Consider the following 49,310-nt stretch of genomic DNA (forward strand, 5'->3'; position numbering starts at 1 on the left):
GTCAGCCGCCCGGCCAGCGCCACGACCTTCTCCGCCACCGGCCGGCGGGCGGCGGCGTAGCCGTCGAGCTGGTCCTCGGGGCCGCCCGCCAGCACCTTGGCCAGCGCCTCGCCCAGCTTGACGGCGTCCTCGACGCCCAGGTTCATGCCCTGCCCGCCGGCGGGCGAGTGCACGTGCGCGGCGTCCCCGGCGAGCAGGACCCGCCCGTCCCGGTAGGTGTCGGCGATCCGGTGGTGAACGCGGAAGCGCGACCCCCACACCACCTCCTCGACCACGGCGGGCACGGCCTGCGGCCCGCGCGTGTCGAGCAGCCGCTGCACGAACGCCGCGTCGGGCTCGCGCGGGGCCTCGTCCACGGTGGCCACGATCCGGTACAGCCCGTCGGGCAGCGGTGCCACGACCACCAGGCCGTCGGGCGAGAAGTAGAGGATGACCTCGTCCTGCGGCACCCCGCCGCTCAGCCGGACGTCGGCCAGGGTGAACGACTCGGCGTACGTGCCGCCGCCGAAGCCGATCCCGGCCTGCTCGCGTACGACGCTGTGCAGCCCGTCGGCCCCCACCAGGTAGGAGGCCCGCAGCGTGCGCCCGTCCGCCAGGGTCGCGGTGACGCCGGAGGGGTCCTGCTCGACCGTGGTCACCAGCGCCGGCCGCAGCACCCGGACGCCCAGCTCCGTCAGCCGGCCCAGCAGGAACGCCTCGGTGTCCGCCTGGGAGACCATCAGCGTGTACGGGTAACGCGTCGGCAGCCCCTCGAAGGGCACCGGCACCAGCAGCCGGTCGCGGTCGCGGATCGTGAAGCGCGGCGTGTGCACCCCGCGCGCGGTCAGGGCGGGCGTGACCCCGTACGGCTCCAGCAGCTCCAGCGTGCGCGAGTGCACGACGGCGGCCCTGGAGGTGTTCGCGCCCTCGGCCTGCCCGTCCACGACGACGACGCCGTGGCCGAGCTGGGTCAGGACGATGGCGGTGGTCAGCCCCACGGGGCCGGCGCCGACGACGAGCACGTCAGTGCTGATCATGGTTCCTCCTTAGAAGCCCACGCTTGTAGGCCAACACCTGTTGACACTAGAGGGACCACCCTTGGATGTCAACGCTTGTTGGCCAACGGTCGCAGGCATGACCTCAGCACAAATGCAGGAAATTGTCCTATATCGCTACTTCCTGACCTTTATCCCGCTCACTGCCATGACCAGCGCACGAGCCATCGAGGCGATAGCCCACGCCGTTCACGGCTTTCTCCGCCTTGACAGGGCGAGAAAACAACTGTCACATCGTTCACAAAGGCCACATTGACCCTCTTTGCAGGCACATTCAGATCATGTTAGAAGGGAGGGAAGCAGAGAGGACCGGGCACAGTGACGGTGATTCTCGACGGCGTCTCCGTGCGACAGCGCGGAGAGATCTGGCTCGACGACATCCGCCTGGAATTATCTGATGGAATGACCACCCTCATCGGCCCGATGACGGCGGGAAAGACGACGTTGATGCGGGTCGTCGCCGGTTTGCTGACGCCCGACTCAGGCCGGGTGACGGTCAACGGAAAAGACGTCACCAGAATTTCGGTGCGAAAACGTTCGGTCGCCTTCGTCTATCAGCAATTCATCAATTACCCGTCGCTGACCGTCTACGAGAACATCGCCTCCCCGCTCCGCCTCGACCCGCGATTCCGCCGCGACGGCGTGGACCGCCGGGTGCGCGAGGTGGCCGAGCTCATGGGCATCGCCGAGCTCCTCGACCGCCGGCCCGCCGAGCTGTCGGGCGGGCAGCAGCAGCGCACCGCCATCGCCCGCGCCCTGGCCCGCCCCGTGGACGTGCTGCTGCTCGACGAGCCCCTGGCCAACCTGGACTTCAAGCTGCGCGAGCAGTTGCGGGCCGACCTGAAGAGCATGTTCGCCGGCTCCTCCGGCGTGGTGCTCTACTCCACCGCCGACCCCGGCGAGGCGCTGACGTTCGCGGCGCCCACCGTGGTCCTGGGCGAGGGCAAGGTCCAGCACGTCGGCGACGTCGCCGACATGTACGCGCACCCGCCGACGCTGGCCGTGGCCGCCACGCTCAGCGACCCGCCGCTCAACCTGCTGCCCGGCGTCGTCCGCGACGGCCGGATCGAGCTGCTCGGCACCTCCTTCCCCGCGCCCCGCGCGCACGCGTCCGGCCAGGACGTCCTGCTCGGCGTGCGGCCCCACCAGGTGTCGATCACCCCCGACGGCCCCGGCGCGCTGGAGCTGCCCGCCGAGATCAGGCTCGCCGAGGTCACCGGGAGCGCGACGTTCCTGCACCTCCTCCTCGAAGGCGGCCGCCACCTGGTCGCCCACCTGCCGGGCCCCCGGCTGTTCACCCCCGGCCAGCCCACGGTCGCGTACGTGAACCCCGCGCACGTCTTCGTCTTCGACCGCGCGGGCCACCTGCTCGCCACCAGCGCCGCGGAGGTGGACCTGCATGGCTGACATCCGGCTGGAGGGTGTGGGCCACAGCTACGACGGCGGCCGGACGTGGGCGGTCAAGCCGATGACGTGGACGTGGCGCGGCTCCAGGGCGTACGCGCTGCTCGGCCCCAGCGGCTGCGGCAAGACGACGCTGCTGAACATCATCTCCGGCCTGATCACACCCACGGTGGGCCGGATCTTCCTCGACGACCGCGACGTCACCGGCGTGCCCACCGCGGGCCGCAACATCGCGCAGGTCTTCCAGTTCCCGGTCCTGTACGAGGAGATGTCGGTCTACGACAACCTCGCCTTCCCCCTCAGGAACCGGAAGGTCCCGAAGCCGGAGATCGACCAGCGGGTCCGCCAGGTCTCGCAGCTCCTCGGTCTCGACCACGTCCTGAACCGCAGATCGCGCAGGCTCGACCCGGGCCGCCAGCAGATCGTCAGCCTGGGCCGCGGCCTCGTCCGCTCCCAGGTCGCCGCCGTCCTCCTCGACGAGCCGCTGACCGTGGTGGACCCCACGCTCAAGTGGACGCTGCGCAGCAAGCTCAAGGAGATCCACCGCGACACCGGCCACACCCTGATCTACGTCACCCACGACCAGACGGAGGCGCTGACGTTCGCCGACGAGGTGGTCGTGCTCAACGACGGTGAGATCGTGCAGGCCGGGCAGCCGGCGGAGCTGTTCCTGTCGCCGGCGCACGAGTTCGTCGGCCACTTCATCGGCTCCCCCGGCATGAACATGCTGCCCGCCGAGATCGTCGGGGACGTCGTGCGCATCGGGCAGGCGGACGTGGGGGCGGCCGTGGAGCCCCTGCCGCCGGGGCCGGTCCGGATCGGCGTGCGGCCCGAGTTCGTGCTGATCACCGGCGCGCTCACCTCGCCCGGGGTGCCGGCCCAGGTGGTCGGGGTCGACCGGATGGGCGCGTACGACCTGGTCCACACCGTGGTCGGCGAGCACCAGGTGATCGCCAAGACCGAGGCGGGCTCCGTCCACGAGCCCGGCGCGGTCGAGTTCCTGCACTTCCCCGCCGACCGCACGTTCCTGTTCCGGGACAAGGTCAGGTGCGGTTCCCTCGCACCCCTGAACGGAAGGGGGCCGGCGTGACCGACCAGGCCACTGTCGCGGGCAGCCAGGTGAGCGGCGAGGTCGTCACCGAGGCCACCGCCGAGGAGGAGCCGCGCGCCGCGCTGAAACGCAAGGACAACCGGGCCTGGTGGCTGGTCCTGCCGGTGGTCGTGTCGGTGGCGTTCACCGCGGTGATCCCGCTGATGACCGTGGTCAACTTCTCCGTGCAGGACGTCTTCAGCCCCAACGACCGGGTCTTCGTCGGCCTGGAGTGGTTCCGGTCGATCGCGCGGGACCCGGAGGTGCGCGCGGCGCTGGTGCGCACGCTGCTGTTCTCGGGGCAGGTGCTGCTGCTGGAGATCCCCCTGGGCGTGGCGCTGGCCGTGGTCATGCCGCGCCGGGGCGTGTGGGTGTCGGTCGCGCTGGTGCTGGTCGCGCTGCCGCTGCTCATCCCGTGGAACGTGGTGGGCACGATCTGGCAGATCTTCGCCCGCGGCGACATCGGGCTGGGCGGCTGGACGATCAACAACGTGCTGGGGATCAACTTCAACTACACGCTGGACTCGACGGACGCCTGGATCACGGTCCTGGTCATGGACGTGTGGCACTGGACGCCGCTGGTGGCGCTGCTGGCGTACGCGGGGCTGCGCTCGATCCCGGAGCCGTACTTCCAGGCCGCGCAGATCGACGGCGCCTCGGCGTGGGCCACGTTCCGGCACATCCAGCTGCCTCGGCTGCGCGGGGTGCTGACGATCGCGATCCTGCTCAGGTTCATGGACAGCTTCATGATCTACACCGAGCCGTTCGTGGTCACCGGCGGCGGGCCCGGCAACGCCACCTCGTTCCTCAGCATCCTGCTCTCCAAGATCGCGGTCGGCCAGTTCGACCTGGGCCCGGCGGGGGCGTTCTCGCTGCTCTACTTCCTGATCGTGCAGATCCTCTGCTACGTCTTCTTCACCGTGCTCACCAGGTCGGGGAGGTGAGGTGATGGGCGCAGAACGCGACAGGACCACCGGCCGGCGGCTCCCCTGGGCGCGCACGGTCTTCTGGCTCTACGTCGCCACGCTGATGTTGCCGCTGTTGTGGATGTTCGGCATGTCCATCCGCCCGAACGAGGACATCCTCGGCAGCTTCTCGCTCATCCCGCAGCGCGTGACGTTCGACAACTACGCCACCTTCTTCACCGACTCCGTCTGGTATTCGAGCTATCTCAACTCCATCGTCTACACCTCGCTGAACGCCGTGATGTCGCTGATCGTGGCGCTGCCGGCGGCGTACGCGTTCTCCCGCTTCCGGTTCGCCGGGGACAAGCATCTGTTCTTCTGGCTGCTGACCAACCGCATGGCGCCACCGGCGGTGTTCCTGCTGCCGTTCTTCCAGATCTACCAGAGCGTCGGCCTCTTCGACACGCACCTCGGCGTGGCCATCGCGCACATGCTCTTCAACGTCCCGCTGGCGGTCTGGATCCTCGAAGGATTCATGTCCGGGATTCCGCGGGAAATAGACGAGACCGCGGCGATAGACGGCTATTCGCTGCCGCGCTTCTTCATCAAGATATTCCTGCCGATGATCCGCTCCGCGATCGGCGTGACGGCGTTCTTCTGCTTCATGTTCAGCTGGGTCGAGCTGCTGATCGCCCGGACGATCACCTCGGTGGACGCCAAGCCGATAGCCGCGACGATGACGCGGACGGTGAGCGCGGCGGGCGTGGACTGGGGGCTGCTGGCGGCGGCCGGCGTCCTCACCATCGTTCCCGGCGCCATCGTCATCTGGTTCGTACGGAACTACATCGCCAAGGGCTTCGCCCTGGGAAGGGTCTAGCCGTGCTCGAATGGATGGTCTGGACCGCCCCCACGGCCCTGGTGTTCGCCGGACTGGCACTGCTGCTGGTCGTCATGACGGTCTGGGGCCGGATCTCCCCTCCTGTGGCCAGGCGGGGCTTCCTGCGCATCGAGACCGATCGGGGCGACCGGCTCTACATCGGCCTGGTCACCGCCGCCGTCGTGCTGGCCGGCTGGATCGCAATCACCGACCTGTCCATGTGGCTCGCGCTCGGCTGCGCGCTGCTCGTGGCGGTCGTGATCGGCATATGGGGCTAACAGAAGAGGAGCCAAGGATGAGGCATCGGGCAGGCAAGTCCGCGGCCGTAGGTCTGGCCGCGCTCGTCCTGATAGCGGCCGGCTGCACGCAGGGCGCGGAGCGACCCGCGAGCGACTTCAAGGAGGCCGACGGCAAGGCCGCGGCCCAGCGGTGGGTGTCACAGGAGTTCACGCCGAGCACCCTGAGCAAGGACCAGCAGATCGCGGAGATGGACTGGTTCATCAAGGCCGCGGCCCCGTACCGGGGCATGCAGATCAACGTGGTCTCCGAGACGATCACCACGCACGAGTACGAGTCTCAGCAGCTCGCCAAGGCGTTCACCGAGATCACCGGGATCAGGATCAAGCACGACCTGATCCAGGAGGGTGACGTCGTCGAGAAGCTCCAGACTCAGATCCAGGGCAACCAGAACATCTACGACGCCTACGTCAACGACTCCGACCTCATCGGCACCCACTCGCGCGGCGACTACGTGGTCCCGCTGTCGGACTACATGGCCGGAGAGGGCAAGAACGTCACCTCGCCCACGCTGGACCTGAACGACTTCATCGGCATCAGCTTCACCACCGGGCCGGACAAGAAGATCTACCAGCTCCCCGACCAGCAGTTCGCGAACCTCTACTGGTTCCGCTACGACTGGTTCACCGACCCGGAGATCAAGAAGCAGTTCAAGGACGCGTACGGCTACGACCTCGGCGTCCCGGTCAACTGGGCGGCCTACGAGGACATCGCCGAGTTCTTCACCAGCAAGGTCAACGGCAACGGCACCATCGACGGCAAGAAGGTCTACGGCCACATGGACTACGGCCGCAAGGACCCGTCGCTGGGCTGGCGCTTCACCGACGCCTGGCTGTCCATGGCCGGCAACGGCGACCCCGGCATCCCGAACGGCCTGCCGGTGGACGACTGGGGCATCCGGGTGGAGAACTGCCGCCCGGTCGGCTCGTCGGTCACCCGCGGCGGCGACACCAACGGCCCGGCCGCGGTCTACGCCCTGACCAAGTACGTGGACTGGCTGAAGAAGTACGCCCCCCGCGAGGCCGCGGGCATGAACTTCAGCGAGGCCGGCCCGGTGCCGGCGCAGGGCAACATCGCCCAGCAGATCTTCTGGTACACCTCGTTCACGGCCGACATGACCAAGGAGGGGTTGCCGGTCGTCAACAGCGACGGCACGCCGAAGTGGCGCATCGCGCCCAGCCCGCACGGCGCGTACTGGAAGGACGGCAACAAGCTGGGCTACCAGGACGCCGGCTCGTGGACGCTGCTGAAGAGCACCCCGCAGGACCGCCGGGCCGCGGCCTGGCTGTACGCGCAGTTCGTCACGTCGAAGACGGTGTCGCTGAAGAAGTCGATCGTCGGCCTGACGTTCATCCGCGAATCGGACATCAAGAGCCAGTACTTCGCCGACAACGCCAAGAAGTACGGCGGCCTCATCGAGTTCTACGGCTCACCGGCCCGCGTGCAGTGGACCCCGACCGGCACGAACGTGCCCGACTACCCCAAGCTGGCCCAGCTCTGGTGGCAGAACGTGGCCACCGCCGTGACCGGCGAGACCACGCCGCAGCAGTCGATGGACAACCTGGCCAAGCAGCAGGACGACATCCTGTCCCGGCTGGAGCGGCTCTCGCGCGAGCGGCAGGGGTACGGCGGCCAGTGCGCGCCGAAGCTGAACCAGGAGCGGCCCGCCCAGTACTGGTACGACCAGCCCGGCGCCCCCGCGCCGAAGCTGGCCGACGAGCGGGGCAAGCCGGAGACCCTCGACTACGACAAACTGATCGCCACCTGGAAGAAGGCCGACTGAGAGCGAAGCCCTACTCCTTGACGTGCGCGGCGAGCCAGTCGAAGGCCCGCTCCTGCATCGGCACGTCGAAGCTGTGCGGCACGTCGGCGAAGACGGCCTGGTAGGCGTCGGGTGCGTCGCGGTAGCGCTCGCTGATCCGGGCGTGGGCGCGGCGCATCCCCTCCTCGGGGAACAGCTCGTCGCGCATCGCGTACTGGACCATGAGCGGCGCCGGGGCGCGGGCGGCGACCAGGTCGGGCCAGTCGCCCAGCCGAGGCAGGCCCGGCGGCCACAACATCCAGGTGTGCTTCTCGACGTGCCCGCCGAGCATGTCCCGGTAGGACGAGACCATCGCGGCGACCACGACCGCGCGCATGTCCGGGTCGAACGCCCCGAGCAGCGCGGCCCGCAGCCCGCCGCCCGACAGCCCGACGCACCCGACCGGCCCGACGTCGGGCCGGGAGCGCAGGTAGGCCGCCGCCGCGAGGTCCTCCCCCGCCACGACGCCGGTGAACGAGGTGCCCAGCACCGCGCAGTGCTTGGCGACGACGTGCTCGTGCTGCCTGGCGGCGAGGTCGTAACGGTCGGCCTCGCTGAGGGGTCCGTCCTCGATGTCCAGGGGGAAGCGGCGGCTGCCCCACACGAACGCGTCGTGCGCCAGCACCGCGAACCCGCGCCGGGCCAGCTCGCCGGCGAACGCCCGGCCGCCGTAGATGTCGTCCCGCAGCCGCCGCACCTCGGGCGACGGCCCTTCGGGACCGTCGGCGATCTTCTCCTTGCCGGCCCACTTCATCCCGGCGTGGCAGTGCAGCGCCACCGCTCCGGGCAGCGGCCCGGCCGCGTCCCGGGGCCGCAGCAGGTACGCCCGCGTGCGCGGCCCGAACCCCACCGACCAGGACAGCTCCTCGCCGTACAGGTCGCCCGCGGTCCAGGTCCGCTCGACCCGGACGTCACCGGCCACGAGGTCGAGCACCCCGATGGCCTCGCGCGCCGCCGCGCGCAGCTCGGGCCCCGGAAGGACCGGGTACAGCCCGCGCTGCGCCGCGGCGATCCCGGCCAGCTCAGCGAACACGCGTGCCGTCGTCCGCCAGGTGCACGGGAGCCCCGGTACGGGCCGAGACGTTGGCCGCGTGGCCGGTCAGCACGCTGCGGATGCCGTCGCGGTAGCCGGCCTGCCGGGCCAGCGGGTCGCCGTCGGGGCCGCGGAAGACGTCGTTGAGCAGCAGGCGGTCGCCCCCGCCGTGCCCGCCGGCCCCTGTCTCGATGGGCACCTCCTCCGGCTCGCTCCAGTGCCGGCGCAGCATGAGCCGTTCCCAGGACCCGGTCGCGTGCTGCTTGGCGGCCGCGCTCGGGTCGATGGCGGCGTGCGGCGGCGTCCACTCCCGCTCCACCACGTCCAGCTCCAGCCGCCCGGCCGTGCCGTTGAAGGCCACCCGGTAGCCCTCCCAGGGCGCGTGGGCGTGCAGGGAGTAGGTCAGGACGGCGCGGTTGGCGTAGCGCACCATGACGGACATGTTGTCGTCGATGGTGATGCCCTCGCCGAAGACGTCCTGGTCGCGGATGTAGCCGTCCTCGTGCTCGGCGTCCAGGTAGAGGCGCTTGAGCCGGGGGTCGGCGGAGATGTCCAGGATGAACGGGTCCGTGCCCAGCCCGGGCGCGCCCTGCCCGCGCTCGGGGCGCTCCTCCAGGCCGCGCTTCCTGGCGTTCTCGGCGCCGTAGAAGCGCAGGTCGGTCTGAGCGAAGACGAGCTCCGGAGCCGACCCGAGCCACCAGTTGACCAGGTCGAAGTGGTGGGTGGACTTGTGCACCAGCAGCCCGCCGGAGTTGGCCCGGTCGCGGTGCCAGCGGCGGAAGTAGTCGGCGCCGTGGATGGTGTCGAGGGTCCACTCGAAGTGCACCGAGGTCACCTCGCCGATCGCGCCCTGCATGAGCAGGCGGCGCACGGCGGAGTTGCGCGGCGAGTACCGGTAGTTGAACGTCACGATCAGCTTGCCGGTGCTGCGCTCGGCCGCCGCGGCGATGGCCGCGCAGCCGTCCGCGTCGATCGTGAGCGGCTTCTCCACGATGACGTCCCGCCCAGCGTCGAGCGCCGCGCACACGTAGCGGGCGTGCGTGGCGTCGACGGTGGTGACGATGACCGCGTCGGCGAGCTCGAGCACCTTGTCGAACTCAGCGGGGGCGAAGCACGGCACTTCCTGACCGATCCGCTCGACGTAGTAGTCCATGCGGGTCCGGTTGGTGTCGCACAGGGCGACGATGGTGCCGGCGTCACGCCACTCCCCGAGCAGCGCGTCGACGTACATCTGCGCGCGGTGCCCGAGCCCGACGAACGCGTACTTCATGTCTCTCCTTTAGCCGGCGATGGAGGCGTTGGCCTCCGTGATGAACTTCTGTGCGGCGTCGTCAGGGGTCATGCGGCCGAACATGACCTCCTCCGAGTACCGCGTGAGGATGTCCTCCATGGCGCTGGCGCCCTTCGGCGGGGCGGCGGGCGGGTCGGTCAGCTCGCCCTTGGCCTCGTCGAGGAAGGCCAGCGTCTTCTTGTCCGCGTCGGGAAGCTTGTCCCGCACCGCGGCCAGCACCTTGGAGCTGGCCGGCAGGCCGCGGTCGCTGAGGATGATCTGACCCGCCTCGGGGTCGTTGATCATGTAGTCGATGAACTTGGCGGCCTCGGCGGCGTGCTCGGTCTTCGAGGAGGCGCTGTAGAACATGGCCGGCTGCAGGAACATGCCGCCGGTGGTGGCGCCCTTGATCTTCGGCATCCGCAGCAGGTCCAGCTCCTGGCCGGAGGCCTTGCTGGCGGCGCCGAGCTGGTTGCTCCACCACATGCCCATCGCACCGGTGTTGGTGCCCAGCAGCGACTGGTCGATGCTGGTGGCGCCGATCTCGGTGCTCTTGGCGGCGTCGGGGGCGCCCTTGCCCTTGATGAGGTTCTGCATGATCGCCCACCATTCCTTGATGGTCTCGGGCGACAGGCCGAGCTTGTTGCCGTTGTAGAACGGCTCACCCTTCTGCGTGGCGTAGATCTGCAGGTAGGCGGGGTTCCAGCTCAGCTGCGTGCCGGTGATCTTGCCGCCGCTGCCGGAGGTGACCTTGTTGGCCAGCTCGACGTACTCCTCCCACGTCCACTGCTTGTCGTCGGGCAGCTCCGCCTTCGCCTGCTCGACCAGCGCCTTGTTGACGATCAGGGAGAAGGCGTTGACACCGGTGGGGATGGCGAACTGCTTGCCCTCGATGGCGCCGGTGGCCAGCACCTTGCCGTCGATGTCGGCGGTGTTGACCTTGCTGGCCAGGTCGGCGAGGGTGCCGCGGTCGGCGTACTCGCGCAGGCCGCGGATCTCCAGGCTCATCACGTCCGGCGCGTCACTGCCCGCGACCTTCGTGGAGAGCGTCTCGTAGTAGCTGGCCCAGTCCGAGAACTCGCCCTCGACGTCGATGGTCGGGTTCTTCGCCTCGAACTTCTTGATCGCCTCTTCGGTCATCTTCTGCCGCGCGTCGCTGCCCCAATAGGAGAAGCGCAGCTTGATCTTGCCGTCGGCGGTCTCGCCGCCGCCGCCGCTGCCGCCGCCGCAGGCCGCGGTGACCGCCAGCACAGCGGTGGCGAGCAGTGCCGCCGACCACATCTTCTTGCCAGAGCTCACGGCTCTACCTCCTATGGGTGTTCTCTGTTGGGGGGTGGAGGAACTACTTCAGGCCCGTGGTGGCCACACCACGGATCAGGTACTTCTGACCTGCCAGGAAGAACCCGAAGATGGGGCCGAGCGCGATGATCGACATGGCGAACATCGGGCCCCACGACGAGTCGCTGCTGGCGTCCAGGAACGTGCGCAACGCTACCGGTACGGTGAAGTTGTCGGGATTGTTGAGATACAGGAGCTGGCTGAGGAAATCGTTCCAGGTCCAGATGAACGTGAAGATCGCGGTCGTGGCCAGTGCCGGCATGCACAGCGGCATGACGACCCTGATGAAGATCCGCCAGTAACCGGCGCCGTCGATCTCCGCCGCCTCGTCCAGCTCACGGGGCAGCGTGCGGATGAACTGCACCATGAGGAAGATGAAGAACGCGTCGGTGGCCAGGATCTTCGGCAGGACCAGCGGCCAGATCGTGTTGATCAGGTCGAGCTCGGAGAACATGATGTACTGCGGCACGATCGTCACGTGGTGCGGCAGCATGATCGTGCCCAGCATGAGCGCGAACCACAGCTTCTTCAGCGGGAAGTTCAGCCGGGCGAAGGCGTAGGCGGCCAGCGAGCACGCGACCAGGTTCGCCACCACCGACAGCCCGGTGATCACCGCGGAGTTCCACAGGTAGTAGCCGAAGGGATGCTTGAGCGCGGTCCAGCCCTCGGTGTAGTTCTCCAGCGTGACCTCGCTGGGCCACAGCCCCGGCTGCCGGAAGATGAGCTCCTCCGGCTTGAGCGAGCTGGAGATCATCCAGAGCAGCGGATAGAGCATGACCAGCCCGAAGCCGATCAGCAGGATGTGCTTGACCACCGGCCCGCCCTTGAGCGGGCGGAACAGGACCGGGATCGGCCTACTTGGTGTCGCCATAGAAGACCCAATACTTGGAAGCGAGGAAGTTCACCCCGGTCAGCCCGGCGATGATCAGCAGCAGGACCCAGGCCATCGCGGCCGCGTAGCCCATGTCGTAGTTCTTGAACCCCTGCAGATACAGGTAGAGCGTGTAGAAGAGGGTGGAGTCGGCGGGGCCGCCTTTCCCACCGCTCACGATGAACGCCTGCGTGAACGACTGGAACGACTTGATGAGCTCCAGCACGAGGTTGAAGAAGATGATCGGCGTCAGCAGCGGCAGCGTGATCGAGCGGAACTGCCGCAGCGGCCCGGCCCCGTCCACGGAGGCGGCCTCGTAGTAGCTGCTCGGGATCTGGCGGAGCCCGGCCAGGAAGATGATCATCGGGGCGCCGAACGTCCACACGTGCAGCAGGATCAGCGTCCCCAGCGCGGTGTCCGGGTCACCCACCCACCCGGGGCCCTGGATGCCGAAGACCGCCAGCACCGCGTTGACCAGGCCCTCGGCGCCGAAGACCTTGCGCCACAGGATCGCGATCGCGACGCTGCCGCCCAGCAGGGAGGGCAGGTAGAAGATCGAGCGGTAGATGGGCAGCCCGCGCAGCCCCCGGTCGAGCACCAGGGCCAGCGCGAGGGCGAAGGCCAGCTGCAGCGGGACCGAGACGATCACGTACACCGTGGTGACCTTCAGCGAGGCCAGGAACCTCGGGTCCTCGGTGAACATCTTCACGTAGTTGTCGAACCCGACCCACTTGGCCTCCTCCAGGAGGCTGTAGTCCGTGAAGGACAGGTAGAGGGAGGCGAAGATCGGGCCGATCGTGATGATGAGCAGGCCGGCGAACCAGGGAGCCAGGAACAGGTAGGCGGCACGTGCCTCGCGGCGGGACCGTTTCGTGGAGCGGTGACCACCACGTACGGGCTGCTTCGCCGCGTGGGGGGGTTTCACCGCCACCGAAACTTCAGTCATCACGGACCTTCCGGCGAGAAGTGAATGGATAGCGCTTTCCTATAGCTGGCGGGAAAGTTACGTCAACCCTTTGCAGGCGTTACATAGCCGTTACCGATATATCGCCACGACGTTTTCCCAGCTGACAAGCGTGACCGTCCGAGAAGTCAGATGAATTTCGTTCCGGTTTAGTACAACCGTTTGCAGCTGCCGGGCTATCGTGGAGCAGCGGTGGAGTCCCTGATCACCAGGCGGGTCTCCAGCGAGGTGGTGGCGGTGACCTCCTGGATGAGCAGGTCCACCGCGAGCCGCCCGGCGGCGGCCGTCGGCATGGCCACCGTGGTGAGCTTCGGGCGGCTCAGCCGGCCGGGCACGATGTCGTCTATCCCCACCACGCTGACGTCCTCGGGCACGCTCAGCCCGAGATCGCCGAGCCCCTCGATGAGCCCGATCGCCACCAGGTCGTTGTAGGCCAGCACGCCGGTCGCCCCCGAGTCCCGGACCCGGGCCGCCGCGGCGAACCCGCCCCGCTCGGTGGGCGCGTTGGGTCCGATGACGACGAGCTCGACGCCCGGCACCTGTTCGGCGGCCGTACGGATCTCCGCGCTCGTCCACGAGCCGGCCGGCCCCGAGACCAGCGCGACCCGCGCGTGCCCCAGCCCCGCCAGGTGCTCGACCGCCAGCCTGGCCCCGTGGCCGACGTCCATCAGCACGGTGGCCGCGCCGCGCAGCCGCCGGTTGATCACCACGAACGGCACCCGCTCGGCCAGCCGCTCCAGCGCCTTGTTGGAGGAGCGCGGGCTGCACAGCACCAGGCCGTCCACCTGCTTGGAGAACGCCTGCACCAGCTCCTCCTCGGCGGCCGGCTCCTCGTCGGTGTCGGCCACGAACAGGTGGTAGTCGCGCTGCCGGGCCGCCGAGTGCGCCGCCTTGATCAGCGGCGGGAAGAACGGGTTGGCGATGTCGGCCACGATCAGGCCGAGATTGTGGGTACGCCCGGTCGTGAGCGCCCTGGCCGCCCGGTTGGGCCGGTATCCCAGCTCCTCGGCCACGGTCAGCACCCTGGTGCGGGTGGCGGCGTTCACCATGTGCGGCGCGGAGAACGTCCGGGAGACCGTCGACACATGCACGCCGGACGCCCTGGCCACATCACGAATCGTCACTGTCACAGTCGCCCACCCTAACGCAACCGATTGCAGTACCCATGAGTACAATGAAAGCGCTTGCCACACGGCTGCGTCAGGACAGGGCCGAGAACTCCCAGCTAGACGGGCGGTGACGAAATCGCCTCTTGACGCCTCACCCTTCCTGACACAAAGGTTTAGTGCAACTGTTTGCAGTCTTGAAGGAGCCCCTCACGGTGAGCAGAGTCCTCGTCACCGGAAGCGCAGGACGCCTCGGCCGCAGCGTGGTCAGCACGCTCGCGGCGGCCGGGCACGAGGTCATAGGCGTGGACCGCGCCCCCGGGACACCGGAGGAGGCGGCTGTCGCGTTACCGGCCGACCTCACCGACACGGGCGAGGCGTTCGAGGTGATCGCCAGGTTCCGGCCGGAGTCGGTGATCCATCTGGCCGCGATCGCGACCCCGTTCAGCTTCCCCGAATCGGTGATTTTCAAGGTCAACACGCAGCTCGCGTTCAACGTGTGCGAGGCGTCGGTGGCCCTGGGCGTGGCGGGCGTGGTGGTGGCCAGCAGCCCCACCGTCATGGGGTACGGCGCGCCCGGCGGCTGGGCGCCCCATTACCTCCCGATCGACGAGGAGCACCCCGTACGCCCCTGGAACGCCTACAACCTGTCCAAGGTCGCGGCCGAGGAGACGATGAAGGCGTTCGCCCGGGCGGGCAGCACGAAGATGGCGGCGGTGCGGCCGTGCTTCGTGATCCCCCCGGAGGAGTGGGCGGGCGCGCCCACGCAGTCCGGCCACACGGTGCGCGAGCGGCTGGACCGGCCCGAGCTGGGCGGGGTGTCGCTGTTCAACTACATCGACTCCCGCGACGCCGCCGAGATGATCGCCGTGCTCGCCGAGGCGCTGCCCGAACTGCCCAACGGCGAGGTCTTCTTCGCCGGCGCGGCCGACGCGCTGGCCAGGAAGCCGCTGGCCGACCTGCTGCCCCAGGTCGTGCCCGGCACCGAGCCGTTCGCGGCCGGGCTCACCGGCACCACCCCCGCCTTCTCGACCGCCAAGGCAGAGCGCCTGCTCGGCTGGCAGCCCAAGCGCAGCTGGCGTACCGAACTCAAGGATGAATCCGAATGAATCTCAGCGGTGTGCTGTTCTTCCCCGTGACCCCCTTCGATGCCGACGGCACCCTTGCCGAGCAGGTGCTGGCCGAGCATGTGCGGCAGGGCATGGAGCACGGTCCGGGCGGCGTGTTCGTGGCGTGCGGCACCGGCGAGTTCTCGGCCCTGTCCGAGTCCGAGCACGCGCGGGCGGTGCGGGTGGCGGCCGAGGTCGTGGGCGGCCGGGTGCCGCTGTTCGCGGGCGCGGGCGGGCCGCTCGGCGCGGCGCTGAACCAGGCGCGGGCGGCGCGGGAGGCGGGCGCCGACGGGCTGCTGCTCATGCCGCCGTACCTGGCCCAGGGGCCCGGGCACGGCTTCGAGGCATACGTGCGGGCGGTGGCCGAGGTGCTGCCGGTGATCGTCTACCAGCGTGGCTCCGTGGTGCTGGAGCCGGAGGCGGTGGTCGCGCTGGCCGGCGTCCCGGGTGTGATCGGCCTGAAGGACGGCCTGGGCGACATCGACCGGATGCAGCGGACCGTGCTGGCCGTACGCGAGGTGTACCCGGACTTCCTGTTCTTCAACGGGCTGCCGACGGCCGAGCTGACCATGCCCGCCTACCGGGGCATCGGCGTGGAGCTGTACTCCAGCGCGGTGTTCGCGTTCGCGCCCGAGATCGCGCTGGCCTACCTCAACGGTGACGAGCGGTTGCTCACCGAATTCTACGCCCCCCTCGTACGCCTGCGCGGCAAGGTCCCCGGCTACCCGGTCGCCCTGGTCAAGGCCGGCGTACGGTTGCGCGGCCTGGACGTCGGCGCCGTCCGCCCGCCGCTGGTCGAGGTGACCGGCGAGCACCTGGAGGAGCTGGAGGCGCTGATCAAGACCGGTCTCGAACGGGCGGCGTCATGACGATCGCGGACCTGCGTACCGAGCTGCGCACCGCCCCGCTGCCGCGCCCCTGGGGCGCGGACGTGCCCGCCAACCACGTGATCGTCACCCACGTCACGCTGACGGACGGGCGCACCGGCACCGGGTTCTCGTGGACGCCGCAGATCGGCGCGCACGCCGTCAAGGCCCTGCTCGACCACGACCTGCGCGAGGCGCTGATCGGGCTGCCCGCGCACCCCGAGGTGGTGTGGGACCGGCTGTGGCGGCACCTGCGCGAGGCGGGCCCCGGCGGGGTCACCACGATCGCGCTGGCCGGCGTCGACCTGGCGCTGTGGGACCTGCGCTGCGGCGCCGACGGGCTGCCGGACGCGCTGGGCCGGCGGCGCGAGGAGGTGCCGGTCTACGGCAGCGGCGTCAACCTGCACTACCCGCTGGAGGAGCTGGTCGAGCAGGCCAGGCGCTGGGTGGCGGCCGGCTACCGGGGCGTCAAGATCAAGGTGGGCCGCCCGGACCTGGCCGAGGACGTGGCGCGGGTGGCCGCCGTCCGCGAGGTGATCGGGCCCGACCGGCTGCTGATGATCGACGCCAACCAGCGCTGGGACCTGCACCGGGCCCGGCGGGCGCTGGCCGCGCTGCGGGAGTTCGGCCTGCACTGGATCGAGGAGCCGCTGCCCGCCGACGACGTGGCCGCGCACGTGGAGCTGCGCCGCTCCGTCGACGTGCCGGTCGCCGTCGGCGAGAACGTCTACACGACCTACGGCTTCCGCGACCTGCTGGCCGCCGGGGCCTGCGACGTCGTCCAGCCGAACGTGGTGCGGGTCGGCGGCATCACGCCGTTCCTGCGGATCGTGGAGCTGGCCAGGACGTACGACGTGCCGGTCTACCCGCACCTGCTGAGCGAGGTGTCCGGGCAGCTCGCCCTGTCCCTGCCGCTGCCCGTCATGGTGGAGGACGTGGAGGACGCCTCGTTCGCCGCGCTGGGGTTGCTGGCGGAGCCGTACCCGGTGGAGATCTCGGGTGGCGTGCTGCTCGCGGGCGGGCACGCCGGCCTCGGGCTGCGGTGGTCGTGATGGCACCGGTGAAGGTCGTACTGGCCGGGGCCCAGGGCCACGGCCGCCACCATCTGGGCGTCCTGCGCCTGCTGGCCGATCGCGGCCTGGTCGAGCTGGCCGGCGTCTGCGACCTGCGGCCGGTGGAGGTGGACTTCGGGGCGCCGCTGCAGTCGCCGGACCTGGGCGATCTGATCGCGAAGACCGGAGCCGAGGTCACCGTCATCTGCACGCCGATCGACACGCACGCCGACCTCGCGATGACCGCGCTGCACGGCGGCTCGCACGTGCTGCTGGAGAAGCCGCCCGCGGCCAGCCCGGAGGCGCACCGCAGGATCGCCGCGGCGGTCGCGGAGACCGGCCTCGCCTGCCAGGTCGGCTTCCAGTCGCTCGGCTCGGCGGCCGTCCCGGCGCTGCGCGAGCTGATCGCGAGCGGCGCGCTCGGCCGGGTGCGCGGCATCGGCGGCGCGGGCGCCTGGGAGCGCCCCTCGGCCTACTTCACCCGCTCCCCCTGGTCGGGCCGGCGCCGGCTGAACGGGGTGGACGTGGTGGACGGCGCGCTGACGAACCCGTTCGCGCATGCCGTCGCGACCGCGCTCGCCCTGGTGGACAGCCCGATTGCGGAGATCGAGACCGAGCTCTACCACGCCCATCCGATCGAGTCGGACGACACGTCCTGCGTGCGCGTCCGCCTGGAGGACGGGCTCGTGATCACGATCGCGGTGACGTTGCTCGCGCCGGAGCGGCACGAGCCGTACCTGGTCGTGCACGGCGACCGGGGCCGGGCCACGCTGATCTACACCGAGGACCGGCTCAAGGTGGAGCTCGCCGACGGTTCGGTCACGACGACCGTGCACGACCGTACGGGGCTGCTGGAGAACCTCATCGACCACGTGCGCACGGGCGCGGAGCTGCTGGTGCCGCTGTCGCGCACGGAGACGTTCACGCAGGTGCTCGACGCGGTGCGGCTGGCTCCCGAGCCGCTGCCGATCCCCGAACGGCACCAGCTGGTACGGCGGGACGAGGCGGGCGAGGTCGTGGGCCGGATCCTGCCCGGCGTGGTCGAGCTGACCGATCGCAGCGCGGCCGAGCTGGCGCTCTACTCGGAGCTCGGCGCGCCGTGGACGGCGGTGGAGCTGCTGGTGTCGGGCCGGGCGGTGGCCGCCTACGACTGGCGTCCCGACCTGCCCGTCACCGACTCGCCCCGCCCCTACCTGCACCGGGTACGCACCCTCGGCGGCGTGGAGGTCACCCAGGTCCGCCCCGAGGACCACGTGCACCACCTGGGCGTGGGCGTGGCGATCTCCGACCTCGGCGGGGCGAACTTCTGGGGCGGCCGGACATACGTCAAGGACCAGGGGCCCACCTGGCTGGAGAACCACGGCACGCAGCGGCACCTGGCGTTCACCCGGCTGGACGACGGCGGCTTCGCCGAGCAGCTGGAGTGGACCGGTCCCGGCGGCCCGCTGGTCCGCGAGGAGCGGACGGTCACGGCCCGGCCGGTCGGGGACGCCTGGGCGCTGGACTTCGCGTTCACGCTCACCAACCTCACCGGCGCGCCGCTGGAGATCCACAGCTCGGCCACCAAGGGCCGGGCGGGCGCGGGGTACGGCGGCTTCTTCTGGCGCGCGCCCGGCACCTCCACCGCCCGGACCACGCTCCCGGGCGGCGAGCAGGTCGTGCACGGCAGCCGGGACCCGTGGGTGGCCATGTCCGGCACCACGCCGGAGGGCCGGGACTGGACGCTGGTCTTCGTCCAGGCGGACGGCGACCCGTGGTTCGTCCGGGTCGAGGAGTATCCGGGGGTGGGGCAGGCGCTGGCCTGGGACACGCCGCTGGTCCTCGACACCACTCTGACCAGGCGGGTCGTCACCGTCGTGGCGGATGGAAGACTGACCGAGGAGGAGGTTTCCGCTCTGGCGGCCGATATGAGACTCTGATGCGAATAAATCATAAAATATGAGGAGTTCGCGTTGATCGTTTACGGCGGTGACTGGAACCCGGAGCAGTGGCCGGAGGAGACGTGGGCCGAGGACGTCCGGCTGATGGGCCAGGCCGGCGTCAACCACGTCAGCCTGGGCATCTTCTCCTGGTCGATGCTGGAGCCGGTGGAGGGCCGCTACGAGTTCGGCCGGCTGGACCGGATCATGGACCTGCTGGCCGGCGGCGGGATCCGGGCCTACCTGTCCACGCCCACCGCCTCCCCGCCGCCGTGGTTCGGGCAGCGCTACCCCGAGGCGCTGCCCGTCGACGCCGACGGGCGCCGGCTGTGGCACGGCAGCCGGCAGGCGTTCTGCCCCAGCTCGCCCGCCTACCTCGACAAGGCCCTGGCCGTCGCCGAGCAGCTCGGCCGCCGCTACCGTGACCATCCGGCGCTGGCGATGTGGCACGTGCACAACGAGTACGGCTGCCACAACTCGCGCTGCTACTGCGACACCTCGGCGGCCGCCTTCCGCGCCTGGCTCGCCGAGCGCCACGGAAGCCTGGACGCGGTCAACGACGCCTGGGGCACCGCGTTCTGGTCGCAGCGGTACAGCGAGTGGGAGCAGATCCTGCCGCCCCGGATCACCCCCAGCTACACCAACCCCGGCCAGCAGCTCGACTTCCACCGGTTCAGCTCCGACGCGCTGCTGGCCCTCTACCGCGCCGAGCGCGACCTGCTGCGCTCGCTCTCCCCCGGCGTGCCGGCGACCACGAACTTCATGGCCGGCTACCACTGGGACATGGACTACTGGGCGTTCGCCGAGGAGGTGGACGTGGTCTCCACCGACCAGTACCTCTTCGGCGACGACCCGCACATCGACCTGGCCTTCGCCGCCGACCTCACGCGCTCGTTCAAGCGGGACCGGCCCTGGCTGCTGATGGAGCACTCCACCAGCGCCGTGAACTGGCAGGGCTACAACCGCGCCAAGGCGCCCGGCGAGATGCACCGCAACTCCGTGCAGCACCTGGCCAGGGGCGCGGACGCGATCATGTTCTTCCAGTGGCGCCAGTCGAAGGCGGGCGCCGAGAAGTGGCACTCGGCGATGTTGCCCCACGCCGGCACCGACACCAAGATCTGGCGCGAGGTCGTCGCGCTCGGCGACCTGCTGGGCGAGGCGGCCGACGTGGCGGGCAGCTCGGTCGAGGCCGACGTGGCGATCCTGCTCGACTGGTCCAGCATCTGGGCCCAGGACCACCCGGCCCAGCCCACCTCGGAGCTGAAGCCGGTCGAGGAGATCAAGCGCTGGCACGCCGCGCTGTGGCGGCTGGGCGTCACCTGCGACCTGGCCCATCCCGAAGGCGACCTGTCCCGCTATCGCCTGGTGCTCGTGCCCTCCCTCTACCTGGTGACCGACGCGGGGGCCGCGAACCTGGAGCGGTTCGTGGCGGGTGGCGGCGTGGCGCTGGTGGGGCCGTACAGCGGGATCGTGGACGAGCACGACAAGGTCCGGCTCGGGGGTTATCCGGGGGCCTGGCGGGAGCTGCTCGGGGTGACGGTGGAGGAGTTCTTCCCGCTCGCGGCCGGGGAGACGGTGACGCTGGCCGGCGGGGGCGCCGGTGCGGTGTGGAGCGAGGTCGCCCGGGCCACCACCGCCTCGGTCCTGGACACGTACGCCTCGGGCGGGCCCGCGTGGACCAGGAACGAGCACGGTCAGGGGGCCGCGCACTACCTGACCACGCTGTTCACCGGCCCGGAGCGGGTCCTGTCGGCGGTCTGCGCGGAGGCGGGCGTCCGGTTCGGGGGGACGCCCGGGGTCGAGCTCGTACGCCGCTCGCACCCGGACGGCCGCTCCTTCCTGTTCGCCGTCAACCACACGGGAACCGACGCGGTGGTGCCGGCCAAGGGCAGCACGCTGGACGGCGCGGAGGTCGACGGCGAGCTGGCGGTCCCGGCCGGCGCGGTCAGGATCGTCCGGGAGGCTCGCTGACGGGCGCGACCGAGGCCGCCTCGCCCACCGGCCCCGCCTCGCCGACCGGCTTCGCGGCGGCGACCGGCCCCGCCCCGCCGACCGGCCCCGGCTCACCAAACAGGCCTGTCTCGGCGGCCGGCCCCGTCTCGGGCAGAAGGCCGGTGGAGGCGGCGGCCTCGCCTGCCGCCTTCCCCGACGTCGACCTGAGCAGCCTCAGGGCGCCCCGCGACAGGGCGGTGAGGATGTCGGCGGCCTCCGCCAGGTCGGGGTAGCGCCCCTCCAGGTGGCCCATCGCGAGCGCGTTGGTGGCCGCGTTTATCCCCTCGGCGATCATCTCCAGCCGCCGCCGGTCACGCTCGTTGTCGGCGGTGTAGCCGAGGGCGGCCAGGTCGGCGGCGTGGTGCTCGCGGTAGGCCGCCGCCGTCTCCACCGCGAAGTCGCGCAGCGAGGACGACGGGTCGTGCCGGGCCCTGAGCTGGATGCGCAGCAGCTCGGGGTGCCGGCAGATCGCCTCCAGGGGGATGCGGAACGTCTCGCGGTGCCGTTCGAGATCGTCGGGAGCCTCGCGGGCCCTGCGGCGCGCCTCCCGCATCGATCCGCGCAACCGCGCGCCGCCCTCCTCCACGAGCACCCCGAGCAGCTCCTGCATGTCCTTGAAGTGCACGTAGAAGCTGGACTGGGCGATGCCGGCGGCCTTCGCGACCTTGACCGTGGTCAGCCCCGCCTCGCCCTCCTCGTCCAGGATCGCCAGGGCGGCGCGAACGAGCTTGCGCCTGGTCAGATCCTTGGCCTCGCTCCTGGTGAGCGGCGTGCCTGTCATCGATCCCCCTCCCCTCGTAACGATTGTCCCGCGGCACTTGTGCGTAATTTCACCGATAGTACTATCGGTGAAATTGCTCTCGGGGGATCTACCGGGAGGAGGCGTGGATGAAACGCTGGAGAACACCGGCCACGCTGCTGCTGGCCGCGTCGGTGCTGCTGGCGTGCAGCGGACAGCGGCCGGTCGCGGGGCCGCCGCAGTCGAGCGCGCCGGCGACGGGACCGACCCAGGGCGGACGGCTGGTCTACGGGCTCAGCGCGGACGCCAACGGGTTCAACCCCGTCACCGACCAGTTCGCGGCACAGAGCTACAGCATGGCGGGCTCGATCATCGAACCGCTGGTCAGCGTGGACGCCAACGGCGAGTGGAAGCCGTACCTGGCCGAGTCGCTGACCCCGAGCAAGAAGTACGACGAATGGACGATCAAGGTCAGGCCGGGCGTCTCGTTCTCCGACGGGATCGCCCTCACCGGTGACATCGTCAAGGCCAACCTCGAAGCGCAGAAGGCCTCACCGCTGAACGCGGCGGTGTTCGTGCCGGTCAAGTCGTTCGAGCTGGTGGACCCGATGACGGTCAAGGTGCAGCTCAACCAGCCCTGGGTGGCCTTCCCGTACTACCTGGCCGCGCAGATCGGCATGATCGTCCCGCCCGCGTCGCTCAACGACCCCAAGTCGGCCAGCCTCAAGCCGGTGGGCACCGGGCCGTTCGTCTTCAAGGAGTACGTCCCGGACAACCGCATGGTCGTCGCCCGGAACCCCAAGTACTGGCGGCAGGGCCTGCCGTACCTGGACGAGGTCGAGTTCAGGATCCTGCCCGACAGCCAGACCCGGGCCCAGACCCTCGAAGCGGGCGGCGTCGACGCCATCGGGACCTCGCGCGACGAGGACCTGACCAAGTTCGGCGCGCAGAAGGACACCTACACGGTGCACCGCGCGCAGGGCATGGCCGTGCCGGAGTACATGTTCCTGCTCAACACCGCGGTGGCCCCGCTCGACGACGTACGGGTCCGCAAGGCCCTCGCCTACGCCACGGACCGCAAGACCGTCATCTCGACCCTGCGCGGCGGGCTGACCAAGCCGGCCGACGGCCCGTGGTCGGAGGACTCCAAGTGGTACGCCCCCGGCGGCTACCCCGACTTCGACGCAGCCAAGGCCGCCGAGCTGGTCAAGGAGGTGGAGGCGGAGAAGGGCCCGATCCGCTTCGAGCTGATCTCCACCCCCGACCCGAACACCATGCAGGGCGTGGAGCTGGCCCAGGACATGTGGCGCAAGGCCGGCATCGACGTGTCGATCAAGCAGGCCGACCAGCCCGACCTGATCAACCGCGCCATCACCGGGAACTTCGCCGCCACCGTGTGGACGCAGTTCTCCTCCCCCGACCCCGACGGCGAGTACATCTGGATGCACCAGGGGTACGCCAAGCCCGTCGGCGCCATCTCGCTCAACATGACCCGGCTCAAGGACGACAAGCTGAGCGCCGCCCTGGACATCGGCCGGACGAACCCGGACGAGGCCGCGCGCAAGCAGGCCTACACCACCGTGCAGGAGCGGTTGCGCGATCTGGTCCCGTACGTGTTCATCGACCACCTCAACACCGGGGCGATCGTGGCCAGGACCAAGGTGCGCGGCATCGGTGAGCACGTGCTGCCCGACGGCGAGAAGGGGCTGCCGCTGACCGGCTCGCCCATCCCGTACCACCCCTTCGGCCAGCTCTGGGTCAGCGAACGGTGATCATCCTCCACCGGCTGGTCCGGCTCCTGGTGGTGCTGGTCGTGGTGACCTTCCTCTCCTTCGTCCTGCTCAACCTGCTGCCGGGCGATCCGCTCACGCAGATCCTGGGCCTGTCGGCGACCGAGGAGGCCCGCGCCCAGCTCCGCCAGGAGCTCGGGCTGGACCAACCGCTGATCGTGCGCTATCTCGACTGGCTCGGCGGGCTCGCCACCGGCGACTTCGGCGACTCCTACATCACCAGGATGCCGGTCGCCACCGAGCTGGCCGAGCGGCTGCCCGTCACCCTGGAGCTGCTGGTCGCCGCGCAGATCATCGCGCTGGGACTGGCGATCCCGGTGGGCGTGGCCGCCGCCCGCCGCGCCGGCCGCGCTCTGGACCAGGTGCTCACCGCGCTCAGCTTCGCGCTGCTGTCCACGCCCGTCTTCGTGCTGGGCGTGCTGCTTATCCTCGTCTTCGCGGTCACCTGGCAGGTGGTTCCGGCTACCGGCTGGACCCCCATCACCCTCGACCTGGGCTGGAACCTCACCTCCGTGATCCTGCCCGCGATCACGCTCGGCTGCGGGCAGCTGGCGGTCTACGCGCGACTGCTGCGTACCGACCTGATCGCCACCCTCCAGGAGGACTACATCACGCTGGCGCGCGCCCGCGGCCTGTCGCCGCGCCGCATCCTGTGGCGGCACGCGCTGCGCCCCTCCGCGATCACCCTGATCACCGCCATCGGCCTCAACCTGGGCGCGCTCATCGGCGGCACCGTGATCATCGAGACCCTCTTCGGCCTGCCCGGCGTCGGGCGGCTCATCGTCGACTCCATCTTTTCCCGCGACTACCTGACGGTTCAGGGAGGCGTCGTGCTGATCTCGGTCGGCTACGTGGTGGTCAACTTCGCGGTGGACCTGGTGTACGCCGCCGTCGACCCCAGGATCCGGCGTGCGTAGGCGGCTGGGGCTCGGGTTCTGGCTGGCGATCGGCTGGATCGGGCTGGTGCTGCTCGCCGCCCTCCTCGCCGACCTGCTGCCGTTCCCCCGCTACGACGAGACGCTCGCCGGGCCGCCCCAGTCGGGGCCCAGCGCCGCGCACCCGCTCGGCACCGACGGGCTCGGCCGCGACGTCCTCAGCAGGGTCGTGTACGGGGCCCGCGTCTCGCTCGGCGTGGGCCTCGGCGCCGTCCTGCTCGGCCTGGGCATCGGCGCGCCGCTCGGCGTCCTGGCCGGATACCGGCGGCGGGCCACGGACGCGATCATCATGGCGGTCAACGACGTGGCGCAGGCGTTCCCGGCGCTGGTGTTCGCGCTGGCCGTGGTGGCCTTCGCCGGGGCGAACCTGCGCAACGTGCTCATCGTCCTCGGCGTGCTCGGCGTGCCCTCCTGGGTCCGCCTGATCCGGGGCGCCACCCTGACCTTCGCCGAGCGCGAGTTCGTGCTGGCCGCCCGCGTGCTGGGCACCCGTGACCGGCGGATCCTGTGGCGGGAGATCGTGCCGAACGTGGCGGTGCCGGCAGCGTCGTACGCGTTCATCGGCATGGCCGTGGTCGTGGTCGCCGAGGGCAGCCTGGCCTTCCTGGGCCTGTCCGTGCAGGCACCCACCCCGACCTGGGGCGGGCTGATCAACGAGGGCCGTACCCTCATGGAGACCGCGCCGCACATGGTGCTGGCCCCCTCGATCGTCATGTTCCTGACCGTGCTGTCGTTCAACCTGGTGGGCGACCGGCTGCGGTCCATGACGGACGTGCGGGAGAGCGGCCTGGAGCCGGTACGCCAGGCCGCCGCCGCGCCTGCCCTGCCCACCGCGCCGCATCCGATCCGCGACACCCTGCTCCAGGTTGAGGACCTGCGCACGCACTTCGTCACACCGCGCGGGGTCGTCAAGGCCGTGGACGGGGTCTCCTTCACCCTCGAACGCGGCCGCACCCTCGCCATCGTCGGGGAGTCGGGATCGGGCAAGTCCATGCTCATCCGCTCCATCCTCGGCCTGCTGCCCGGCACCTCGGTCCGGGGCGGGAACGTGTACCTGTCCGGCGACGACCTGACCACCTACAGCCCCGTCGAGATGCGCTCGGTCCTCGGGCTCCGGCTCGGGACCGTGTTCCAGGACCCGATGACGGCCCTGAACCCGGTACGGACGATCGGGACCCAGGTGACCGAGCCGCTGCGGGTGCACCTCCGGATGAGCCGCAAGCAGGCCCGCGCGGAGGCGGTGCGGCTGCTCGCCTCGGTCGGCATCCCCGACCCCGTACGCATGTTGCGCCGCTACCCGCACCAGCTCTCCGGCGGGATGCGGCAGCGGGTGACGATCGCGATGGCGCTGTCGTGCCGTCCCGACGTGCTGTTCGCCGACGAGCCCACCACCGCGCTCGACGTGACCATCCAGGACCAGGTGCTGCGGCTGCTGCACCAGCAGCGCGAGGAGCGGGACATGGCCGTGGTGCTGGTCAGCCACGACCTGTCGGTGGTGGCGCGGTGGGCGGACGAGGTGATCGTGATGTACGCCGGGAAGGTGGTGGAGCGGGGGCCCGCGGACGAGGTGTTCGCGCGGGCGCGGATGCCGTACACGGAGGCCCTGCTGCAGGCGGCGCCCCGGCTGACGGACCCGGTGCACCACCGGCTGCGCGTCATCCCCGGCCGGCCGCCGGACCTGGTGGACCTGCCTGCCGGGTGCGCGTTCCGCGCGCGGTGCGCGTACGCGCAGGAGCGGTGCGAGCGGGAGGCGCCGCCGCTGTTCGAGGAGGCCCACCACCAGTACGCCTGCTGGTACCCCCGCGACACCGCCCCGGCCCGTCCCCTGGAACCCGCCCTGCTCCCCACCACCGCTTCGCCGAACTCCGACCACCCACCCACCCCGGACACCCACCCCTCGGACACCCACCCCTCGCACGCCCAGCCTTTGGACGCCCACCCCTCGGACACCCAGCCTTTGGACGCCCACCCCTCGGACACCCAGCCTTTGGACGCCCACCCCTCGGACGCCCAGCCTTTGGACGCCCGCCGACCATCCACCACCGAAGCCCATCGACCGTCGCCCCCCACGGGCACCGCCGACCCCCAGCACCCCCCGCTCCCGTCACCGAGCGAGGCGGCCACGAAGACGACCACCGCGGCCGAAGAGGCGGCAGGCGTGAAGGGAGCTGAGTTCGGTGGCCGGTAGCGGAAGTGCGCACCTCCGTCCCCGTGACGAGGTGCTGCTGCGGGTGGAGGATCTGGTCGTGGAGTTCCCAGCGGGCCGCGGCCGCACCGTGCGGGCGGTCTCCGGGGTGAGCTTCGACCTGGCGCGCGGCGAGACGCTCGGCATCGTCGGCGAGTCGGGCTGCGGCAAGTCCAGCGCCGCCCGAGCGCTGGTCCAGCTGCCCAAGCCCCGCTCGGGCTCCGTCCAGCTCGACGGCCTGGAGCTGACCGCGCTGCGCGGAGAGGCCCTGCGCAGGACCCGCCGGCGCCTCCAGATGATCTTCCAGGACCCCATCTCCTCCCTCAACCCCCGCCGCCGCGTCCGCGAGATCGTCGGCGAGGGCCCCCGCGTGTGGAACCTCCCCGGCGACCGGGTGGACGAGGTCCTGGAGGCGGTCGGGCTCGACCCGAAGACGGCGGCGGTGCGCCGGCCGCACGAGTTCTCGGGCGGGCAGTGCCAGCGGATCTCGATCGCCCGCGCTCTGATCCTCGACCCGGAGGTGGTGATCTGCGACGAGCCGGTCTCCGCCCTGGACGTCTCGGTGCAGGCCCAGATCCTCGGCCTGCTGGAGGATCTCAAGGCCCGCTACCGGCTCACGCTCGTCTTCATCGCCCACGACCTGGCCGTGGTGAAGAACGTCAGCGACCGGATCATGGTCATGTACCTGGGCAAGGTGTGCGAGCTGGCGCCGAGCGCGGACCTGATCAGCCGGCCGGCGCACCCGTACACGCGGGCTCTGATCGCCTCCATCCCCGGGGGCGGCCTGGACCTGCCGCCCGCGGACACGCTGATCAGCGGCGAGCCCCCGTCCCCCGTCAGCCCGCCCACCGGGTGCCGCTTCCGTACCCGCTGCCCGCGGGCGACGGCGACGTGCGCCGCGGAGGAACCCCAGATCAGGCAGATCGGCGAGGACCACTGGCTGGCCTGCCACAACCCCGATGATTCGCAACTTCACCGCAAGGAGTAACACCAGCATGGCCATCGATTTCACCCTCGCCCCGGAGCACGAGGAGATCCGCAAGCGGGTCCGCACCTTCATCCAGGGCACCGTCGTTCCGGCCATGGAGGACCTGAAGGAGGGCGACCGCGACGAGTACCTCCGGGCGATCTTCCAGCTCCGTTCCCTGGCCAAGGCGGAGGGCCTGTGGCTGCCGCACATGCCGAAGGAGTGGGGTGGCATGGGCTTGGGTCACGTGGAGCTGGCCATGGTGCAGTCGGAGGCGGCCAAGACCCGCATCGGCCCGTGGGTGCTCAACTGCCAGGCTCCCGACGAGGGCAACATGCACACCCTGCTGCACTGGGCGAGCGACGAGCAGAAGGAGAGGTACCTTCGCCCGCTGCTCGACGGGGTGCAGATGTCCTGCTTCGCCATGACCGAGCCGGAGGTGGCCGGGTCCGACCCCACGCTGATCCGTACCGAGGCGGTCCAGGACGGCGACGAGTGGGTGATCAACGGCCACAAGTGGTTCATCTCCAACGCCCGGCGGGCCAACTTCGCCATCCTCATCGCCAGGACGGAGCAGGACGTACCGGAGGGGTCGCGCGGCGCCAACACGGCCTTCCTCGTGGACCTTCCCAACCCGGGCTGGAACGACGTACGCGAGGTGGAGACCATGCACGGCTCCACCGGCCACAGCGAGATCGTCATCAAGGACCTGCGCCTGCCCGACAGCGCCATCCTCGGCGGGCGGGGCAACGGCCACCGCCTGGGCCAGTACCGTCTGGGCCCGGCCCGCCTCGCCCACTGCATGCGCTGGATCTCACAGGCGGAAACGGCGCTGGACATGATGGTCGACCGCGCACTCAAGCGCTACAGCCACGGCTCCCTGCTGGCGGAGAAGCAGGGCATCCAGTGGATGATCGCCGACTCGGCCATGGAGCTCTACCAGTGCAAGCTGATGGTCCTGCACGCCGCCTCCAAGATCGACAAGGGCGATGACTTCCGTACGGAGGTGTCGATGGCCAAGCACTTCGTGGCCAACAGCCTCAACCGGATCATCGACCGCGCGATCCAGGTGCACGGGGCCCTGGGCTACTCGACGGACACGCCGCTGGCGAACATGTTCCAGCACGCCCGCTGGGCCCGCTTCGCCGACGGCGCCGACGAGATCCACCAGATGCGCATCGCGGAGCGCACGATCGCCGCCTACCAGGCCACCGGCTCCACCAGCACCGCCACCGGCGACCTCCCCCTGTAACCCCAGACCCCCGCCCCTCCGGCAACGGAACCGCTCACATCCCCCCACTCACCTGCATGGCGCCCGGCCTTCACCGAGAAGCCCGGGCGCCGCGCACGAGGCACACCATGGGCGCGCTCCACATCCGCCTGAATTGGCCCCCGCCCCGCCCCCGCCCCGCCCCCGCCCCACCCCCGGTCCGGCCCCACCTCGGCCCCACCTCGGCCCCACGTCGGCCCCACCTCGGCCCCACCTCGGCTCCGCCCCGGCCCGTCTCGACCCCGGCCCGTCTCGACCCCGCCCCATCTCGACCCCGCCCCATCTCGGTCCCGTCCCGGCCCCGTGCCAACCCAGCCCGTCCCAACCCAGCCCCGGCCCGACCACTCCGAGGCCGGGAATCCTTCGCCTCAGACGGTCACCCGAGGCGTGGGCAACGGCACGATCTCCCGCTCGTAGTAGGCCCGGAAGTCCTCACCACCGGCGAACATCTTGTCGAGCTCCCCCCGGCAGGCCGCGATCACCTCGCGATCGTCGATCCGCCGCGCCCCGCTGTGCGCCCCCGCTTCGTCATACGTCACCTCGTACATGACCGCAGTCCCGAGCACGACCAGCTCCGGCAGTCGCCGCCCCACCTCAAGCTCGGCCACTTCACCGGCATCAAGCACCCGCACCTGCTCGACGGCCGCGACCTTCAGCGCCAGAACATGCATCTCCCACTGCAAATAGGGCGTGACCGGCTGCTCAACGATCCGAATTCTCCTGCGGACGAATTTCTCAGCCGGCCGTTCCCGAATCCCCGTCGCCCCCGTCGCATCGCACTCGCCGTCGATCAGCTTCAGCGACCGATTCCAGTCGCCCTCCATCATGGCGACCCAGCTGGGCTCCCCCGCCTCCCGGAAGCTCTGGATCCGTTCGAGCTTCCAGAACACATCATCGATCTCCCGGAAATTCGGCCAGAAGTCATCGAGATACTCATCCGCACTCAGCAAGTCGCCCGGAATCTCACGAATGCGCTCAAGCATGAGGAATATCCCTTTTAGCCGCAAGCAGCGCGTTCCGCAGAACAACTACCAGACATTCAGTCGTGGGCCGGTGAACACATCCGACGGCAACCGCTACTCATACTCGCTGGTCAACTCCCTACCTATCACCATGAAGTCCCCGTTGTCGAGTTCCCGCAGATCAGACCGGGCGGGTCGGCCCCGGGCAACCCCCGGGCCCAAGGACCAATTCCCACCCATCCGACCTCCCCTCTCCACTACTCACTCCAATCCCCCGGCACCGGCCCCGCCCGCATGGGCCTGCCATTCGACTCGGCAGCGACCGGCTCGGGTCGTCGGGCGCCGGGGACCCGGCCGGTGGGTCAGGTAGCGGTGCAGGACCGGGTGCCAGCGGTTGGCGGGCAGGTCACGGAGGGCGGCGACCGCGAGGCAGTATTTGCTCACCGTCACCGGCCGCACCCCCAGCCCGCGCAGCACCTTGTCGATCACCGCCTTCCCGTCCACCGACTTCGACTCCAGCAGGACCAGGTCCTCGCGAGCCGCGGTGCTGCGTTGCCCGTCGCGGCAGAGCAGCCCGGTGTCGCACGTGAGCCGGGCCGCGCCGGATCGGTCGATGAGCGTGACCCGTTTGTAGTCGGTGGCCAGCACCGGCTCCATCGTCTCGGGCGCGATGAGACGCAGCTCGCTGAGCAGCGTGTCGCGGACGAAGTCCAGCGCCTCCCTGGTGAGCGTCCGGCTCGGCACGCCGTCGTACGGGATGCGGTGTTTGTCCGTGGAGCCCCGCGCACCGTTGAGCTTGAGCTCCAGCCACTGGCCGCCCCCATCGAGGTAGGTCCGGGTGCGCAGCTTGAACCGGCGCCGCCGGTCCTGCCGATGCTGGTGGTAGGTGAGCAGGTCAGAGGTGTCGAAGTAGGTGGAGGTGTAGCGGAACTGCCGCCGCCCGTCGATCCGCAACGCGCAGAACCGGTCGCCCAGCTCCGCCGCGAGTCTCGCCATGGTCGAGGCGGTCACGATGTATTTGCAGTCGACCCGGCTCATCAGCTCCGGCACGTCCTCGAGCCCGATGGCGGGGAGCGCGGCGGCGACTCCGGCGAGCAGCGCATCCGCGTACGGTTCAGCCATCCTGCCCCTCCAGCGATACCACGCCCACCCGACCCGGCCTCGACCATCGCCCCACCCGCTCGGCCCTCCGCCCCCTCACCCGACCGGCCGTCGGCCCCCGACCCGCCCTCGACCCCCGCCCCGCCCGACACACCGTTGCCACCGCTGCCTCCACCCTCTCCATCCGATTCATCCGGCAAGCCACCACCGAACGCACCCCCACCCAGCGGTCCGGCGTCACCGCACGCCCACCCTCGGGTTGGGGGCCACGTAGCGGACGTCCACGACCGTCACGTCGCGTACGTAGTCGACCTGGGTGACCACGCAGTGCAGCACCCGCGCCCGCAGCCGGCTCTCCAGATCCACCCGCAGCAGCTCCGGATCGGCGTGTACGACATCCAGCGTCACCACCTGATGGCGCGTGCGGCCGAGCAGACCGGGATGGTCTGCGATGTACATCACCACCAGCAGCACCCCGTTGAGCAGGAGAGCGGTCAGCGGCCACGATCCGGCGATGCCGTTGACCAGGCCCAGCACGATCGCGATGAAGTAGTAGGCGATCTCCTGCTGCGTGATCTCGCTCGACCGGAGCCGGATGATGGAGAGCACGCCGAACAGCCCGAACCCGACGGCGATGTCGACCCGCTGGACCAGCAGCAGCGACACGACCGCGAAGATGCCCACGTTCAGCGCGACGTAGGCGAACAGCAGGTCGCGCCGATGATGCCGCCGATAGTAGAGACCGTAGGCGAGGACGATGATCGCCACGAGGTCCATCACAAGCCCGGCTACCAAGACCGCTCCTTCCGTCGGTGCCTTGATGAACAGCTTGGCGGCGTACGGTGAAGCGGCGGTGAGCTGATGATTAGGCGACTCTCATCCGGTAGCCCGTGCCCCGGACGGTCTCGATCCGGTCTGCCCCGATCTTGCGTCGCAGGTAGCGCACGTAGACGTCCACCACGTTGGAGCCGGGGTCGAAGTCGAACCCCCACACGTGGCTGAGCAGCTGCTCCCGGGTCAGCACCTGGTCAGGATGGCGGCAGAAGATCTCCGCGAGCGCGAACTCCCTGGTGGACAGGTCGACCGCCCGCTCCCCCACATAAACCCGCCGGGTGCGCAGATCAAGCGACAAATCGGACACCCGCAGCACCGTCACCTCGGGCGTACGCTCGGCCCGCAAGCGCAACCGCACCCGCGCCAGGAGCTCCTCGAAGGCGAAGGGCTTGGCGATGTAGTCGTCGGCCCCGCCCTCCAGCCCGGCCACCGTGTCGGTCACGCTGTCACGCGCGGTCAGGATGATCACAGGGATGCTCACCATGGCGCCTCGCAGCCGCCGCAACACCGTGAACCCGTCGCTCAACGGCAACCCGATATCCAGGATGAGCAGATCGAACCCGCCCGAGCTGGCCAGGTCGTAGGCCGCCACCCCGTCGCCCACGACGGCCGTCACGAAGCCGTTGGCCCGCAGCCCCTTCTCCACGAAGGAAGCGATCCTGGATTCGTCCTCGGCGATCAGAATCCGGTTCAATGCAGCCTCCACAGCTCCCACAGCGGAAGAGACATGACAAAACACGCCCCGCCGCCCGGGGCCTCGGTCACTTTCACGTTGCCTCCATGAGCTTGGGCGATGGATCTGACAATGGCCAACCCAAGACCGGCGCCGTCGTGGGCGCCGGTGCGCCCGGCACCGCGGACGAACCGTCCGAAGATCCGCTCGCGCTCCGCCGGCGCGACGCCGGGACCGCTGTCGCGCACCCACAGCTCGACGCGCCCGTCGCGGACGGCGGAGCCGACGGCGATCAGGTCGTCGTCGGCGGTGTGGCGCACGGCGTTGGCCACGAGCTGCATGAGCGCCTGCGTGAGCCGGTGCCGGTCGGCCGGCAGGCGCGCCTCGGCCACCTCGTCGACCCGCCACCGGCGCTCGCCGAGCGCCCGGGCCTTGGCGACCACGCTGACCGTGAGGTCGGCCAGCTCGACGTGGTCGAGCGCCAGGAACCCCGGCTGCTCGGCCTTGGCGAGGGTGAGGAGGTCGTCGACGATGCGGTTCATCCGCTCCAGCTCGTCGGTGACCAGGGCGAGGGTCTCGGCGCGGTCGTCGGGGTCGTCGCCCATGAGCTCCAGGTGGCCCCGGATGACGGTGATCGGCGTGCGCAGCTCGTGCCCGGCGTCGTCCATGAAGTGCCGCTGCACGACGAAAGCCTGCTCGAGCCGGTCGAGCATGTGGTTGAACGTCCCCGCGAGCGCGGCCACGTCGTCGTCGCCCGGCACGTCGAGCCGGCGGGTCAGGTCGGAGGAGTCACTGATCTGCTCGGCGGTCTGCCGGACCAGCCGGACCGGCGCCAGCACCTGCCCCGCCACGAGCCATCCGGCCACCCCCGCCAGGCCCATGGCCGCCAGCGCGGACAGCCCGAGCACCCGCACCGCGTCCACGATCTCGTCGCGGTGCTGGTCGTAGAAGATGGCCACGACGAAATGCCCGCGGCGGTTGTCGCCGGCCACGGAGACCGGGATCACCGCGTATTGGACCGTTCCCTGGGTGGTCTCCATCTCGTCGCGGATGACCCGGGTCGCCGTGGCCATCCGCCCGACCAGCTCCTCGTCGGTGTCGAGGCGGACCGGCGGCAGCTTGAAGGGGACCTTGTCCGCCCTCCCGTCGATGATGCTGAAGAAGGTCTCCCGCTGATCGGGAGCGTTGAGCGCCAGGTATTTCGTCAGCAGCTCCTGGACGCCGGTCACCGTGCTCCCGGTCTTCGGGTCGAGCGCGGAGTCGGCGTAGTTGCGGAGCTTCTGGACCTCGTTGCCCAGCTCGGCCGTCATGCGATCGTCGAGCCGCGCGAGCAGGATGGTCCAGGTCGCGAAGATCGCGACTGACAGGGCGAGGCCGACAACGGCGAGCATCCAGCCCACGATCCGGGCTCGGGCGCTCACCCGCATCTGGCCTCCCCATCAGTCGTCGCCGTCATCGTCGCCACCACCATCATCGTCGTCATCGTCGCCGCCGCCACCCGGCCTCGGGGAAGGCGGCTCGACCGGCTCGGCCTTGGACTTGCGCGACGTGGGCCGCTCGCTCGCGCCCGGCTCCGCGCTCCCGCCGGGCTCGGCGCCCGGGCTCCCGGTCGGCGAACCGGCCTTGGACGTCGGCTCCCCGGCCCGCCCGGAGGGCACGGCCGAGGCCGGGGACGACGGTGACGGCGAGACCACCACGGGCTCGCCCAGATCAGGATTCTGACCCGCCGCCCGCACCAGCCCCATCGACATGACGCCCGCCACTGCCACCCCCAGGGCGAGGAGGATCATCGTTCCCCGATGTTTCATGAGCTCGACCCTGACGCCCTTCGAGGAGACCACGCTGAGGCCCAGATGAGAAACCTCTCATCTAAGTGCGGCCCACCGCAGTAGAATCTTGTTCTATATCCGGCCCGGGAGGAGCACGCATGCGAGTACGGGACAAGGTCGTCGTCGTCACGGGCGGGGCAAGCGGGATCGGCCGCGCGCTGGCCCTCAGGTTCGCCGCGGAGGGGGCGTCCGGTGTGGTCGTCGCCGACCTCGACGAGGCGGGCGCCGCCGCGGTGGCCAAGGAGATCGGCGCCCGGGCGACCCCCGTACGCGTGGACGTCTCCTCGGAGGCGGAGGTGGCCACCCTCGCCGAGACCCCGTACGGCCCGGTCGACCTGTTCTGCTCCAACGCCGGCATCATCGGCGGTCACGGCCTGGACGCCCCCGACCAGGAGTGGAACAGCCTGTACGCGGTGAACCTCATGGCCCACGTGTACGCCGCCCGCGCCGTCGTCCCCTCCATGGTCGCCCGGGGCGGCGGCTACCTCCTCAACACCTGCTCGGCCGCCGGTCTGATCGGCTGCCCCGGCGACGCGCCGTACGCGGTGACGAAGGCGGCTGCGGTCGCGTTCGCCGAGTGGCTGGCCATCCACTACGCCTCCAAGGGCATCAAGGTCAGCGTCCTGTGCCCGCAGGGCGTGCGTACGGCGATGCTCGAACGCGGCATCGACACCGACCACGTGACCGCCAGGGCGGTGCACGCCTCGGGGGCGATCCTGGACCCGGCGGACGTGGCGACGGCGGTCGTCGAGGGCCTGGCCGCGGAGCGTTTCCACATCCTCCCGCACCCGGAGGTCGCGGAGTTCGCCCGCCGCAAGTCCGAGGACCCCGACCGGTGGCTGGCCGGCATGTCGCAGTTCGTCGACTCCCTGTCGGAAACCTGAGGCCGCGAACATCCCTGCCGGAGGCCCGAGGCCGCGAACATCCCCTGCCGGAGGCCCAAGGTCATGAACGTCCCCTATCGGAGGTCTGAAGCCATGAACATCGCTGACGGAGGCATGAGGTCATGAACACAGCAGCGGCCCGCCGGGCCTGGCGCCGCCTGGAGCCCGTGCACGGCATGATCTATTTCGTCCCGGAGGCTTCCAGCCGCTTCACCAAGCTCGGCCTAACCGGCATGTCCGGATATTTCACCTCCCGCAGCGCCCCCTTCGGCCGCGCCTCAGCCGAGCTGGTCATCGCCACGTTCTACAACTTCTGCCCGGCCCTCGTACGCCAGTCACTCCAGGACGCCTGGACCATCGTCACCCCGGAGCAGGTCCTCCAGGCCCGCTACGAAGCGGCCGAGGAAGCGCTGCGCCGGGCGGGCCTGCACGAGCTCCCCGATCTCGACCAGACCCTCGCCCTGGCCCGCCGCGCCGCCGAAGCGGCCTGCCTGCACCCCCAGGGCCGCCCCCTCTTCGCCGCCCACGCCACCCTCCCCTGGCCGGACGAGCCGCTCATGCAGCTGTGGCACGCCCAGACCCTGCTGCGCGAGTTCCGCGGCGACGGCCACGTGGCCATGCTCCTCGCCGAGGGCGTGACCGGCCTCGAAGCCCTCGTCCTGCACGCCGCCTCCGGCACCGTCCCCACCCCCTTCCTCAAGATCAGCCGAGCCTGGCCCGAGGAGGACTGGGCGGCCACGGAAGCCGGCCTCCGCGACCGCGGCCTCCTGGACGGCGACACCCTCACCGAGGCGGGCCAGGCCCTGCGCCGGCACATCGAGGACCGCACGGACGCCCTGGCGATGCCGGCGTACGAGACGCTGGGCGAGGACGGCTGCGAACGCCTCGCCGAACTGGCCCGTCCCTTCGGCCGCCGGGTCGTCGACGCGGGCCTGCTCAGCCTCAGCTGACCGGCGCGATCCCGGGAACGCCGGACCGAGGCGGGCTTCGTCAGCCGACCGGAGCGACACCGGCGAACGCCGGGACGAGGCGGGCTTCGAGTGCCGGGGGCAGGGCATTGAGCGCGGCCCTGATCCGCTCGGCTCCGGCCGCGCCGAAGCGCCTGCGGTGTTTGAGCGCGAGTTGCGCGGCCCTGCCCTGGACGGGGTACGACTCGTGGCCGAAGGCCGAGGCCAGGGCCGGAGCCAGGTCGTCCGCGAGCGCCGGCGACTCGCGTACCGTCTCGTCGAACCACGTGAGACCGGCGCGCACCAGCTTGGTCTCGGCCCTGAACAGCAGCCCTTCGAGCGCCTCCGTGACCTCGGCGGGATCGTGGCCGCCGAGGCGGCGGAGGTGGTGGAGGGCGAGGTCGGCCACCGGGCCCGGCGCCACGGGCAGGAGCCGCACGTAGTCGCGGCGGCGGCGCTCCACCTCCGCCGCGGTCGGCGCGAGCAGCTCGTGCAGGCGCGCGAAGAAGCGGAGGTCCTGCGCTGTGCCGCCGCGCAGGAAGCGGCGGACGCAACCGTCGAGGATCTCCTCCCGGTCAAGGCCCCCGAGCAGCTTCAGCCAGCCCGTGGGCGGAGCCGCGCGCTCGTGCCGCAGCGCGCGCCCGACCCCCTCGGCCTCGAAGAGGCGGGGCACCAGGGCGGGCATGAGGGGATCGGACGAGGCGGCGGCTCCGCCGGAGACCCACGCCACCACCAGCGGATCGTGCGGGGGCGGGGCGGCGGCCGTGTGGCGGAGCAGCGCGAGGGCGAGAGGGGCCCCGGGATCGCGCGGGCCCCGGAGCCTGCCGGCCAGGCGGACGGCGAGGTCCGCCTGCCAGGCGGCGGGCCGGTGGCCGAGGAGGCGCACCATCGGCGCCGGGTCCCCGAAGCCGGCGGCCGGCAGGTGGCGATGCTCGGTCAGGAGGTCACGGCGGGTCACCCAGGCGGCCACGGCGGCGGCCGTGCCCAGCGTGCCCGCCCCCGCCAGGCGCGTCAGCTCGGCCCACTGCTCCCAGGGCTCGAGCGACAGCTCCTCCCAGCCGTCCTCGTCCCACAGCGACGCCCGCCCGGCCTCGGCCCGGGCGCGCAGGACGGGGAGGTGACCGCGGAGCTCCGCGGCCACGAATCCGCGGTCGGCGGGGCTCAAGGTGACCAGCCGGTCGATGAGGTCGTCGGCGTCACCCGCGTGGATGAGGCGGCGGATCTCGTGCCAGGCGGTCATTCTCGGCTCCTCCGACGTCGTTGTGGAAAGAACTGTAGGGGTCCGCCACGACAAACGATCAAGAACCTCTGATGAGCCGTTTGAGGTATGAGGCACCGGTTACGTACCAGGCTGATGAGCCTGTGGGAGTACATCGAGGACAGGTGGGATCTCATCGTCTTCGAGGCGGTCCAGCACGCCGCCATGGTCGCCCAATGCGTCCTGGTGGCGGCGCTGCTCGGCGTGCTCGCGGGCGTGCTCACCTACCGCCGCCCGAAAGTGGCGAACCTGGCGACGGCGAGCGCGGGGGTCCTGTTCACGGTCCCGTCGCTGGCCATGCTGGGGCTGCTCATCCCCCTGCTCGGGCTCGGCGTGGCGCCGAGCGTGACCGCCATCGTGCTGTACGCGCTGCTCCCGATCGTCCGCAACACCGTCGTCGGCCTCCAGAGCGTGGACCCCATGCTGGTGGACGCCGCGCGCGGCCTCGGCATGAGCCGCCGCCGGGCGCTGACCAGGGTCGAGCTGCCGCTGGCCTGGCCGGTGATCCTCACGGGCATCCGCGTCGCCACGCAGCTCTCCATGGGCATCGGCGCCGTCGCCGCGTACGTCTCCGGCCCGGGTCTGGGCGAGCAGATCTTCTCCGGGCTGGCCCGGCTCGGCGGCGCGAACGCCGTCAACTCCACACTGACCGGGACGATCGGGGTGGCGATCCTCGCGCTCGCCTTCGACGCCTGCTTCGTGCTGCTCGGACGGCTCACGACCACTCGGGAACGTCAGGCCGCGGGAGGCGCGCGTGGCTGACCGGCCCACCGGCGGCGTGCCGATCGAGCTGCGGAAGGTGACCAAGGCGTTCCCGGGGGGCGAGGCCCCGGCCGTGCAGGAGCTTGACCTGCACATCCCGGCAGGCGAGATCGTGGTCCTGCTCGGCCCCTCCGGGTGCGGCAAGACCACCACCATGCGCATGATCAACCGCCTGATCGAGCCCACCTCGGGCGACATCCTCATCGGCGGCCAGAACTCCCGGGACATCGACCCCGACCGGTTGCGGCGGCACATCGGGTACGTCATCCAGCAGGCCGGCCTGTTCCCCCACATGACCGTGGCCGCCAACATCGCCCAGGTGCCGAGGATGCTCGGCTGGGACAAGCGGCGGATCGCCGAGCGCGTCACCGAGCTGCTCACGCTGGTGGGCCTGGAGCCGGACACGTTCCGCGACAGCTTCCCGCGCCGCCTCTCCGGCGGGCAGCAGCAGCGCGTCGGCGTGGCCAGGGCGCTGGCCGCCGACCCTCCCGTCCTGCTCATGGACGAGCCGTTCGGCGCCCTCGACCCCATCAGCCGCGAACGCCTCCAGGACGAGCTCCTGCGCCTCCAGGACGACCTGGCCAAGACGATCGTCTTCGTCACCCACGACGTGGACGAAGCCCTCAAGATCGGCGACCACATCGCGATCATGCAGCGCCCCGGGCACGTCGTGCAGTACGCCAGACCGGCCGAGATCCTCACGAACCCGGCGAGCGAGTACGTCGAGCAGTTCCTCGGCGCCGGCTCCTCCATGCGCCTGCTGCGCCTGACCAAGGTGGGCGACATCGAGCTGGACCAGGTGCCGTACGCCTCCGAGGACGCCGACGCGCACGAGCTGCTCCACGAGGTCGAGCGCGACGGCCGCGGCTACGCGCTGATCACCGACGGGATGCGCCGCCCGCTCAGGTGGATCGCCCTGGCCGACCTCCATGGGCGCATCGGCCGGGTGGGCACGGTCGGCGACCCCGTCACCGCCTCCATCGGGCACCGGATGACGCTGCAGGACGCCCTGGAGGCGCTGCTCAACGCCGACACCGACATCGTGCCGGTGGTGGGCCGGCGGCAGGCGTACGCTGGGGCGCTGTCGCTGGGCACGGTGCAGAGCGCGATCCAGTCGATCAAGGCCCACGAGCGCGAGCGCCGCCTGCGGAGAGGCGATGCCACGTGACCGTCGAGAGCGCGGCCGCCAAGGAGGCGGCGACGCCGGAGCCCCGGATCGGCCGGTCGTGGCACGCGTTCCTGCCCCCGCTGTGCTATCTGGCCGTGGGCGTCGCGATGGTGGCCTACACGCAGGTCGTGCCGCTCGACAGCATCGAGCGCGGTTCGCTCGGCCTGCCGTTCATCCTCCGGCGCACGTGGGAGCACGTTGAGCTGGTGTCCTACTCGACCGTGCTGGTGCTGGCGGTGGCGCTGCCACTGGGCGTGCTGCTCACCCGGCGCGGGCTGCGCCGGGTGACGCCGATCGTGCTGTCGCTGGTGAACCTGGGTCAGGCCATCCCGTCGGTGGGGCTGGTCGTGCTGCTGGCCGTGCTGTTCCGGATCGGGTTCTGGACGGCGGTGGCGGCGCTGTTCGCGTACGGGCTGCTGCCGACGCTGCGCAACACGATGGTGGGGATCGAGCAGGTGGACCCGCGGCTGGTCGACGCCGGCCGGGGCATCGGCATGTCGGCGGCCGGCGTGCTGTTCCGGGTGGAGCTGCCGATGGCGGCGCCGGTCATCATGTCGGGCGTACGGACCACGCTGGTGCTGAACGTGGGCACGGCGGGCGTCGCGGCGTTCATCGGCGCGGGCGGGCTCGGCGACCTGATCACCGCGGGCGTGAGCACCCAGCGCAACCTGGTCCTGGTCACCGGGTGCGTGCTGATGGCGGTGCTGGCGCTGCTCATCGACTGGCTGGGCGGGCTCGCGCAGCGGCTCCTCGCGCCGAAGGGGCTGTCGTGAGGGCTCTCACGGCCGTGCTGTTCCTGCTCACCGTCGCCGCGTGCGGGCTGCGGCCCGCGTCGTCGTTCGTGCCGCCGGTCGAGCCGGGCAGCATCCGCCCGGTGCCCTCGCTCCAGGGCACGACGGTGCGGGTGACGTCCAAGGAGTTCACCGAGCAGCTGGTGCTCGGCAAGATCGCGGTGCTCGCCCTCACCGCCGCCGGGGCGGACGTGGCCGACCAGACGAACGTCCAGGGCAGCGTGAACGCCCGCGCCTCGCTGACGCGCGGCGACGCCGACCTGATGTGGGAGTACACCGGCACCGGCTGGATCACCTACCTCGGCCAGGGCGACCCGGTGCCGGGGGCGGAGCGGCAGTTCGAGGCCGTACGCGACCTCGACCTGCGCAGGAACGGCATCGTCTGGCTGCCCCCGGCCCCGCTGAACAACAGCTACTCGATCGGCGTCACGCGCGCCACGGCCGGCCGATGGGGCCTGACGAAGATCTCGGACATGACCAGAATCCCCGTGGACCAGCGGACGTACTGCGTCGACCACGAGACCTTCGGCCGGGACGACGGCTTCCTCGGCATGCTCAGGGGCTACGGCCTGGAGTACGGCAAGGACGTCCCCAGGGGGAACGTGCGGCGGGTCTCGGTCGGCGTCCTGTACGACTCCGTCGCCCGCGGCCAGTGTGCCATGGGCATGGTCACCACGACCGACGGCCGCGTCAAGGCCCTCGACCTGGTCCTGCTGGAGGACGACAGGCGCTTCTTCCCGCAGTACAACGCAGCCGTGACCCTGCGGCGCGAGCTGGCCGACGCGCACCCGGAGATCGCACGCATCTTCGCTCCCATCAGCGCCAGGCTGACCGACGACGTGATGCGCGACCTCAACGCCAAGGTGGACGTGGACGGCGACGTGCCGGTGCTGGTGGCCCGCGACTGGCTGAGGTCACAGGGCTTCGTGAAGTAGGCGATCCGCTGGCGTTAGCCATACCCGAACACGGGCAGGCCGCTGTTCATGTCGGAAACACCACCACCCCAGACCCAGCCGTACCCGGGTCGTACCGGCGAGATGGCGCCGGAGCCGCGTGACGAGATGCGCGGTTACGTGGGCCGTGACCTGCTGAGCGGCAGGAAGGCCCTCATCACCGGCGGCGACTCGGGCATCGGCCGGGCGGTCGCCGTGGCCTTCGCCAAGGAGGGGGCGGACGTCGCGATCGCGTACCTGAGCGAGCACGAGGACGCCGCCCACACCCGCAAGCTGGTCGAGGAGACCGGCCGGCGCTGCGTGCTGCTGCCCGGCGACCTGGCCGACGGCGCCCACTGCGCGTCGGTCGTCGAGCAGACCGTCGCGGAGCTGGGCGGCCTGGACGTGCTGGTGAACAACGTCGCCTACCAGGCGCCGGTGAGCGGCCTGGAGGAGTTGACCGACGAGCAGTGGGAGCGCACGTTCGCGGTCAACATCCACAGCTACTACCGCGTCACCAAGGCGGCCCTCCCGCACCTGCGGGAGGGCTCCGCGATCGTCAACACCTCCTCGATCAACGGCCTGCGCGGCAACAAGTCGCTCATCGACTACGCCGCCACGAAGGGCGCCATCAACGCCTTCACCTACTCCATGGCCCAGAACCTGGTCGAGCGCGGCATCCGGGTCAACGCCGTGGCGCCGGGGCCGGTGTGGACGCCGCTCATCCCGGCCACGATGCCCGAGGAGAAGGTGGGCAAGTTCGGCGAGCACGTGCCGATGGGGCGGCCCGCCGACCCGGACGAGATCGCCCCTTCGTACGTGTTCTTCGCCTCCGGGCGCATGTCGTCGTACTACACCGGCGAGGTGCTGGCCCCGGTCGGCGGGGAGACTTTGCCGGGCTGATCGACGTAGACGGTGCCGCCGCGCTGCCTGAACTCGGCCGACTTCTCCGCGAAGCCCGCCTCCCGGATGTCGTGGCTGATCCGCATCGAGCAGAACTTGGGCCCGCACATCGAGCAGAAGTGCGCGGTCTTGGCAGGCGCGGCGGGCAGCGTCTCGTCGTGGAAGGACCGTGCCGTGTCGGGGTCGAGCGAGAGGTCGAACTGGTCCTCCCAGCGGAACTCGAACCGCGCGTCCGACAGCGCGTCGTCCCACGCCTGCGCCTGCGGGTGTCCCTTGGCCAGGTCGGCGGCGTGGGCGGCGATCTTGTACGTGATCACGCCGGTCTTGACGTCGTCCTTGTCCGGCAGGCCGAGGTGCTCCTTGGGGGTGACGTAGCAGAGCATGGCGGTGCCGAACCAGCCGATCATGGCCGCCCCGATGCCCGAGGTGATGTGGTCGTAACCGGGGGCGATGTCCGTCACCAGCGGGCCCAAGGTGTAGAAGGGCGCGTCGTCGCAGAGCTCGCGCTGCAGGTCCACGTTCTCCTTGATCTTGTGCATGGGCACGTGCCCGGGGCCTTCGATCATCACCTGGACGTCGTGCTCACGCGCGATCGCGGTCAGCTCCCCGAGCGTGCGCAGCTCGGCGAACTGGGCCTCGTCGTTGGCGTCGGCGATCGAGCCGGGCCTGAGCCCGTCGCCGAGCGAGAACGACACGTCGTAGCGGGCCAGGATTTCGCACATCTCGGCAAAGTTCTCGTACAGGAAGCTCTCGCGGTGGTGCGCCAGGCACCAGGCGGCCATGATCGAGCCCCCGCGCGAGACGATCCCGGTCTTGCGGCGGGCGGTGAGCGGCACGAACTCCAGCCGCACCCCCGCGTGCACGGTCACGTAGTCGACGCCCTGCTCGCACTGCTCGACCAGCGTGTCGCGGTAGACCTCCCACGACAGCGCCTCCGGCCGGCCCTTGACCTTCTCCAGCGCCTGGTAGATGGGCACGGTGCCGACCGGGACGGGCGAGTTGCGCAGGATCCACTCGCGCGTCTCGTGGATGTCGTCGCCGGTGGACAGGTCCATGATCGTGTCGGCGCCCCAGCGCGTGGCCCAGGTCATCTTCTCGACCTCCTCCTCGATGGAGGAGGTCACGGCGGAGTTGCCGATGTTGGCGTTGATCTTCACCAGGAAGTTGCGGCCGATGATCATCGGCTCGGACTCGGGGTGGTTGACGTTCGCGGGGATGATGGCCCGGCCCGCCGCGACCTCCTGCCGGACGAACTCGGGGGTGACGCCCTCGCGCACGGCCACGAACTCCATCTCCCTGGTCACCAGCCCGCGCCGGGCACAGGCGACCTGCGTGACCGGCTCGCCCGCCGCCCCGCGCTCGCGGATCCACCCCTCACGCAGGCGCGGCAGCCCCTGCCGGAGGTCGGGCCGGAAGGACGGGTCGGTGTACGGGCCCGAGGTGTCGTACAGCGTCACCGCCGAGCCGTCGGACAGTCGCACCTCGCGCATCGGCACGCGCAGGTCGCCGCGGTAGATCTTGGTGAAGCGCGCGTCAGTCATCGCGCAAACTCCCTTCGCCGGCATTACCCGGAGCAGGTTCTGGCGGTCGGCGGCTGTCAGCCGTCCTCTCAGCCCGGTCTCCACCGGGCTCCCGCGTTGGACGGCGAAGATCGTACCCAGATGTGCCCCCGGCCCAAACCCGCGCGGCGAGGTTTGACGAGCGCCCTCGGCGGTAGGCTCCCCATCAGGGGAAACATGAAGAGAATCGCCGCTGTCGCAGGACTACTCGTCGTGATGGCCGCGTCCGGCGCCACCGCCGCCGCCGGGGACGGCATGGATCAGCACGAAGTAAGCCAGGAACAGTACGACACCCTGATCGCCCAGTGCCGCTACGCCGACACCGGGAAGGCGAAATGCCGGGCCGCGGTCAGAGAGATGTACCGCGTCGGCAGAACCGACAGAGGCCTCGACTGCCGTTCCTACTCCGGCGTGACCGTCTGCGGCACGCTCCGGCTCAGCAGGTCCGAACGCGCGTGCGTCCGTGACTCGGAGGCCCAGGGGCTGCCGTTCCGCCGCGCCGAGGTGGAATGCTACGCGCTGTCCTGAGGGGGCTGGGTCGTGATCATCGTAGGGGTGGACGGCTCCCGCACCGGCCTTGAGGCGGCCGGCTGGGCCGCGGCCGAGGCGGAGCTTCGCCAGGCGCCGCTGACCATCGCGCACGCCGTGCCGAAGTGGGTGTGCGAGCAGGGTGCCGTCCGCTACGCGGAGGTGGCCCGGTGGATGCGCGACGGCGCGAACACGGTGCTCACCTCGGCTGAGGAGCGGGCCCGCCGGGAGTGGCCGCAGGTGCGGGTGGAGGGCGTCCTGCTGCCCGGCGATCCCCGCTCCGCCCTGGTCAAGGCATCCGAGGGGGCCGAGCTGCTGGTCGTCGGCAGCCGCGGGATCGGGGGCGTCCGGGGGTTGCTGGTCGGGTCGGTCGCGTACGGGGTGTCCGCGCACGCGCGTACGAACGTCGTACTGATCCACGGGCGCCCCGACACCCCGCGCGGCGAGATCGTGGCCGGGACCGACGGCTCGCCCGGCGCCGGGCGGGCACTGGAGTTCGCCTTCCACGAGGCCGAGCTGCGCGGCGCCCGGCTGCACGCCGTACAGGCGTGGGCCTGGCCGCACGTGAGCGGCTTCGAGCCGGCCGACCGGGAGAGCGAGCAGGACACGCTGCGGAGGTTGAAGGAGTCGCTGACCGCGCACCGGGAGCGGCATCCCGGGGTGGACGTGGTGGCGGAGGTCGTCCACGGGCACCCCATGGAGGTGCTCAAGGAGGCCGCTTCCGGCGCCGACCTGCTCGTGGTCGGCTCGCGCGGGCACGGCCAGCTCGCGGGCATGCTCATCGGCTCGATCAGCCAGGCCCTGCTCCACCACGCCCCCTGCCCCCTGGCCGTGGTCCGCGCCTGAAAGTTACATGTATCGCCCCAGGTCACGCCCTCGCGATGATCGTCTCCCTTTCCGCCGCGAGCCCGCGCTCCTACGATCTGCGCAGGCTACGACGGGAGAGCAGACGATGCCCAAGACCGGCGCCGCGCTGGCCGCGATGCTGGCCCTGGCCGCCGCGGTGTTATTCGCCACCACCGCATCGGCCGGCGCCGCCGCCACCAGGATCATGCCCCTGGGCGACTCGATCACCGGATCCCCCGGCTGCTGGCGGGCCCTGCTCTGGAACCGCCTCCAGAGCGCCGGCCACACGAACGTCGACTTCGTCGGCACCCTCCCGCCCCAGGGCTGCGGGGTCGCGCACGACGGCGACAACGAGGGCCACGGCGGCTACCTCGCCACCAACATCGCCAACCAGAACCTGCTGCCCGGCTGGCTCTCCGCCACCCGACCCGACGTCGTGCTGATACACCTGGGCACCAACGACGTGTGGAGCAACATCGCGCCGGCGACGATCCTCGGCTCGTTCACCACGCTCGTCAACCAGATGCGGGCGAGCAACCCCGGCATGAAGATCCTCGTCGCCAAGATCATCCCGATGAACCCGTCCTCCTGCGCGGACTGCGCCCAGCGGGCCGTGAACTTCAACAACGCCATCCCCGCCTGGGCCGCGGCCACCAGCACCGCGCAGTCGCCGATCACGGTGGTGGACCAGTGGACGGGCTTCAGCACGGCCACCGACACCTACGACGGGGTGCACCCGAACGCCGCGGGCGACCAGAAGATGTCCGACAAGTGGTACCCGCCCCTGGTCGAGGCCCTGTCCGGCACCGCCACGCCCACCGTCACCACCACGACCCCGCCGCCGCCCGGCGGCTGCACGGCCACGTACAAGAACACCGGTCAGTGGCAGGGCGGCTTCCAGGGCGAGGTCACCGTCAGGAACACCGGCACCACGCCGATGAACGCGTGGACGGTGGCGTGGACGTTCGCCGACGGTCAGCAGGTCAGCCAGCTCTGGGGCGGCGCGCTGAGCGCGAGCGGCTCCTCGGTGACGGTACGCAACGCGGGCTGGAACGGCCTGCTGGCGCCCGGGGCCTCCACCGCGTTCGGCTTCCTGGCCTCCTGGAACGGCACCAACACGGCCCCCACGCCTAGTTGCTCAGCGTGATGGCCGCCATCCGGGGCGCCGCCAGCCGCACGTAGTCGTCAGTCGCCAGCGCCACGGAGCGGTCGAGCCGGGCGGCGTTGAAGTACAGCTCGGGCCGGTTCAGCAGCGAGGGATCGGCGACCAGCTCGAGCCGGGGGTCGTAGCTGAACGGCAGCACGGTCCCGCTCACGCTCCCGGCCAGCTCCTCGGCCTTCTCCTTGCCGGCGAAGGCCACGTACGTGCCGTCGAGCAGCGCCTTGACCGCCTGCAGGTCGAGCCGGGCATCGCCGGGCACGACGGCGAGCACGTGCCGGGTCTGCTTCTTGCCGACCTTGACCATCACGATCAGGCACTTGGCGGCCTGCGCGACGTGGTGCCCCCGCAACGCGCTGACCAGCTCCGTACGTCCCTCGGGCGCGTGGTCGATCACCCGGTAGCGCGCCCCGGCGGCGTCCATGTCGGCGATCAGGCGCTCGTAGGCGGCGTTCGGCTCACCAGTCACTGCTCAACAACTCCTTAGCGGCGGCGATCCGGCCCTCGTCGCGCTGGTAGAACACCCACTGCTTGATCTTGCGGCCGCGGATCAACCCCGCCTTGGCCAGCACCTTGAGATGCTCGCCGCAGGTGGGCTGGCTCACGCCGAGCTTGTCGGCGATGAACAGCGAACAGACCCCGTCGCGTACGAGATCGCCGTCGCGCTGAGGCGGGAAGTGCCGCTCGGGGTCGCGCAACCACTCCAGGATCAGCAGCCTCTTGTCATTGGCCAGCGCCTTGACCAGGTCGACGTCCAGCACAAAGGCATTATGGCAATTAGCTAATTACCTGTCTACCCGGCGGCCGGGGCGGCGGTCACTTGGCGGCCGGGGCAGCGGTCACTTGGCGGCCGTCACCACGGGAGCCCCCTCGCTGGCCTGCACCAGCACGAACCCCTGCCCCCTGAACGCCAGCTGCATGGCCTCCCCGCTCCCCCGCCCGATCAACGCCCCCACCTTCATCGTCCGGTTGACGCCGATCTCCAGCCCGGCGCTCCAGCAGACCGCCGACTGACCATCGGCGAACGTCGGCATGCGAGCCGCGTCGAGCAGCACCGGCGTGCCATGCGTGGTCACCGCCACCCACCCCGTCCCGGTGACCGTGGTGTTGAACAGCCCGCCGGCCGCGACCCCCGCGCCCTGGACGCGCTGGATGTCCCAGGAGAGCTGCGGCTGGAAGGCCAGCAGGTTGCGCCCGTTGACCGTGATGCCCTCGTTCTCCAGGTAGAACAGGTGGATGTCGTCGGCGTTGTCAGCGAGATAGAGCAGCCCCTGGCCGCGTACGCGCATGAGCGAGCCGCCCTCGCCCGTCATGGCCTTCTTGAACATCTTCCCGAGGCTGCCGGCGCCCTCGTAGTCGAAGTCCATCTGCCCCTGGAAGGCGACCATGGACCCCTGCTTGGCCAGCACCTCGTGGGGCAACTGGACGCGGAGCATCTTCCCGTTCTCCAGGGCGAAGCCGGGGGGCAGTTGCTGGGGGTCGAGGTTGCCGAAGATCGAGCTGCGCACGTTTTCCAGCCTTTCGAGAGAGGTGATGCGGCCAGCGTACGGAACAACCCGCCCACACACGCACGCCCCAGGTCAGACTGCCATCACCCTCGAACACGCACGGTTAGCCCGTAAGCCCGCCGAGCCTCCTCAACCCACCCCATCCACGCACCCACCAGCTCAAGCACTGGCACCCACGGAGACAGGACGGAAACCCCACCAGCTCAGGGCCGGGAACCCTCCGCCAGATCCCGAACAACCTGAATCAACTCAGCAGGATCGAACGGCTTGGTCAGATAGGCATCCACCCCGATGCCCCGCCCCCGCATCTTGTCGTCGTCCTGAGCCCTGGCCGTGATGAGCACCACCTTGATGTGACTGGTGGCCTCCTCCGTCCGCAACCTCTGCGCGGTCGTCCACCCGTCCAGGAACGGCATCATCACATCAAGGGTGATGACGTCGGGCATGACGTCAAGCACCCGATCGAGGCAGTCCTGCCCATCCGTGGCGGTCACGACCTCGAACCCCTCCAGGTTCAGGTTCACCGCGATGAGCTGCCGGATGACCTCGTCGTCATCCACGACCAGTACCTTCCCAAGAACCTCACCCACGGGCGCAAAGTTACCTGTAGCGGGCTGGTCACGGGCGGTTTTCGCTGGATGCGTTCAAGGAGCTTTAATCTGGTGCCGAGTGGTGTCGAGATGCTGATAGCCTTATCACTCGTCGCCCCCTTAGCTCAGGGGATAGAGCACCGGCCTCCGGAGCCGGGTGCGTAGGTTCGAATCCTACAGGGGGCACGCAGAACAAGGGAAACATCATCGGTCGCCGATCCTCCTCCGGGAGGGTCGGCGATTTGCTTGTCAGAGCTTTGATCGCGGGCAAGTTGTCCTCCTTGACAGTGATGCGGATGAGCACCTCGTGGGTGTCCACGCGGTAGCGAAGTTCGAGGTTGAACGCGTCGAAGAGCTTGCGCTGCAGGTCCTCCCCAACAGTGCTGAGGTCAGCGGCGAGTCGCGAGAGCTCGTTGAGCAGCTCCGTATCCTCATCTGGCGGAGTGCTGGCGGCCAAGGTCTTAAGCTCTTCGAGCTTCGTCTTCCGGATGCGGGCGAGGTCGGCGTATCGGCGCTGAAGACGTTCGCGGAAGTCCTGGTCGATCTCCTCATCGCCGCTGGGGAGTTGCTCTTCGATCCGAGTCAGGACGTTGTCCTGACGTTTGCCTAGGTCAAGAATTTCCTTCTTGAGCAGGTCACCGCGGGTTTGACCTTCTGAGGGCTTCTTGGGGAGTTGTCGGCGCAGGGTCTCGACGTACGGGGCGCTGAAGACGCGGACGGCGAAGAACTCGTGCACCAGATCGAGTAGATCATCTTCGCGAACCCACAGGCTCTTGGGGTGGCTGGCATACCAGTCGCGACGATCCTTGTGGTGACGCATGTCGGGCTCGCACGCGTAGTACTGGGTGTTCCTGCGGCTCTTGCCGTGCATGCGCCTATCGCAGATGTCGCAGATGAGATACGAGCGGAGCTCGTACGTGCGGTTGGTCTGGGGGTGGCTGCTGGCGTCAGCTGCGGGCGCCGAGGTGGAGGCCGCCGCTGGCGTCGATGACCTGGCCGGTGATCCAGCGGCCGTCGTCGGAGGCGAGGAAGGCGACGGCGTCGGCGACGTCCTCGGCCCGGCCGAGGCGGTTGAGTGCGGTCTGGCCGGTGATGAGCTCCTCGACGCCCGGAGCCTCGAAGACGGGCACGTTGACGTCGGTCTTGGTGGCGCCGGGGGCGACGGCGTTGACCGTGATCCCCCGGATCCCCAGCGCACCGGCCAGGGTCAGGGTCATCGTCTCAAGAGCGCCTTTGCCCATGGCGAAGGAGGTCTGGCCGGG

General features: G+C 70.3%; 48 protein-coding genes, 1 tRNA gene and 1 riboswitch (1 of these 50 cut by a window edge). Of the genes, 28 read left to right on the forward strand and 21 right to left on the reverse strand.

What is annotated here, in order from left to right; genetic code table 11:
- Positions 1-1,016 carry the 5' portion of an NAD(P)/FAD-dependent oxidoreductase gene (locus tag AB0J69_RS23390; protein ID WP_364120729.1) on the reverse strand. Its footprint begins 124 nt before the window's first position, so the window shows 1,016 of its 1,140 coding nt (coding positions 1-1,016); the start codon lies at positions 1,014-1,016; its stop codon lies beyond the left edge, outside the window.
- A 336-nt stretch (positions 1,017-1,352) separates the two neighbouring features.
- Between AB0J69_RS23390 and AB0J69_RS23395 the strand changes: the two genes are divergently transcribed.
- From AB0J69_RS23395 to AB0J69_RS23420, 6 genes are all read left to right on the forward strand, one after another.
- Positions 1,353-2,441, forward strand: a complete 1,089-nt coding sequence (locus AB0J69_RS23395) for an ABC transporter ATP-binding protein (RefSeq protein WP_364120732.1) — start codon at positions 1,353-1,355, stop codon at positions 2,439-2,441.
- Positions 2,434-3,528 carry an ABC transporter ATP-binding protein gene (locus AB0J69_RS23400; RefSeq protein WP_364120735.1) on the forward strand — a complete coding sequence of 365 codons (1,095 nt, stop codon included), beginning with the start codon at positions 2,434-2,436 and terminating at the stop codon, positions 3,526-3,528. The genes AB0J69_RS23395 and AB0J69_RS23400 overlap by 8 nt, the downstream gene beginning before the upstream one ends.
- A complete protein-coding gene (locus tag AB0J69_RS23405) occupies positions 3,525-4,472 on the forward strand; it encodes a sugar ABC transporter permease (protein ID WP_364120738.1) in 948 nt (315 codons plus the stop codon). Before AB0J69_RS23400 ends, AB0J69_RS23405 begins: the two co-directional genes overlap by 4 nt.
- An 85-nt stretch (positions 4,473-4,557) precedes the next feature.
- A complete protein-coding gene (locus tag AB0J69_RS23410; RefSeq protein ID WP_364120866.1) occupies positions 4,558-5,310 on the forward strand; it encodes a carbohydrate ABC transporter permease in 753 nt (250 codons plus the stop codon).
- Positions 5,311-5,312: 2 nt separating this feature from the next.
- Entirely contained in the window at positions 5,313-5,588 is a 276-nt protein-coding gene (locus AB0J69_RS23415; RefSeq protein ID WP_364120741.1) for a DUF2160 family membrane protein, read from the forward strand.
- Positions 5,589-5,605: 17 nt separating this feature from the next.
- A complete protein-coding gene (locus AB0J69_RS23420; RefSeq protein ID WP_364120743.1) occupies positions 5,606-7,390 on the forward strand; it encodes an ABC transporter substrate-binding protein in 1,785 nt (594 codons plus the stop codon).
- Between the two features lie 10 nt (positions 7,391-7,400).
- Here the strand turns inward: AB0J69_RS23420 and AB0J69_RS23425 are convergent, their stop codons facing one another.
- The 6 genes from AB0J69_RS23425 to AB0J69_RS23450 all read right to left on the reverse strand — a co-directional run bounded on the left by AB0J69_RS23425 (position 7,401) and on the right by AB0J69_RS23450 (position 14,014).
- Positions 7,401-8,441: a hypothetical protein gene (locus tag AB0J69_RS23425; protein ID WP_364120746.1), complete on the reverse strand. Its 1,041-nt coding sequence runs from the start codon at positions 8,439-8,441 to the stop codon at positions 7,401-7,403.
- Positions 8,431-9,711 carry a Gfo/Idh/MocA family oxidoreductase gene (locus AB0J69_RS23430; protein ID WP_364120749.1) on the reverse strand — a complete coding sequence of 427 codons (1,281 nt, stop codon included), beginning with the start codon at positions 9,709-9,711 and terminating at the stop codon, positions 8,431-8,433. The genes AB0J69_RS23425 and AB0J69_RS23430 overlap by 11 nt, the downstream gene beginning before the upstream one ends.
- A 9-nt stretch (positions 9,712-9,720) precedes the next feature.
- Positions 9,721-11,010, reverse strand: a complete 1,290-nt coding sequence (locus tag AB0J69_RS23435; protein ID WP_364120752.1) for an extracellular solute-binding protein — start codon at positions 11,008-11,010, stop codon at positions 9,721-9,723.
- A 43-nt stretch (positions 11,011-11,053) separates the two neighbouring features.
- On the reverse strand, positions 11,054-11,920 hold the full coding sequence (locus AB0J69_RS23440) for a carbohydrate ABC transporter permease (protein ID WP_364120755.1): 867 nt from the start codon (positions 11,918-11,920) through the stop codon (positions 11,054-11,056).
- A complete protein-coding gene (locus AB0J69_RS23445; RefSeq protein WP_364120758.1) occupies positions 11,904-12,866 on the reverse strand; it encodes a sugar ABC transporter permease in 963 nt (320 codons plus the stop codon). Before AB0J69_RS23445 ends, AB0J69_RS23440 begins: the two co-directional genes overlap by 17 nt.
- Positions 12,867-13,060: 194 nt before the next feature.
- On the reverse strand, positions 13,061-14,014 hold the full coding sequence (locus AB0J69_RS23450; protein WP_364120760.1) for a LacI family DNA-binding transcriptional regulator: 954 nt from the start codon (positions 14,012-14,014) through the stop codon (positions 13,061-13,063).
- Between the two features lie 191 nt (positions 14,015-14,205).
- Between AB0J69_RS23450 and AB0J69_RS23455 the strand changes: the two genes are divergently transcribed.
- The 5 genes from AB0J69_RS23455 to AB0J69_RS23475 are packed head-to-tail and all read left to right on the forward strand — an operon-like array spanning position 14,206 to position 20,907.
- Positions 14,206-15,099: an NAD(P)-dependent oxidoreductase gene (locus AB0J69_RS23455; RefSeq protein WP_364120763.1), complete on the forward strand. Its 894-nt coding sequence runs from the start codon at positions 14,206-14,208 to the stop codon at positions 15,097-15,099.
- Entirely contained in the window at positions 15,096-15,968 is an 873-nt protein-coding gene (locus AB0J69_RS23460; protein ID WP_364120766.1) for a 5-dehydro-4-deoxyglucarate dehydratase, read from the forward strand. The genes AB0J69_RS23455 and AB0J69_RS23460 overlap by 4 nt, the downstream gene beginning before the upstream one ends.
- Complete coding sequence (locus AB0J69_RS23465) at positions 15,965-17,017, forward strand: mandelate racemase/muconate lactonizing enzyme family protein (RefSeq protein WP_364120768.1); 1,053 nt, start codon at positions 15,965-15,967, stop codon at positions 17,015-17,017. Before AB0J69_RS23460 ends, AB0J69_RS23465 begins: the two co-directional genes overlap by 4 nt.
- On the forward strand, positions 17,017-18,936 hold the full coding sequence (locus AB0J69_RS23470; RefSeq protein WP_364120771.1) for a DUF6807 family protein: 1,920 nt from the start codon (positions 17,017-17,019) through the stop codon (positions 18,934-18,936). The genes AB0J69_RS23465 and AB0J69_RS23470 overlap by 1 nt, the downstream gene beginning before the upstream one ends.
- 33 nt (positions 18,937-18,969) lie before the next feature.
- Entirely contained in the window at positions 18,970-20,907 is a 1,938-nt protein-coding gene (locus tag AB0J69_RS23475) for a beta-galactosidase (protein ID WP_364120774.1), read from the forward strand.
- Here AB0J69_RS23475 and AB0J69_RS23480 read toward each other — a convergent pair.
- Positions 20,882-21,709 carry a TetR family transcriptional regulator gene (locus AB0J69_RS23480; RefSeq protein ID WP_364120776.1) on the reverse strand — a complete coding sequence of 276 codons (828 nt, stop codon included), beginning with the start codon at positions 21,707-21,709 and terminating at the stop codon, positions 20,882-20,884. The genes AB0J69_RS23475 and AB0J69_RS23480 overlap by 26 nt on opposite strands.
- A gap of 107 nt (positions 21,710-21,816) precedes the next feature.
- Between AB0J69_RS23480 and AB0J69_RS23485 the strand changes: the two genes are divergently transcribed.
- The 5 genes from AB0J69_RS23485 to AB0J69_RS23505 are packed head-to-tail and all read left to right on the forward strand — an operon-like array spanning position 21,817 to position 28,796.
- A complete protein-coding gene (locus AB0J69_RS23485) occupies positions 21,817-23,439 on the forward strand; it encodes an ABC transporter substrate-binding protein (RefSeq protein ID WP_364120779.1) in 1,623 nt (540 codons plus the stop codon).
- Positions 23,436-24,374: an ABC transporter permease gene (locus AB0J69_RS23490; protein ID WP_364120782.1), complete on the forward strand. Its 939-nt coding sequence runs from the start codon at positions 23,436-23,438 to the stop codon at positions 24,372-24,374. The genes AB0J69_RS23485 and AB0J69_RS23490 overlap by 4 nt, the downstream gene beginning before the upstream one ends.
- Positions 24,367-26,580: an oligopeptide/dipeptide ABC transporter ATP-binding protein gene (locus tag AB0J69_RS23495; protein ID WP_364120785.1), complete on the forward strand. Its 2,214-nt coding sequence runs from the start codon at positions 24,367-24,369 to the stop codon at positions 26,578-26,580. The genes AB0J69_RS23490 and AB0J69_RS23495 overlap by 8 nt, the downstream gene beginning before the upstream one ends.
- Complete coding sequence (locus AB0J69_RS23500; RefSeq protein ID WP_364120786.1) at positions 26,570-27,565, forward strand: oligopeptide/dipeptide ABC transporter ATP-binding protein; 996 nt, start codon at positions 26,570-26,572, stop codon at positions 27,563-27,565. Before AB0J69_RS23495 ends, AB0J69_RS23500 begins: the two co-directional genes overlap by 11 nt.
- A gap of 7 nt (positions 27,566-27,572) precedes the next feature.
- Positions 27,573-28,796 (forward strand): acyl-CoA dehydrogenase family protein, encoded by a 1,224-nt coding sequence (locus AB0J69_RS23505; RefSeq protein WP_364120789.1) that lies wholly within the window; start codon positions 27,573-27,575, stop codon positions 28,794-28,796.
- A gap of 386 nt (positions 28,797-29,182) precedes the next feature.
- Here the strand turns inward: AB0J69_RS23505 and AB0J69_RS23510 are convergent, their stop codons facing one another.
- The 6 genes from AB0J69_RS23510 to AB0J69_RS23535 form a co-directional block, all read right to left on the reverse strand.
- Complete coding sequence (locus AB0J69_RS23510) at positions 29,183-29,797, reverse strand: DUF6879 family protein (protein WP_364120792.1); 615 nt, start codon at positions 29,795-29,797, stop codon at positions 29,183-29,185.
- Between the two features lie 240 nt (positions 29,798-30,037).
- A complete protein-coding gene (locus AB0J69_RS23515) occupies positions 30,038-30,898 on the reverse strand; it encodes a polyphosphate polymerase domain-containing protein (protein WP_364120795.1) in 861 nt (286 codons plus the stop codon).
- Positions 30,899-31,114: 216 nt separating this feature from the next.
- The gene (locus tag AB0J69_RS23520) at positions 31,115-31,654 is read right to left on the reverse strand and encodes a DUF4956 domain-containing protein (RefSeq protein ID WP_364120869.1); all 540 of its coding nucleotides are present in this window, start codon (positions 31,652-31,654) and stop codon (positions 31,115-31,117) included.
- Positions 31,655-31,742: 88 nt separating this feature from the next.
- A complete protein-coding gene (locus AB0J69_RS23525; protein ID WP_364120798.1) occupies positions 31,743-32,405 on the reverse strand; it encodes a response regulator transcription factor in 663 nt (220 codons plus the stop codon).
- On the reverse strand, positions 32,402-33,775 hold the full coding sequence (locus tag AB0J69_RS23530; RefSeq protein ID WP_364120801.1) for an ATP-binding protein: 1,374 nt from the start codon (positions 33,773-33,775) through the stop codon (positions 32,402-32,404). Before AB0J69_RS23530 ends, AB0J69_RS23525 begins: the two co-directional genes overlap by 4 nt.
- Positions 33,776-33,823: 48 nt before the next feature.
- Positions 33,824-34,192, reverse strand: a complete 369-nt coding sequence (locus tag AB0J69_RS23535) for a hypothetical protein (RefSeq protein ID WP_364120804.1) — start codon at positions 34,190-34,192, stop codon at positions 33,824-33,826.
- Between the two features lie 119 nt (positions 34,193-34,311).
- Between AB0J69_RS23535 and AB0J69_RS23540 the strand changes: the two genes are divergently transcribed.
- Both AB0J69_RS23540 and AB0J69_RS23545 read left to right on the forward strand, forming a co-directional pair.
- The gene (locus tag AB0J69_RS23540) at positions 34,312-35,097 is read left to right on the forward strand and encodes an SDR family oxidoreductase (RefSeq protein WP_364120807.1); all 786 of its coding nucleotides are present in this window, start codon (positions 34,312-34,314) and stop codon (positions 35,095-35,097) included.
- A 122-nt stretch (positions 35,098-35,219) separates the two neighbouring features.
- Positions 35,220-36,047 carry a hypothetical protein gene (locus AB0J69_RS23545; protein WP_364120810.1) on the forward strand — a complete coding sequence of 276 codons (828 nt, stop codon included), beginning with the start codon at positions 35,220-35,222 and terminating at the stop codon, positions 36,045-36,047.
- Between the two features lie 40 nt (positions 36,048-36,087).
- Here AB0J69_RS23545 and AB0J69_RS23550 read toward each other — a convergent pair whose 3' ends face one another.
- Complete coding sequence (locus AB0J69_RS23550; protein WP_364120813.1) at positions 36,088-37,284, reverse strand: DUF6493 family protein; 1,197 nt, start codon at positions 37,282-37,284, stop codon at positions 36,088-36,090.
- Positions 37,285-37,398: 114 nt separating this feature from the next.
- Between AB0J69_RS23550 and AB0J69_RS23555 the strand changes: the two genes are divergently transcribed.
- The 5 genes from AB0J69_RS23555 to AB0J69_RS23575 are packed head-to-tail and all read left to right on the forward strand — an operon-like array spanning position 37,399 to position 41,858.
- On the forward strand, positions 37,399-38,064 hold the full coding sequence (locus AB0J69_RS23555; protein ID WP_364120871.1) for an ABC transporter permease: 666 nt from the start codon (positions 37,399-37,401) through the stop codon (positions 38,062-38,064).
- Positions 38,057-39,232 (forward strand): ABC transporter ATP-binding protein, encoded by a 1,176-nt coding sequence (locus AB0J69_RS23560; protein ID WP_364120816.1) that lies wholly within the window; start codon positions 38,057-38,059, stop codon positions 39,230-39,232. Before AB0J69_RS23555 ends, AB0J69_RS23560 begins: the two co-directional genes overlap by 8 nt.
- Positions 39,229-40,005: an ABC transporter permease gene (locus AB0J69_RS23565; RefSeq protein WP_364120818.1), complete on the forward strand. Its 777-nt coding sequence runs from the start codon at positions 39,229-39,231 to the stop codon at positions 40,003-40,005. Before AB0J69_RS23560 ends, AB0J69_RS23565 begins: the two co-directional genes overlap by 4 nt.
- Entirely contained in the window at positions 40,002-40,958 is a 957-nt protein-coding gene (locus tag AB0J69_RS23570) for a glycine betaine ABC transporter substrate-binding protein (RefSeq protein ID WP_364120821.1), read from the forward strand. Before AB0J69_RS23565 ends, AB0J69_RS23570 begins: the two co-directional genes overlap by 4 nt.
- A gap of 48 nt (positions 40,959-41,006) precedes the next feature.
- On the forward strand, positions 41,007-41,858 hold the full coding sequence (locus AB0J69_RS23575) for an SDR family oxidoreductase (RefSeq protein ID WP_364120824.1): 852 nt from the start codon (positions 41,007-41,009) through the stop codon (positions 41,856-41,858).
- On the opposite strand, the gene thiC is transcribed toward AB0J69_RS23575, so the two are convergent.
- On the reverse strand, positions 41,807-43,399 hold the full coding sequence (gene thiC, locus AB0J69_RS23580; RefSeq protein WP_364120826.1) for a phosphomethylpyrimidine synthase ThiC: 1,593 nt from the start codon (positions 43,397-43,399) through the stop codon (positions 41,807-41,809). The two genes, AB0J69_RS23575 and thiC, sit on opposite strands and share 52 nt — an antisense overlap.
- Positions 43,392-43,504: riboswitch (TPP riboswitch) on the reverse strand. Its footprint overlaps the gene before it by 8 nt.
- Positions 43,505-43,594: 90 nt before the next feature.
- Between thiC and AB0J69_RS23585 the strand changes: the two genes are divergently transcribed.
- From AB0J69_RS23585 to AB0J69_RS23595, 3 genes are all read left to right on the forward strand, one after another.
- A complete protein-coding gene (locus AB0J69_RS23585) occupies positions 43,595-43,945 on the forward strand; it encodes a hypothetical protein (protein WP_364120829.1) in 351 nt (116 codons plus the stop codon).
- 12 nt (positions 43,946-43,957) lie between these two features.
- Positions 43,958-44,791: a universal stress protein gene (locus tag AB0J69_RS23590; RefSeq protein WP_364120831.1), complete on the forward strand. Its 834-nt coding sequence runs from the start codon at positions 43,958-43,960 to the stop codon at positions 44,789-44,791.
- Positions 44,792-44,897: 106 nt separating this feature from the next.
- Positions 44,898-45,938, forward strand: coding sequence for a cellulose binding domain-containing protein (locus AB0J69_RS23595; protein WP_364120834.1), 1,041 nt, complete (start codon positions 44,898-44,900; stop codon positions 45,936-45,938).
- Here the strand turns inward: AB0J69_RS23595 and AB0J69_RS23600 are convergent.
- The 4 genes from AB0J69_RS23600 to AB0J69_RS23615 all read right to left on the reverse strand — a co-directional run bounded on the left by AB0J69_RS23600 (position 45,922) and on the right by AB0J69_RS23615 (position 48,048).
- A complete protein-coding gene (locus tag AB0J69_RS23600; protein WP_364120837.1) occupies positions 45,922-46,419 on the reverse strand; it encodes a YbaK/prolyl-tRNA synthetase associated domain-containing protein in 498 nt (165 codons plus the stop codon). The two genes, AB0J69_RS23595 and AB0J69_RS23600, sit on opposite strands and share 17 nt — an antisense overlap.
- Positions 46,409-46,711: a winged helix-turn-helix domain-containing protein gene (locus AB0J69_RS23605; protein WP_364120839.1), complete on the reverse strand. Its 303-nt coding sequence runs from the start codon at positions 46,709-46,711 to the stop codon at positions 46,409-46,411. Before AB0J69_RS23605 ends, AB0J69_RS23600 begins: the two co-directional genes overlap by 11 nt.
- A gap of 78 nt (positions 46,712-46,789) precedes the next feature.
- The gene (locus AB0J69_RS23610; protein WP_364120841.1) at positions 46,790-47,458 is read right to left on the reverse strand and encodes an AIM24 family protein; all 669 of its coding nucleotides are present in this window, start codon (positions 47,456-47,458) and stop codon (positions 46,790-46,792) included.
- 203 nt (positions 47,459-47,661) lie between these two features.
- A complete protein-coding gene (locus AB0J69_RS23615) occupies positions 47,662-48,048 on the reverse strand; it encodes a response regulator (RefSeq protein ID WP_364120843.1) in 387 nt (128 codons plus the stop codon).
- A gap of 114 nt (positions 48,049-48,162) precedes the next feature.
- Here AB0J69_RS23615 and AB0J69_RS23620 point away from each other — a divergent pair.
- Both AB0J69_RS23620 and AB0J69_RS23625 read left to right on the forward strand, forming a co-directional pair.
- Positions 48,163-48,234 (forward strand) — tRNA-Arg (locus AB0J69_RS23620).
- A 121-nt stretch (positions 48,235-48,355) separates the two neighbouring features.
- Positions 48,356-48,658, forward strand: a complete 303-nt coding sequence (locus AB0J69_RS23625) for a hypothetical protein (protein WP_364120846.1) — start codon at positions 48,356-48,358, stop codon at positions 48,656-48,658.
- Between the two features lie 337 nt (positions 48,659-48,995).
- Here the strand turns inward: AB0J69_RS23625 and AB0J69_RS23630 are convergent.
- A partial coding sequence (locus AB0J69_RS23630) for an SDR family oxidoreductase (protein WP_364120849.1) occupies positions 48,996-49,310 on the reverse strand: 315 nt, incomplete at its 5' end.

This window comes from Nonomuraea sp. NPDC049709, assembly GCF_040674815.1.
In the GTDB taxonomy this organism is placed as follows: domain Bacteria; phylum Actinomycetota; class Actinomycetes; order Streptosporangiales; family Streptosporangiaceae; genus Nonomuraea.

Bases quoted from the DNA above. Each gene is read 5' to 3' on its own strand.
- AB0J69_RS23515 (WP_364120795.1), bottom strand. From the start codon at position 30,898: ATGGCTGAACCGTACGCGGATGCGCTGCTCGCCGGAGTCGCCGCCGCG.
- AB0J69_RS23470 (WP_364120771.1), top strand. From the start codon at position 17,017: ATGGCACCGGTGAAGGTCGTACTGGCCGGGGCCCAGGGCCACGGCCGC.
- AB0J69_RS23460 (WP_364120766.1), top strand. From the start codon at position 15,096: ATGAATCTCAGCGGTGTGCTGTTCTTCCCCGTGACCCCCTTCGATGCC.
- thiC (WP_364120826.1), bottom strand. From the start codon at position 43,399: ATGACTGACGCGCGCTTCACCAAGATCTACCGCGGCGACCTGCGCGTG.
- AB0J69_RS23485 (WP_364120779.1), top strand. From the start codon at position 21,817: ATGAAACGCTGGAGAACACCGGCCACGCTGCTGCTGGCCGCGTCGGTG.
- AB0J69_RS23420 (WP_364120743.1), top strand. From the start codon at position 5,606: ATGAGGCATCGGGCAGGCAAGTCCGCGGCCGTAGGTCTGGCCGCGCTC.
- AB0J69_RS23510 (WP_364120792.1), bottom strand. From the start codon at position 29,797: ATGCTTGAGCGCATTCGTGAGATTCCGGGCGACTTGCTGAGTGCGGAT.
- AB0J69_RS23505 (WP_364120789.1), top strand. From the start codon at position 27,573: ATGGCCATCGATTTCACCCTCGCCCCGGAGCACGAGGAGATCCGCAAG.
- AB0J69_RS23595 (WP_364120834.1), top strand. From the start codon at position 44,898: ATGCCCAAGACCGGCGCCGCGCTGGCCGCGATGCTGGCCCTGGCCGCC.
- AB0J69_RS23535 (WP_364120804.1), bottom strand. From the start codon at position 34,192: ATGAAACATCGGGGAACGATGATCCTCCTCGCCCTGGGGGTGGCAGTG.
- AB0J69_RS23465 (WP_364120768.1), top strand. From the start codon at position 15,965: ATGACGATCGCGGACCTGCGTACCGAGCTGCGCACCGCCCCGCTGCCG.
- AB0J69_RS23550 (WP_364120813.1), bottom strand. From the start codon at position 37,284: ATGACCGCCTGGCACGAGATCCGCCGCCTCATCCACGCGGGTGACGCC.
- AB0J69_RS23540 (WP_364120807.1), top strand. From the start codon at position 34,312: ATGCGAGTACGGGACAAGGTCGTCGTCGTCACGGGCGGGGCAAGCGGG.
- AB0J69_RS23585 (WP_364120829.1), top strand. From the start codon at position 43,595: ATGAAGAGAATCGCCGCTGTCGCAGGACTACTCGTCGTGATGGCCGCG.
- AB0J69_RS23440 (WP_364120755.1), bottom strand. From the start codon at position 11,920: ATGGCGACACCAAGTAGGCCGATCCCGGTCCTGTTCCGCCCGCTCAAG.
- AB0J69_RS23530 (WP_364120801.1), bottom strand. From the start codon at position 33,775: ATGCTCGCCGTTGTCGGCCTCGCCCTGTCAGTCGCGATCTTCGCGACC.
- AB0J69_RS23480 (WP_364120776.1), bottom strand. From the start codon at position 21,709: ATGACAGGCACGCCGCTCACCAGGAGCGAGGCCAAGGATCTGACCAGG.
- AB0J69_RS23430 (WP_364120749.1), bottom strand. From the start codon at position 9,711: ATGAAGTACGCGTTCGTCGGGCTCGGGCACCGCGCGCAGATGTACGTC.
- AB0J69_RS23575 (WP_364120824.1), top strand. From the start codon at position 41,007: ATGTCGGAAACACCACCACCCCAGACCCAGCCGTACCCGGGTCGTACC.
- AB0J69_RS23520 (WP_364120869.1), bottom strand. From the start codon at position 31,654: ATGGACCTCGTGGCGATCATCGTCCTCGCCTACGGTCTCTACTATCGG.
- AB0J69_RS23545 (WP_364120810.1), top strand. From the start codon at position 35,220: ATGAACACAGCAGCGGCCCGCCGGGCCTGGCGCCGCCTGGAGCCCGTG.
- AB0J69_RS23555 (WP_364120871.1), top strand. From the start codon at position 37,399: ATGAGCCTGTGGGAGTACATCGAGGACAGGTGGGATCTCATCGTCTTC.
- AB0J69_RS23400 (WP_364120735.1), top strand. From the start codon at position 2,434: ATGGCTGACATCCGGCTGGAGGGTGTGGGCCACAGCTACGACGGCGGC.
- AB0J69_RS23410 (WP_364120866.1), top strand. From the start codon at position 4,558: ATGTTGCCGCTGTTGTGGATGTTCGGCATGTCCATCCGCCCGAACGAG.
- AB0J69_RS23445 (WP_364120758.1), bottom strand. From the start codon at position 12,866: ATGACTGAAGTTTCGGTGGCGGTGAAACCCCCCCACGCGGCGAAGCAG.